Genomic DNA, 57671 nt, shown 5'->3' with positions numbered 1-57671 from the left:
GCTGCAAAATTCATGGAAGCATCTTCGCGAATGGCTGTATGCGGGCAACCGCCTGTTTCGACGCCAATAATGCGATTTTCAGGAAGCACCCCGTTCTTCATTAAAAACTTGGCATCTTCTTTCGTGTAAATATCATTCGTCACAACCGCCATACTGAACTTGTCATTCATCACCCTTGTTAATTTTTCCACAAGCATCGTCTTGCCGGCTCCAACCGGCCCCCCAATTCCAATACGTACAGGTTCTTTCATTCATGACACTCTCACTTTCAATAAGTGAAAGCTTCCTCCCTTCTAACTTGTAATTTTTTCAATGCCTTTATTAACTCATAAACAGGCGAACATGCAATTGTTCGTGACGCATTTGAGCGATTTCAAGCCCTGGAAGCGACCTTCCTAAGTCGTCTTCATGCAGCGACTGAATGAACGGAATACGTTCTTTTAAAATCGCTTGGCTATGTAATAATAGCTTCTGTCCATCTGTTTGCCCGAGCGGAATGCCGCGGACCGCGTTTTGAATGAGTGACGATACAGTCGCATAAAGACATGCTCCGATCGCTTCTTGTACCTCTATATTCAAATGATGAGACACAAGGGCAAAAACAATGGCCGGATGACCGAAGCTTCGTTTTTGACGAATTCTCGCATGATACAGCGCTAACGTATCATCCTCATACAAAGTGGCGCAAAGTTTCGTCATTTGTTCCCCAATTCGTTTCGTTCCTTCTCTCGTTTCACGGGCGAGGCTTAAAGCAAACAGCTCTTCATCCAGCTCCCATAGCCGCTCGAACTGACCTTTCTCCACATATTCGTAAGCAAGCCGGCAACCGAGCCCTTCCGTATAAACAAGTTGCTCCTTCATATAAATATCCAGCACGGTTTGAAAAGATGCCGTATTTGTGATGACGCCTTCTTGAATGTATGTCTCGATGCCAAATGAATGAGAAAAAGCACCAGACGGAAAATTGGAATCACATAGCTGCAGGAGCGGCAGCAATGTTTCAATCATGACTATGCCCGATATGACGAAACGCCTGCTTCACCTTCCGCTTTTCTCGGCGGAACGGAATATTCAGCTGCTGAAGCAATTCCTCGACTAAATAGTCGTATTGAACAAGCATTTCATCGCCTTCAAATTGAGCTGGCAAGTGGCGGTTCCCAAGCTGATGAGCGATTTCTCCCATTTGCTGAATCGAAGTTGGGCAAATCGTTAAAATGTCATCTGCCAGCACTTGAACGACAATCATGTTTCGGTCATCCATAAATAAAACATCGCCGTCTGCCAGTTCCACATTTCCTTTCAAACGAATGCCAATTTCATTGCCGTGGTCTGTCACAACCCGCTGTATCCGCTTCAGCAACGCATCGCTTTCCATATAAACACGCTCAATATGCGGAGCCTTCTTTTCCATTACTGCTACATTTCCAACTACTTTTTCAATAATCATTTGTCCTCACCTCAAAATAAGAAATATCGTTGAGCCATCGGCAGCACATCTGCCGGTTCACATGTGATTAACTCACCATCTACTTTCACTTCATACGTTTGCGGATCCACCTCAATCGCGGGTGTTTCACCATTGAAAATCATATCTTCCTTTTTCAGCTGCCGGATGCCTGCCACTGGCTTCACCATTTTTTCTAAACGGAGCTGTTCATGAACACCTTTTTCAATCGCCGCTTTTGATAAAAACGTCATGCACGTTTTGGCGACGGCTTTTCCGAAGCTCCCGAACATCGGGCGGTACAATACCGGCTGCGGCGTCGGGATGGAAGCATTTGGATCACCCATAATGCTGTGGGCAATCATCCCGCCTTTAACAATTACATCTGGTTTCACGCCGAAAAATGCTGGGTCCCACACGACTAAGTCAGCCAATTTCCCCACTTCCACTGATCCGACATAATTGGAAACACCGTGAGTGATAGCTGGATTAATCGTATATTTCGCCACATAGCGCTTTACGCGGAAATTATCGCCAATCCCTTGATCTTCTTGCAACTTGCCGCGTTGCTTTTTCATCTTATCCGCCGTTTGCCACGTTCGCGCAATCACCTCTCCAACACGTCCCATCGCCTGAGAATCGGAGCTAATCATACTGAAGACACCAAGGTCATGCAAAATGTCTTCCGCCGCAATCGTTTCTTTTCGAATACGGGAATCGGCAAAAGCGATATCTTCTGGTACGGATGGGTCTAAATGATGGCAAACCATCAACATATCCAAATGTTCTTCTAACGTATTGACGGTATACGGTCTTGTCGGATTTGTGGAAGACGGCAAAATATTAGAGAAACTGGCCGCTTTCATAATATCCGGCGCATGGCCGCCCCCTGCTCCTTCCGTATGATACGTATGAATTACCCGACCGCCAATCGCGTTCAATGTATCTTCAACAAACCCGCCTTCATTCAACGTATCGGTATGAATCGCAATTTGGATGTCATATTTGTCCGCGACACGTAAGCTTGTATCAATCGCCGCCGCTGTCGTTCCCCAATCTTCATGAAGCTTCAAGCCGATAGCGCCTGCTTCCACTTGTTCGGCAAGCGGCTCCTCTGCCGATGCATTTCCTTTTCCTAAAAACCCGAGGTTCATCGGAAAAGATTCTGCCGCTTCAAGCATCCGGTGAATGTTCCATGCTCCCGGCGTACATGTCGTCGCATTTGTTCCTGTTGCTGGACCTGTTCCTCCGCCAATCATCGTCGTCACACCAGAGGCAAGGGCTGTTTCGATTTGCTGCGGACAAATGAAGTGAATGTGGGCATCAATTCCGCCTGCTGTTACAATCATTCCTTCCGCCGCAATAATTTCTGTCGCCGCTCCAATGACGATATTCACTCCGTCCATAAGAAGTGGATTTCCCGCTTTGCCGATAGCGGCGATGAACCCGTCCTTCACGCCAATGTCCGCCTTGTAAATACCGGTATAATCAAGGATCACCGCATTCGTGAGTACAAGATCCATCGCTTCATCTCTTGCCGCAAGCGGATGCTGCCCCATCCCGTCGCGAATAACTTTTCCACCGCCAAATTTCACTTCATCTCCATATGTCGTCAAGTCTTCTTCAATTTCAATGAACAGCTCTGTATCCGCTAAACGAATCGCATCGCCTGTCGTCGGACCGAACATATCTGCATACTGTTTGCGTGACATTTGAAAACCCATTTGCTTCCTCCTTCACGTGCTTCACGACCGCTCGAGCGGTCCGTTCGTCGCGTTATTTAATCCGTACACACGGCGCTCGCCTGAAAACGAAACGAGCTCTACTTCTTTCGCATCTCCAGGTTCAAATCGAACCGCAGTTCCTGCCGGAATATTTAAGTGCAACCCGAATGCTTGCTGCCGCTCAAATTCAAGCTCAGCATTCACTTCGAAAAAATGAAAGTGCGAACCAACTTGAACAGGACGGTCCCCGCGATTAATGACGGTTAGCTTTATCGCTTCTTTTCCTGCATTACATTCAATTGGCTCTTGTTTTAACACATACTCTCCAGGCTTCATCTCTCATCCTCCTTTTCTAGCGAATAGGGTCATGAACGGTCACAAGCTTCGTTCCATCTGGAAAGGTCGCTTCTACTTGAATATCATGAATCATCTCCGCAACCCCTTCCATTACATCTTCTGTTGACAAAATCGTCGTGCCGTATTGCATTAATTCTGCCACGCTTTTCCCGTCGCGGGCTCCTTCAAGAATTTCATATGTAATAATGGCGACTGCTTCCGGATAATTAAGTTTTAGCCCTCTTTCTTGGCGGCGGCGAGCCAAATCGGCCGCCACGACCACCATCAGCTTTTCTTGCTCCCTTGCTGTTAAGCGCATCGCACTCTTCCTTTCTCTTTATCTTTTCATCTATACTACTAAATGCTTCTCCAGTTCCTGAACATTGAACGAAGAAGTTTCTCCCTGTGCGACAATCGTTCCTCTGTCCATTACGTATACATAATCAGCACATTCAAGCGCCAAATCGACATTATGCTCCACAAGCAGCATTCCTGTATGCTTTTGCTTCGCAATTTTAACGATGACTTCCTGAATGAGCTGCACAATGGATGGCTGAATTCCTTCCATCGGCTCATCGAGGCAAATGAGCTGCGGATCGCTGACGAGCACTCTAGCAATCGCAAGCTGCTGCTGTTGTCCGCCGCTTAAATCACCTCCTTTCCGGTGCAGCATCTCTTTCAGCACCGGAAACCATTCAAACACTTCCTCTGATACCCTTCTTTTTTTTGTAAAACGAGGAAGAGCCTCTAATCCGAGCAGTAAATTTTCCTCAACTGTCAGCGTTGAAAAAATGTCCCGCCCTTGAGGAACGTAGCCAATCCCCCGCTTCGCTCGCTCATCAGGCCGCCATTCCGTTAAATCTACCCCATCCCATTCAATGCTTCCGCTTTTTTGCTTTAACAGCCCAACAATCGTTTTCACAAGCGTCGTTTTTCCAACACCGTTACGTCCTAATAGTGCGACCACTTGCCCTTGCTTCACTTGGCAGTTCACATTTTGGAGAATGATGCTGTCATCATAGCCTACGGATAATGACGAAACGTTTAACATGCGCGCTCCCTCCTTCCTAAATACACTTCAGCGACCGTTTCGTTTTGCTGAATGTCCTCCATCGATCCTTCACAAAGGACGCTTCCTTCATGCATGACCGTTACTTGTTTCGAAAAAGTACGGACAAAATCCATATCATGCTCGACAACAAGAACGGAGCACGTTTCTGAAATATGATGAATGAGCTCACCAGTTTTTTCTCGCTCCGCTCCCGACATCCCAGCGATTGGTTCATCTAAAAGGAGAACATTCGGTTCTTGCATAAGCTGCATCCCAATCTCTAACCACTGCTTTTGCCCATGTGCAAGCGAGCCTGCTTGTTTTTCCATCAAAGACTCCAAGCCAATCGTCACAAGCACTTCCTCAATTTTTTGTTTTGTTTCTCCCGTCATTTTCGCCGTTAGCATTGACCAGACGTGGCGCTTTTGTTTGAAAGATAATTCCAAATTTTCAAACACTGTGAGCTGTGAAAAAATAGAAGGAGATTGAAATTTTCTCGCAATACCTGCTGTCGCAATTTCATGTTCCTTCAGTTTGACAATATTGGCATGCGATCCGAAGGCAACTTCTCCCTCAGACGGCTTTGTCTTTCCACAAATCACGTCTAACACGGTCGTTTTTCCCGCACCGTTTGGCCCAATTAAAAACCGGACTTCCTGCTCATGAATATCGAGGTTTACCCCTTTTAGCGCTTTAAACCCATCAAAATCGACCATCACATTACGACACGACAGTATCGGTTTCATTCGCTTTCTCCTCGCTTTCCACTTGTTTTGTCCGAACAAATTTTTGCTTTAATGATTGAAACAGGCCGACAAGCCCATTTGGCATGAACAGAACGACAATGATGAACAACGCCCCAAGGAAAAACTGCCAAATATCTGGGTACGTTTCACTAAAATAGCTTTTCGCACTGTTCGTCAACAAAGCGCCAATGACCGCACCGATAATGGAATGTCTCCCTCCAACAGCCGCCCATAACACCATTTCAATCGACGGGACAATGCCCATCATCGCCGGTGAAATGATGCCAACTTGCAGAACGAAAAGACCGCCCGCCACTCCAGCAAATGCCGCGGATATGCAATAAATGAACACTTTGTACGTCGTTGGATTATACCCGAGAAATCGCACGCGGTTTTCACCGTCACGAATCGCAACAAGCACGCGCCCGAACCGACTTTTCGCCATCCAAACGGAAAAGACAATCACCGCCGCAAGCACGGCTACTGTCACAAAATAAAGGACCATTTGCATCATTGGCGACATTAACGGCAGATGAAACACCGTCGAAAAATTCGTTAAACCATTCGTCCCTCCCGTCCATTCCTGCTTGCCGATGAACAACGTGACAAACACGACGACGACCGCTTGTGAAATGAGGGAAAAATAAACGCCTTTAATGCGATTTTTAAACGTAAAATAACCTAGAAACGCCGCAAGCAACACTGGAACGAAAATAGTGGCTGTTAACGCAAACACTGGGTTCGCAAACGGCTTCCATAAGAGAGGAAGTTCTGTTACCCCGCTCCACTCCATAAAATCAGGCAATCCTCCAGGCGAGCCTTCCAGCTTTAAATACATCGCTGTACAGTAGGCGCCAAGTCCAAAAAATACCCCATGCCCAAGACTTAAAATACCGGTATAACCCCAAATTAAACAAATCCCGACCGCCACAATTGCAAAGCAAAGAAATTTAGCAAGCAGCCCTAGCCGAAACTCATGTAAAAACAGCGGAGCGGCAAGCAATAACGCAAACAGCACATAATAGCTAATGACCGATGTTTTTCCCATCCTGTCCCTCCTTAATCAAGCGCTCTCGTCCGAACGGTGACGAGGCCTGATGGTTTCCATTGTAAAAAGGCAATGATCAGTGCAAATACGAGCACTTTTGCCATCGTTGCGCTTGTGCTGTATTCGACGAACGTACTAACAAGACCGATACCGACTGCACCGATAATCGTTCCTTTCAGCTTTCCAACGCCTCCGAGAATAACAACCATAAACGCATCGACAATGTAATTTGTGCCGATAGCCGGCCCAATTGGTCCAAGCAGTGTTAAAGCAGAACCAGCAATCCCCGCAAGACCAGAGCCGAGTGCAAACGCAGACGAATCGACTTTTCGTGTAGAAATGCCAAGGCATGAAGCCATTTGACGGTTCAGTGTGACCGCATTCATCCGGCGCCCCGCCGCTGTATGGTATAAATAGAGATGCAGGCAGACAACAGAAAGAATGACCAGTAAAATAATGAACATTCGTTTATAAGGAAAAATCATTCCGGCTATTTCCATTCCTCCGTCCAACCATGAAGGAGCTTTCACCGCCACATTCGGTGCACCGAAAATAGAGCGTGCCGCTTGCTGAAGCATGAGGCTCACTCCCCATGTCGCTAACAAGCTATCAAGCGGGCGACTATACAAAAAGCGAATCATCGTTTTTTCCAATATCCAGCCAAGCAAACCCGCTGTTAAAAAAGCAAGCGGAATGGCAAATAAGAAGTAATAATCAAACAAGCTAGCCGGTAAATACCAAGCAGCCATCTGCTGGACGACATATGTGACATACGCCCCGACCATCATAATTTCCCCGTGAGCCATATTAATAACATTCATAAGTCCAAACGTGATTGCGAGCCCAAGCGCAATCAGCAAAAGAATGGAACCGAGACTAATTCCGTTAAACAATTGACCGAGTATGACCGACATTTTCCCGCCCCTTTCAACGTCCTGTTCTATTGTCTCACAATGAAAATAGGGGGAATGGTGCTACCCCCTATTTGTTTGTTCGTCCTTATTGATTGCTTAATCCTTTCGCCCAGTCATATCCTTCTAAATACGGATCAGGCTTAATTGGTTCACCAGAATTCCACAGCTCGCTAATTTGTCCGTCGCTTTGAATTGCTCCAATGCGAACGGTTTTCCACGTATGCTGGTTCTCCCCTTCAATCTTCACCGTACCGCCTGGCGCGTTAAACTCGATGCCACCGGCTGCCTTTTTCACATCATCGACATTGAATGACCCTGCTTTTTCCACCGCTTCTGCCCATAAGTGAACAGCGAAATAAGCCGCTTCAATTGGATCATCCGTCACACGGTCTTCTCCGTATGCCGCTTTATATTTTTCAACAAATGTTTTATTTTCTGGTGTATCCGTTGTTTGGAAATAGTTCCAAACAGCAAGGTGACCTTCTAAAATGTCGCCGCCAATGCCGCGAATTTCTTCTTCGGCAATGCTGACAGACATAACTGGAATATCGTCTGGCGTAATACCCGCATCTTTTAACTGTTTAAAGAAGGCAACATTGCTGTCTCCGTTCAGCGTGTTAAAGATAACATCCGGTTTTGCGCTTTTAATTTTACTGATAAGCGTACTATAATCTGTATGACCAAGCGGCGTGTACTCTTCTGCCACCAATTCTCCGCCTTCTGCTTCTAGCTGTGCCTTAATAATTTTATTGGCAGTGCGCGGAAACACATAATCAGAACCGATTAAGAAGAAACTTTTCCCTTTATTTTCAAGAAGCCAACTAACAGCAGGAACAATTTGCTGATTCGTTGTCGCCCCTGTGTAGAAAATGTTCGGGGATGCTTCCATTCCTTCATATTGAACAGGGTACCAAAGCAGGCCGTTGTTTTGTTCCACGACTGGAAGCATAGCTTTTCGGCTTGCAGAAGTCCAGCCTCCGAAAATCGTTGCCACTTCATCATTTTGCAGCAGCTTTTCGCCTTTTCTGCAAATGTCGGCCAATCCGACGCCCCGTCTTCAATAATTGGTTCAATCTGTTTGCCAAGCACACCGCCTGCTTCATTAATTTCTTCGATCGCCAGTAACTCTGCATCACGAAGCGACACTTCACTAATGGACATCGTTCCGCTTAAAGAATGAAGAACCCCAACTTTTACCGTATCGCCTGAAGCTGTTTCTTTCTCACCCGCATCTGCTGGTTCTGTCGTCTGACTGGCGGCACATCCGCCTAATAATAAAGATAAGCTCGCTGCCACAAGCATCCATTGTTTTTTCCATCTCATCTTTTTCCCATTCAAAAACGCAGTCTTCATCTTAACACCCCTTATCAGATTCTAATTACCTATGCTATAATTAGAATCAGGCATATGTATACGGACAAATTTATGCCTGTTCTACGAACGTTTCTCACTGCCATGAGAAACGTTTTTTTCTTTCCTCATTCCCTCCTTCCAAAAAGATGACATCAAATGTCAAATCTTCTAACATTTCACGATAGTTAAATTATATAAAATTTTCTGACAAAATCAAGGGTTTCAGGGATATTTATCCATGATTTTTTATGTAAACGTTAACATTAAGAGGTTTTTATTCAATGAACATTCGGACCCGCATACTTTTTTCAATGTCACCTATTAAAAAAAGAAACGTTGGCCGGCGTGAGAAATGTTAACACGATAACCTTGAACGTTTCACACTCACATGCGTATCTCATTTTTTACATAGGTACATCGTCCCTTTCATCGCTCTCCCTCATTGACGATGCATCGTTTGTCCCCTACAATTTTCTTAGGAGAGGTGAAAATATGACAAAGAAACCGCTTATTTACAGTATTGGCTGTTCCATCCTCATGAGCCCGTTATTTTCTAGTCCTTCTGGTACTTTTGCTGCTTTTCAGGAGCACGCCGTTGTAACGGCCGATGCGCTCAATGTACGTTCCTATCCAAGTACCGGAAGCAGCATCATCGGCAAACTGACGAAAAATACGAAAGTGACCATTTTGGAAGAACAAAATGGCTGGACAAAAATTACATACGGAAACAAACAAGGCTGGGTCGCCTCCAGCTATATTCAAAAAGGACAAAATACGACAACTGCCCCCGCTCCTTCTCAAGGGACAGAAGCGTTCGTAAAAGCAACGTCATTAAACGTCCGTTCCGATCCGAATACGAACGGAAGCATTCTCAGTTCTTTGCCAAACGGCACGAAAGTAACCGTATTAGCGGCAAAAGGAGATTGGTCACAAATAAAAACGAGTGATAACAAAACAGGCTGGGTCGCGAGCCAATATTTAACGAAAACAAGCTCGTCCACTCCAAATCCGAACTATACAACAAAACCAACACCATCTGTTCCCGCTGCCAGTAGCAAAACTGGAACAGTAAATGCAAGTAGGCTAAATGTACGCACGGCGGCTGATTTAAATAGCGCAATCGTCACATCGTTACCGAAAAACACGAAAGTGGCAGTACTAGCCGCTCAAGGAAACTGGGTGCAAGTGAAGCTTGATAACGGAAAAACAGGCTGGGTCGCAAGCTCATATTTAACAATGTCTGAAACCGTTAACGCACCCGCAAAGCCAGTCGAAATACCGGCGGCGCCAACGCTCGGATCAACCAAAAGCGGGACGGTCAACGTCAGCAGCTTGAATTTGCGCTCGATGCCAAGTACATCCGGGCAAGTGCTCGCTTCCTTACCGCGAAATACGGTTGTGACTGTGCTCCAAATCCAAACAGGCTGGGCGCAAGTAAAAACGTCTGCCAATCAAACAGGCTGGGTGGCCTCTCCTTATTTGACAATGAAGGATGAAAACAAAACACCAAATCAACCAGCAACACCCACTCAATCCGTTACACTCCAATCGAACGCTAATTTGCGCAAGGGACCTGGAACAAACTTTGCGATCGTCGGAAGCGGACAAGCTGGGAATACATATACACTACTAAAAGAACAAAACGACTGGGTACATGTGAAACTCGCGAACGGACAAGAAGCATGGATTGCCGGATGGCTCGTGACAAAGGGGAATACCGTCCCTTCTGCTCCAACCACGCCGCCTGCTTCTCCTTCCTCGATTTTAAAAGGGAAACGAATCGTCATTGATGCTGGCCACGGCGGAAAAGACAGCGGAACGGTCGGACAAAAAGGGGCATTAGAAAAAACATTGGCATTGAATACATCTCAGCTTGTTGCCTCATTATTAAAAAGCGCAGGTGCAAATGTTGTCATGACAAGGGACGATGATACATTTATTAGCCTTTCTGGACGCGTGACCGTAAGCCATGAGCATAATGCCGATGCTTTCATCAGTATTCATTATAATGCCGCTTCTCCAAGCGCCAACGGGATTATGTCGTTTTATTACAGCGCCGAAAAAGAGCGCCAATTAGCGAAAGCCATTCAAGAAAGCCTCATCCAGCATACAAGTAGGAAAGATATGGGCGTACGCTTTGGCAACTTCCATGTAATCCGGGAAAACAAAAAACCAGCCGTCTTACTGGAGCTTGGCTTCCTCTCCAATCCAGCCGAAGAACAACACGTAAAATCGGACGCTTTCCAGCAAAGTGCTGCGAAGGCGATTTATGAAGGGATTGCGCGTTATTTCGAGCAATTGTGAGCATCGTATTATAACGATTAAAAGAAGAAGGACCCGTCATTTAATTCCCACAAATTAAATGACGGGTCCTTTCATTAAAACAGACTTCTTGATTTGTTATGAAGACTTTCCTTAGCATCCCTATAATAACATAGGTTTTAGCTGATTCTCCCATATCCATTGAGGGCTATAACGTTGCCGTGTCGCTGTTTTGGCATGAATCACTTGATTTTCGCGCATTAAATTGACAATAATTTCCCCATGCTCCTTTAAATACGCTTCCTCGGACGGATGGTATTTTTCATGAGTGTTATATCCGAAGTTCCTTGCATCCCATCTCATAAAATAAGCATTCAACTGTTTTCCAAGTTCCTCCAAAGCAGGAACTCTTTCGTTCAATACAATAAAATTCCCTTTACTGGCAGCTTCTAATACTGTTAATCCAAATGATTCAGAAAACGATGGACATATAAACAGATTGGAAAGCGAAAAGAGCTCTAAAACCCCTTTTCGAGGAAATCCATTTTCGAACGCTTTCATATTTGAAGTAAAGACCATATCGCTAGCTTCTAAACCGAATGACATTCCCTGTGACCTAATTAACGTTTTATATTGCTTCGGAGCAATATCAGCACTTGGAAAGTCACAAAATATAACCTTTACTGTTTTTTCCGTATTTTTTTTAATAGCCCCGCATAATGCTGCAACTTTTTCAAACTTCTTTCCAGGTGTCAATCTTCCAGGATATACGACGAGTATGTCAGGTGAGAATAAGTCCACTTCCTGCGCAAGCAATTTGACTTCATCACTCATATAATTCAGCAAATCAAGACTGTTATTCACAGCTCTGCAGTAACCTTCTGCTACATTGTACTGTTTGGAAAGCGCAGAAATCCCTGATTGAGTAGGATACACATATAAAGTTTTTGGCATAGATGTATATCGTGCAGAAAATGGCCATTTCGGATTGGGCGGTCGATTCACAGGAGCAGAATGGGTAAACGCAATAAACTTTACATTCGGCAGTTTTTCCTGCGCTTTTCTCACCGCCACATTATGAACTAAATGCCACCCTTGATAATGAATATCATGCATTATACATACATCTACATCAGATAATTTTGCGACCAAATCATCTGCTATCACATCCGCTTCCTGAAAAAACGTTTCATGCACTTTCCCGCTACCTTGTGTATAATCTCTCCAATGTATTTGCTTATCGTTCAAGGAGTTTATAATGGTTCTCCATTCTATCCGTTCATCCAGAAAAATTCCGTACCGTTCATCCATCGGACAATTTTCACTTACGAGCATAATTGGCTGTTCCCTATCATCCAGCAACATTCGTATTTGTTCCGCGGCAACATTTACGAGTGAATACGTGCTATCTAAACCATTAAACATCGTGAGAAGCGCAACTTTCATGAGTCAAGCCCCCTTTTACAACCCCGTTGTTAAAAATGTCTACCTTAAAATTTATATGAATGTTTGGGAGGATTATACCGGGGGACTAATAATCCTTATTGCAATGAGGATATACAATTGATTAGACATAAGTGATGAATAAATAAATCATCACTGGAAAAATTTTGTTATTCCCTACTTCAATATTATTTAATTTCATATTCATATAAACGACAAAAATTTTCCAACTCCACTACGATATCCTTATGACAATTTTCTTTTATAAAAGAGAAAGTTAGGTCAGGATGATTTCTAGCGTTTACTTTATTTCCTATTTTTTCAAATGATAGCAACGACTCTTTATTTTCAAACCTTTTTAGAAAATAAAATAATTTTTCTTCGGGGTTTTTATCTATACAAACTATTAGATTAGGTCTTTGTAATTCTATTTTTTTATACCAATCGAGAACACTCTTCACAGCTACCTCAACCCTATTTAGCCCTTCCAAATTCAAATGTTTTTTTCGATAGTCCAGACTTACCTTTGATGGATTTTCTGTAAAATAACTGCTGCTGATAATATCAAGCGGATTCCTCAAATTCATAATGATGTAATCAAAGGTGAAATCTTTTCGGTTCAGAGTTGTATCCGTATATACTTGATAATCATCTACGACGAACATCCAACTGCTGATTCCGTCCTTCCCCATAATTTCATGTCCCACTTGATATCCTAATTGTCGAAACAACTTCACCATAAACCCAGTGCCACTTCTCGGATGTCCTAAAACTAAAAATTTCTTACTCTCCATTTTAGTTCCACCTTTCATAAGTAATTTATGAACAAATGAAATGAAAATCTTCTTTTCTAATATCCCTTAAGTTATTCTAAGTAACATAAACTACAGTCCTATTGAATAGGAAAAAGTTGTTTGGATTTTAAAGCGATAAACAAACAATATTCTCTAATCATTTTTACATCTAAATGATTGGTACTTAAATCATCATATTTTCCGTCCGTAAATTGAAACTTTGAAAATATATTATTTGTATGCCAACAATGTATGTGAGGATGATTGTCGATTGATTCTGTTGAGGAGCTACCATAATCAAGTTTTTTTGAATCTATTGTAATTTTATCTACAAAGTGGTTAGCTGCAATTTCACATCCATACATTGATGCAACTCCCCGATACCAACTAGGCCATTTTCCCTCATCGCCCTTGAATTCCTCTGTTAAAATGTAAGCTGTAATAGTTGTTGCTAGTTTACAAACATCCCTTACCAACCTAGCATTACCGTAATGAGTCGATCCTAAATTATGGAACCCTTGATGACGTAAGTGAAATTCCGATGAAATTCTTTTTAAATTGGAACGTGTTTTTTCATCGTTTACGTAACCACCCTGCCCTACAGTATAGAAAGCAGGATAAAAGGAATTCCATGCAGGGGTTAAGAATGTATCTGCATCAGTTCTTAAAATATAATCGTAATGGTCTAAAAAGTCAGCGTTCTCTCCTGCTAAACAACTAATGGAATTAATAAATCGATAACGGAGAAACTCAGGAGGATTATTCGCTAACCCACATTCAACTTTTATACAGTCATCAGGAATTTTTTCTAATGCCTCTTTTGTTCCAAATACAACAAGGTCAGTATCATTTGATTTTATATATTTTAAAGAGGTATATAAGCAACCCAATTGAAGTAATAGATGCGACTTATCCTCTACAAACACTACAACAGCTCTTCGCATTTTACACACCCTTTTTACATTAATGTATAGACGAGATATGACTAAAGATTTGCTGGAAGTTACGTTAAAATGTTTCTAACTCCATTTATATGAAGTTAGAAATAGAAGGGTGTAAAAATCAAATATGAATCCTGCTCCTCTAAATTACCTTGATTACGCAATAGAACACTACTGTATGAGGAGATAATTCCATTGTTAAACATTACATCTATTAGTAGTTAAAATCGAGTATTCTATAGAGTTTCTTCTCCTCATATTGATCCAAATATCTTTCAGTTATCATTCTCTTAACAACTGGAAAGACCATTTGAAAAAAGTATTTGACAATCATATGAGGATTCGTCATCACCACCAGAGATGCCCTCGAACTATATACGCGCTTTCTTTGTTGTGTTCATTTTCATTAGTGGAATGAAGCTAGTTTTTAATAAAACAAACCATGAAAATTAAATAAATCATCCACACATAATGAATTCATCTAAACCATTATTCAACTAAAGGCATAGTATATTTTGGAAAAGAGGAGAAATTTGCGAAATATCGAGTTTTTCCTTTTTCACATTTAAATTTATTGAAAAGGAGTGAAAATCTTATATGCCAGTAGTTGCAACTATTGATGGAACAGGTCCAAACGGTGAGATATTAAGGGCTACCGTTACTGTGACACAAGATGGTAATTGTGTCACAATGGAAATATTTAATCATTTTGCCAGTGAAGGATTTATTGGTGCGTTCTGTTTGGAGACAGATAACGCTGGTCCACTCGTAAAAGTTTCTGGACCAGGCACGGACAATATAGTATTACCTGCTACAGGTTGCCCAGGTGCAGGTGGTTGTATTGATATGGTAGACGCTGTTGACAGAACTTTTTCAGAACAAGGGGAGCGGATCTTACCAGGTAATACTGGTATCTTTACAATATGTTCTAATACTCCACCACTATTAGAATCTGAATTCAATACGATAGCCTTGCATTTCCAAGGTATTGGTCCTAATGACGAGAGTCAATGTCTGGCATCTGACTTCGTTCCTGTAACTACAACCACTACTACTACTACTACTACTACTACTACTACCACAACTACAACTACTACCACAACTACTACCACTACAACTACTACTACTACTACTACCACTACCACTACCACTACCACTACTACTACTACTACTACTACTACTACTACTACTACTACTACTACTACTACCACTACTACTACTACTACTACTACTACTACCACTACTACTACTACTACTACTACTACTACTACTACTACAACTACAACTACTACTACTACTACTACTACAACTACTACTACTACTACTACTACTACTACTACTACTTCCACAACATCTACTACCACTACGACAACTCAATGTCCAATTCCAAATCCGCAAACATGCTGCCAGGTAGCGGTTGAGTTTAAGACACAGCTTGTTCCGCCTGCGCTTGCTTCAGCAGATGTTATAACAGACGTTTTCTTTACCCAAGCGCCTGTTGTAGAAGATGTATGTCCAGAAAAAGTTATTATTTGCGGTACAGTCGCGAAACAAATTACGTATACAGCCGTCGATGAACAAGGGAACCTATGCGAGAAAGTCATTTGTGATGAAAGACCGTTCCAATGCATCATCGATCGTGAGGATGCAAATGAAGGCGACACATTTGAAATTTGCGGGTTTGCCATTTTATGTGAAGGAACACCACGACTGCAAAATCGTGGCACACGCCCTTCACTTAACGGAACAGGTACAGTTGATGTGTTTTGGAGAATGACAGAAAAGGATATTGTGAAAGTTTGTATTAGAAAAGATAATTGCGATAACTGTGAACCTCTTCCTCCGTCTTGCTAATAATTTTGCGATAGAAAAACGCCCTTAAGAAGTTTCATTCTTAGGGCGTTTTCTATGATCCAAGCGATATAAATTTGCCAACATATTCTCTATAATAGGAGAATTCTCTCTGATGGTTATACAAGTTCAAGCACATTTTTCTCTCCATTCATAAACATCCGCCTATACCGAAACGCCCGATTGTTCATATTGTATGTCAATAGGAATTTTAGGATAGAAAGAGCTTTACTGCCTACTCTCCCTTAATTCCTTCTTCTCATATTTATGATACAAGGAGGATTAGAAAATTGCTGAATGTCCCGTTCCAAACCCGCAAACATGCTGTCAGGTAGCGGTTGAGTTTAAGACACAGCTCGTTCCGCCTGCATTGGCTTCAGCAGATGTTATAACAGACGTATTTTTCACCCAAGCACCTGTCATTGAAGATGTATGTCCGGAAAAAGTCATCATTTGCGGTACGGTCGCAAAACAAATCACCTACACTTCCGTGGATGAGCAAGGCAATCAATGTCCAAAAGTCATTTGTGACGAAAGGCCGTTCCAATGCATTATTGATCGTGAAGATGCGAACGAAGGCGACCCTTTCGACATTTGTGGATTTGCTGTTTTGTGCGAAGGTACCCCACGTCTGCAAAATCGCGGCACACGTCCAGCACTTGGTGAAACAGGCACTGTCAATGTGTTTTGGCGTATGACTGAAAAAGATATCGTTAAAGTATGCATTAGAAAATCCTCTTGTGACGAATGCGAACCGCTCTCGCCACCTTGTTAATGTCAAGGTAAGTTGAAATAACATTTTTTCTGCTTCATACAAAATGGATCACTAATGAAAACCTTTCGCATTTCTGAGTTTTTATAACTGTCCATTTTTTAGGGCTGACTGAAAAGAGAAAAATTACCTCTTTTCAGTCAGCCTCCTCTTTTTTATCGTTTTATTCCCGTTTACTTCTCATTTCTGCAGCTTTCTTTTTCAGCCGCGCCCAGACCTCCTCTTTTCTTTGTCTTCGGAATTGAAGATGATGAAGACCCCGATACGACGGGCTTTTGTCCTTTTATTATTTTCATGCTCCACACCTCCTTCTTTATCTTTTACTAGTTTATGAAACAAGAGTAAAAACGTCTCATCACGACTCAAAAACAGGCTTCCGTCAACACTCGAAAACATGACGTATAAAGGGCCCAAAATGGGTTGTATTATGCACATTTTATAGGTCAATATAATTTACTATATAGTAGTACATTCAAATCGAAAGCTGGTGAAAGGATGGGAACGAATCGCCCTAATATTGTGAATCCTGTTCCTTTAACATTTACTTGTCTCACACCTTGTCCGCCTCCTCAACCGAAAATATCTTGCTGCACTTTTATATTAGAACATAAAACTCAACTCGTTCCTCCGGCGAAAAAAGGTACGACGAAAGTCAAAAAGGAACTATTTGCGGAAATTGAGAAAGTATGTGAGGATGTTATCGTCATTTGCGGATTTCTCCGTAAAACGATTACGTATACCGCTGTTGAACATCATTGCGACATCGAAAACTATACAATCGTTGATGAAGTTCCGTTTCAATGTTTAATAGAAAATGTCAAGGTAAAAAAAGACGAAAAGGTCAAAATCGTAGAGAAAGAGATTGTTTGTGAAGTGTACGGAGAAGAAATGAATTTCGGAAAAGATCAAAACGGGGATTTAAATTTAGCCTTCCGTTATAAAGAAAAAGACATCATTAAAATTTGTGTAAAACAAAAAAAGAAGAAAAAGAAAAAACATTGTTAATTATCATCCATCACTGAAATATAGAAAAAACGAAAAAGGAGGAAAGAAAACGCGATGGAGAAAATATGCATCAAAGTACCGGAAATTTTCGACTGGGTCAGAAAACGAATCGAATTGCCCGTCATCTGCTTTGATGAGCTTGGTCACGATCAACACTCACATTCTGACCATCATGGTTGTTGCGTGACAGACGATCCATGTCGATTGCTGCAAAACGGCAAAGCAATGGTGGAATGTTTATTGACCGATGCAAAAGGTCGGCCGCTAAATCCAACGAAAACAGATTCCTTTCTTTGTTCAGCAGACATAGTGGAAGGTAAAGACGTCATCGGTATACTACCTTCTGGCGAAAAGACAAAACTACGTAAAGTAAAAATAACCATTCAAGGGTTTATCGTCATCGAAATTTTAAATCTATTCGGCTTTCCCCTTTGCACGTCAGATCCGATTCCTTTTTCCGTCACAGAAAGCTTTTTTGTCTGTGCCCCTCAAGGAACAGAAGGTGTATGTGAAGTGACCTTTTTTAAGTGTGAAGCACATTTAGTTTGTTCAGAAGATCAATGCTTTGAGCGCTTGGACATTGCCATTGTTCTTTGCACAGACGTCTACACAACCGCCATGACTAAAGTAGAGCTAGAAGCAGAGCTTTGTGAAATTCGTGAAGATATCCCGCCTGAACTGCTTGAATGTCCTCCTATTGAACCACCCTCTCCATGTTCAGCGCTATTTCCCCTTAAGAAAACACCTCCGTTGCTGGATGAATAACTCCTTTCTACGTTAATAAAAAACCCTGCCGCTCAATCCGTACTGTTACCGGATAGTCATGACAGGGTCTTTTTTGTTAATCAGAATTTACTTTCATTAAGCGCAGACTGTTTAAAATCACGATGAGTGCTGCTCCTGTATCGCTTAGTACAGCCATCCATAATGTGAGCCAGCCTGGGAAAATCAGCAGTAAAGCAATTGCCTTAATGATAAGAGAAAACCAAACGTTTTGCTTAATGATTGTTAATGCTCGTTTACTTAAATGAATCGTATAAGGAAGCTTTTCGAGATTGTCAGCCATTAAGACGATGTCAGCTGTCTCCATTGCTGTATCAGTTCCCGCTCCGCCCATGGCAATGCCGAGGTCCGCTGTCGCCAATGCTGGGGCATCATTAATGCCGTCCCCGACCATCGCCGTTTTGTAGCCTTCTTGCTGCAGCTGCTTTACCGCCCTTACTTTGTCTTCTGGCAACAGTTCAGCGAAGTAACGGTTCACTCCGGCTTCAGCAGCAATTCGTTTCGCTGTGCCTTCATTATCTCCTGTCAGCATCACCATTTGTTCCACCCCGGCCTTTTGCAGACGGCTAAGCGCAGAAACGGCAGCTGGTCTAATCGCATCTGCTACGCCGATGACACCGAATATTTCTTTGGCGGTTCCGATGATAATAATTGTTTTCCCTTCCGCTTGGAGACGCTCAATTTCGGAAAGTGACTCGCCAAATGGCGTGCCGATTTCTTTAAATAACTTCATGTTTCCTGCATAGTGAACGTTGTCGGCAATGACCGCCTGCACTCCTTTACCGGTTATGCTTTTAAAGTCATCTCCCGCTAAAGAAGGAATACGCTTTTCTTGTGCGTATTGCACGATTGATTTTGCAATGGGATGGGTTGAATATTCTTCTAATGTAGCCGCTATCGAAATAAGGCGCTCTTCTGAAATAGTCAATGGCAATACGTCTGAAACAGCTGGTTTTCCTTCTGTCAGTGTCCCCGTTTTATCAAAGGCAACCGCTTTAATTCGTCCTGCCGCTTCTAAAAACGTTCCGCCTTTAATGAGAACGCCGTTTTTCGCTGCATTTCCGATCGCGGATACGATCGCAACAGGTGTGGAAATGACAAGGGCACAAGGACACGCAATGACAAGCAGCTCTAGTCCTTTATAAAACCATTCGCCCCATTCACCAAGGCCAAGCAACGGCGGTACTATCATCATAAGAAGCGCAACGACGAACACAATCGGTGTGTAAATCGCGGCAAATTTATCGACGAACGCCTCTGTCGGCGCTTTCTTTTCTTGCGCTTCTTCCACTAAATGAATAATTTTTGAAATCGTCGTATCTTCTACTAGCTTCGTTACTTTTACTTCCAGTGACCCCTGTTCATTAATCGTTCCGGCGTAAACAGCATCACCGACTTCTTTATCAACGGGAATAGACTCCCCGGTAATCGGCGCTTGATTTACACTCGATTGCCCAGCTATAATCTCACCGTCCAACGGAATTTTCTCCCCAGGCTTAATGACCATCATTTGTCCGACTGTCACGTCTTCGACCGCTTTTTTGACGAGTTTTCCGTCTACTTTAATCCACGCTTCTGGCGGTGCCAGATCCATTAAATTTCGGATGGATTTTCGAGTTTGTTCGATGGACCTTGTTTGAAGGGCCGCTCCTAATGAGAACAGCCAAACAACGGTCGCCCCTTCGAGCCATTCTCCAATCAGAGCCGCCCCAATCGCTGCCATCGTCATCAGTACATTCATGTCAAGTGACCGGCTTTTCACCGCATAATACGCACTTTTCGCCGGCTTATAACCGCTAATGATGATAGCAAAAGCATAAAGAAGGGTTGTTACGGCTTCTGAAATTCCTGCATACGTCCCCAAAAATCCAAGGGCAATCGCTACTCCTGATGCGATAAGCGAATTATACGCTCCCGACTGTTTCTCCGTCTTCACTGCTTGTCTTGGACTTGAAATGAATGTCGCTTTATAGCCAGCTTTTTCAACTTCTTTTTGAATGTCTTCCACACTATTATCATGCTCAATGTGCATTTTTCCTGTTGAAAAGCTAACATTAACTGCTTCGACGCTCGATACATTCCGCAAATGGTTCTCAAGTGACTTCGCACAAGCCCCGCAATCCATTCCTTCGATAATATACGTTTTCGCCTTTTTGCTTGTTTGTACCATCGGCTCTTCCGTTTTTTCGTGATTCGTACTGCAGCAGCTTGTTTTCTCATTGTGACTAGTATCTTTTATTTCAGTGGAAGAGCAGCAACTTTTCTCTTCACTTTGGCTATTGTCTTTTACTTCAATTGAGGAACAACAGCTTTTTTCTTCGCTTTGGCTGTTTTCCTTCACTTCCGTTGAGGAACAGTATATCCCTTTCCTCGGTTCCGTTTTAACATCTGCTCTTTGACTCACAACATTCAACTCCTCATGCAATCCCAACGTAGCTTTGCTTCGTTCAGCTTCTCGTTTCGACTTCTTTTTGATGAATAAAAGCAAGCTCAATTAACTGTTCTACATGCTCGTCATCGAGTGAATAAAAGGCAAGCTTTCCTTCTTTCCGATATTTGGCGATGCCCATGTTTCTTAGAAGGCGCAAATGATGGGAAGTCGTTGCAGTTGTAGCACCGACAATATTAGCAACATCACATACGCATAGCTCTTCTCCTTTATAAAGAGCAAAGACGATTTTCATCCGCGTTTCGTCCGCCAACGCTTTTAACATTTTGGTCACACGCTGTATTTCTTCCATATCAATTAATGGCTTAATGCGGTCAACCTTTTCTTCATTAAAACAGTATACATCACAACGATCTTTTGCCATGTCATCCTCCTTCAACCGTACATTCAAATAATTGTTTGATTATAATAATATGATAAATCGACAAAACGGTCAAATAATTGTTTGAATATTATTGTATTCACTCACCGGTTTTTACGTTACAAAAAAAGCCTAGACAGATAAACCATTTCACAGTTTATCCATCCAGACTTCATGACAGTCATCAAAAAAAGAAGAAATATAGTTTGATGATAAATAACCCAAGCAGAGCCGTTCCAGTAAATCGCAGGAAGTTCAGTTCACGAAGCGATTTCCATAACATATCATTAATGGTGACATAGCCAAATGTTCCAATCGCGGTTCCTGCCAGCAAGGCATTCAGCTTAACGGACTCAACTTGTAGTTCATGTCCTGCCAGCATGCTGATTCCGAGTGTTGCGGCTAATAATAGTGCAATAAGAAGAAACAACCATTCATTCCATTTCCCCGCCGACAGAGATACCATCAGCGCAACCCCTTCCGGTACTTGATGAATGATGAGCGCCATTAAAAATGAGGACGTTAAAAACGAACTGTATCCCATCGTCACGCCAATATTTAATCCAGACGGAATGGTATGCAGCGCAAGAGCGATAAAAAGAAGAAATGGCCATAGCCGTTCATGAGCAGCCGTGTGTTTATGTAAATAAGACTCTAGCAACACCATGAATAAATACCCGTTCACCATGCCAACAGCTACTCCTGTTAAATGGTAATAATGGAGAGAATGCGGGATAATCTCAAAGCAAAGCAAGCCAAACAGCATCCCCCCACAGCAGCTATAGACGTAATGAATGCCTCCTTTGCATACGGTACAAACTAATTTGCCAATCATTCCCCCAGCGCCTAATCCTAACAATGAAGCCGTCATTAACCAGACGGTAAATCCCATTGCTCCCGACACACCATATCCCCCCGCTCTTTTTTCCTATCTTTATATGTATTCAAGAGCGGACAGAGAGATACATAGCTTGTCACATGTTCATACCACTTTAGTCTATTAAGAGCTTCTCCATTTTTTCAAAAACGGAATGAGCAAAACAACGGCGAACGCAAGCAGGACGATTTTTCCTTGCCACGTCCAGTTCAACACTTGATAAACCGAGTACGCCTCCAACAACACTGCTGGCAGCTTCCCGACGGCATTAGCAAGCAGAAAAGTAAGGCCCCCCACATTGCCGACAGCGGCCCCAAACGTCACAAACCCAGACGGCACAAACGGCATGAGGCGAAAAGCGACAATAAGAGAAAAGGCTTCTTTTCCTGTCGCTGCCAACAATCGATGCAGCTTCGGGTAGTTGTTGAGTTTCTCCTGTGATCTGCCTCTTAGTCCTTTTCGATATAAATAAAAGGCGACACCCGCTCCGATGACTTCACCTGTAAAAGAGATGAAGGTCCCTTTTACAAATCCAAAAAACGCCAAGTTGGCCGCTGTTAAAAAGGCACTTGGAATAACACCAAAAATGCTAATAATGATATTTATTCCAAGGCTGATGATGACTGCCAACTGACTATACTCGTTAAACCATTCTATGACAACTTCTTGCATGATTCATCCACCTGTCTATTCCATGCCCGCTGTACACAGCGCACACTCTCTAATTATTGTTGAGCTTTTTCACCACCATTTTCCGGTACATTCCGTTCAACATTACAGCTTTATCCCGCATTAACAAGCAGTAAGAGACCCTCACTTCCTACAGGATGCATAAGCAAAGACGTTGCGTTTAGTCTTTGTTCCTTGTTTAAGTCAGTGATAAAAGCCCGATAAGTCAACTAACCATCGGTCGCCCTCCACCAATGGAAGTTTCCTTTATCATCCGTAATCCTTCATTTGTTGTCAACTGGTTCATACATTTTATGAAAGGATCGGCCCATATCTGTTCCAAGAGCCTTCACACTTCATATTAAACTAACGCCGACCACATCGAATGATTCGTTGCATTGTTCTTCATTCTCCTCCTCGTCTAAAAGAGGCTGTCTAATAAGTATCAAAATTTTCGACGAAACGATCGTTTTTCTTTTTATGCAAAATAGACCGTTTATCAAAATTCGTAATACTCCTCGGTTTGGGTAACGGTCTATTTTGCAGAGGGTGTCTGAAAAGAGGTGGTGTTTCTCCTTTCAGCCCCCCCTCATTCATAGCAGTTCACACAGCTTGAATCGCTTTTATCAATTTGAATCGTCGTATGGTCCAGATGAAACCGATCGTGAAGAATTTTTTTCGCAGATAAAAGCACTTCATCATAGTCTGCTTCTTCATTCACAACTAAATGGCAGCTGAAGGCTGGAAAATCAGACGTAATGGACCATGCATGCAAATCATGGACAGCATTTACTTGCTTCATAGACAACAGCGCTTCTTTTATTTCCGTTAAATCGAGACTAGCGGGCACTCCTTCCATAAGTACATGAAACGAGTCTTTCGTCACCCGCCAGCCGCTGATGACAATTAATAGCGCAACAATCACACTGGCAATCGGATCAGCAATATCCAAGCCAAAAAACATAATCAGCAATGCGGCAATGATAGCGCCGAACGACCCGAGCATATCCCCAAGCACATGTAAAAAGGCACTGCGGACATTTAAGTTGCCGCTCGTATCACCTTTCATCAGAATAAAAGCGGCTGCAATATTGACTATTAAGCCGATGATTGAAATAACGAGCATTCCAGAGCTAATAACACCAGGCGGCTCCATTAAACGGTGATACGCTTCGAAAAAAATATAAATCGAGATCACGATCAGTGTTATCCCATTAATGAAGGCAGCTAAAATTTCAAAACGCTTATAGCCGAACGTTTTCGTCAGCGTCGCTTTTTTCTCGCCAAACGTGAGCGCAAGATAGCTTAATCCGAGCGCAGCCGCATCACTAAGCATATGGCCTGCATCGCTCAAAAGGGCGAGACTGTTTGTAAGAAGTCCGCCGATGACCTCCACTATCATATACGTAGCAATTAATATAAACGATAGCCGTAATGCTTTCTTATTTCCTGTACCATGATGATGGTGGCCATGGGAATGGTCGTGATGGTGAGAATGCCCCATACAGTAGACCTCCTTCAAATTATTTTACAACTAATATATGAACATATATTCATATATACATTATGGAACAAAGTTGAGAAACGTGCAACAGCTTCTTTTATGTTTATTCCCGTTTTCACCACTTTAACACATCCCATAAAAAAACAGCCAAAAAGGCTGCTTTATGGAATGGCAAGCTCTCCTCCCTCATAAAACTCGTACACATACGGTGTAGCAGGCGGGTCGATTCGTTCCACTTCGGTAATATGAATATATGGCAGACGGATCGAGTTATACTCAGTCACAGCCATCGTTCCTTTAATGTTCACCCATTGGTCAACACCGAGCGTTGCTGCTTCTTCCGCCTCTCCAAGCATGCCGTAAACGGACGCATCCGCTACACAGCAGGAAAGACCGAAGCGGGCTATTACAAACTGATTCTCTTCAAAATCCGGTTCCCGGTAGACAAAACCTGTCAACTCAATCTCTTTCCCGATAAAGGCTGCTGGGTTTCGGTCAAATATGTTCATAAGCGGAATAAACGTTTCATCAGGTACCGTAATCTTCTCTTTTTTCATAAACTGTGCTTCAAGCTGCTCATAAAAGCCGTCTGGCGGGTCTTGAATTTGAAATCCTTCTTCATGCGTTAAAGGAAGGTCGCCTTCTTGTCCTGCTTCTTCCTGCACACGCCGTTCGAGTTCTTCCATATATTTTTCGGGATCTTCCAAATACAATTCGGCTTCGGCATTCCCTTGTTCGATAAGCTCCTGACGTTCTTCTGGCTCAGGACGGGCCGTTGCATTCACGCCGAATTTCATCCCCCGCTTCTCCGCAACCGAGCTATCCAAAATGTTGTTGGAAAATAAAAAGCCTGTCATGACAGGAAGTACGAATAAGCTGTAAATGAACAGACTTGTCAATGAACGCTTCGGCGGATGATGACTGCATCCGCAATCAACATGTACGTCTTCCTTTGAACCGCTTCGCCAAATTTGCAGTACACCGAGCATAAAAAAGGTCAGTGCTGCGAAATAAATGAACGGCATCATTCTTGGGGCGATAAACAGTTGAATATCTCCAGAGAGTATTAATTTAAACATCAATAGAGAGAAGCCTGTTAAGATGACTCCACGAATAAATGCGTGATTGGATGGTTGCTCCATGTTTTTTCCTCTCCTTTATGAATCCTTTATAGCACGAACCACGTCTGGAACAGCAAAATCGCAATATAAACCGAAATCGTCACAATAACGATAAAGGCAATGGTAAATCTCACTTTGAACACCGACAGCATCATGAGCGTGTTTTTCACATCAATCATCGGGCCATATACTAAAAACGCCAATAATGAGCCTGTCGAAAAGGTATTAGTGAACGAAGCCGCGACAAATGCATCTGCTTCCGAGCAAAGTGAAAGCACATACGCAAACGTCATCATGACGAGCGGAGATACGTATTCACTCGACCCAAGACCCACTAAAGCATTTCGGTCTAAAAACGTCTGAAACAAACTGGCGACAAACGCACCCATAATTAAATATTTTCCCATGTCAAAAAACTCGTCGCTCGCATGAAAAAGCATTTGCTTCAAGCGATTTCCACTGTGATGGTGATGGTGGACATGATGGTTCTCTTCTTCCCGCAGCTGATTGCGATTTCGGAATAAAAGATATACGAACAATCCAATGGCGATACAAAGCACGAAAGCTAGTCCCATTCGGCCAAACACAATCGTTTTATTTGACGTGAACGCATAGTATGTAGAAGCGAATACAATTGGATTTAAAATTGGCGCTCCCACAAGCAAAACAATCCCGACATGAAGCGGCATTCCTTTTTTCAGTAGCCTTCTAACAACTGGAATGATGGCACACTCACAAACTGGCAGCAAAGCGCTCATAATCGCCGCTGGAAGCAAAGCTGCAATTGGATGCTTCGGAATAAAGCGCTGAATCAGTCGTTCCGATACAAAAATTTGAATAAAGGAAGAAACAAAGACCCCAAGTAAAATAAATGGGATAGCTTCCAGCACGATGCTTAAAAAAATCGAATTCACATTCATCCAATCGCTTGGAAGAGAAAACGCCACATTCTTTGGATCAATCACAAAAAAACAATAAAGAAATAAAACTAATAAACTATAACCAATCAATTCTTGCCTCATTTTTTGAAAGCTTGTCCTCATGAAAACCCTCCATACTCTATTTCTTCTCCATTATCTCTAAACGTTATCATTACGATTTATATGACAAAAAAAGAAACTTATTCCTGCCGCCATTCATTTTAACATGAAATAGACTTAGTGGTTTAAAAAAACGAGCTTTTTTTAATAAAACTTATAATAACAGCCGCCATTTTTTCCTGTTTAGTGGATTAAATGGCAGCTTTGCTTCAAACTTTTAAACATGCTTCTTCAATGACAATTCCATATTGTCAACAGGTGTCACGACCGCATATACGTAGTCGTTTGAGTGGTTAATATTATCGTTTACAATTTTGTAGTGCGGCATATGTCGAATTTCAGCCATAAATTGGTCAAACGTCCCTTCTTCTTGCATCTGTTGTGTTTTTTCATTTTTGATCACGATGTCCATCCTCCAGCAATCTTATTTCCTACAAAGCTCAATATATTCACAAAAACGAAAATGGATACAAAAAATTGGTCCAAATCATTCGACATCGTTTTTTACCATGATGTCCGCTGACAAACCAAAAAAGACCCTCTACTGAAGGTCTTTTTGCCTGAAAAGCATGTGTACGAAAAAGGAGGGAAAGCCGTTAAATGTACAGCTTCGGAATGGAAGCTCTTGATTCGTTTACCCTTCTTTTCGGCTCGATGTGTCTGGTTGGTAGACGATGCTCTTCCTCTTCCTCTTCAACTTCTACTGCAATTTCCGATTCTGCTGCGGGTGGTGCTTCCGCTACCAGTTGCGCGCTGTTTTCTTCTTCATCGCTATCGAGATTGTTCAATTCCTTCATTAGTCTCATCATCGCCGGAAGGTTTTTTACCATCGGCCCATATTGCTGAACCATTGGAGCGGCACTTTCTGCCAATCTCAGCATACCTTGAACATTTTGGAGCGCTCCCATGATACTAGAACCACCTTGGGCACCTGATCCACCCGCACCTGACAACAGCTTTTGCAAAAATCCTCCGGATGATGCCATCGGCTGTGTCGGAATTCCTGGCGAGAATAACCCTCCGAGACCTCTTGGCCCAAATCCTGTCGGGCCCGCTCCGCCAATGCCTCTAAATCCGAAACCTCCCGGACCTGGCGGCATGGGTGGCCCAAAATTAAAAGGCTGCTGAAACCCTCCTGGTCCCCTTTGTTTGTTAAAAAGAGTCTGCAATAGTTGGCGCATTTCCTTCCCTCCTTTCTCTCCCCTTTTTAAAACAAAAGAGAAATCAATCTGTGCTTTTATATCGTATTCTTTTCATAGCGTAAGCGTATAGGCGATTGCACGGGAAAAAGGAAAATCAAAAAAAGATCACCGCAGCGATCTTTTTGAACAAACTTAATAAAAAAAAGGGAAAAAGAAACCGCGAATCCCGAAAAACGGAAACCTGAAGCGGCGAAACCTCCGGAATCTGCGCGGGAATCGATATCCACCATACCCGCTATAGCCCCCGTATCCACCATATCCACCATAACGTGACTGAGTACCTTCCGTGCCCACTCCTTCATCTTCCATCGGAAGCAACATATATACTTGACCGTTTTCGACTTTATCAATGATGCCGTCATATACATTTCCGTCATGTGTCTCCATCATGACATAGTGATATTTGTATTTCTTGCAAAAGTCATGCATCTTCTTTTCATGATTGTAGTCTTCCATCATCTTCTCGTTCATAGGCTGATTGTTTCCATACATATTCATGTCATATCCGTGTTGCATACATTTTATCCCCCTTAACATTTTCACTGTTATTATATTCAGCCTATGGACGTTTGCCACAAAGAGGCAGCGTCACTAAAACATCCTCGTGACAGCATTGTAGGAAACTTGGTCCATACGGGCATATGCCCAAACACATCTTTCGTTTGTGCATATGTTATTAACAGGTAATTGCAATTGAACAATTACCGATATCAAAAGGAGGTCGAAGTTACATGCCATTTGGATTCGGTGGTTATGGGTACGGATATGGCTGCGGATGCGGCGGTTATGGTTATGGTGGCGGATACGGAGGCGGTTACGGCTGTGGGAGCGGCTTTGCGTTAATCGTTGTCTTGTTTATTCTATTAATTATTGTTGGTGCGGTAGGCTTTAAATATTAATTTGCGTTCACACTTGCTCACCTTCATCTTACATGTTCAAAAGAACTTCCATTCGTGAATAAAGACTATCATCTCTAGAAGGAGGTGTATGTAAATGTCTGAAAAATATGGATACGGCGCAGGATTTGCGTTAATCGTTGTATTATTCATCCTGTTAATCATCGTCGGCACAGCTTATGTTGGCGGCAGCGGTGGTTATGGTTACGGATACTAATATTGGGTGGCTTGCTGATATTTTCTGCAGCAAGCCTTTTTCGTTCTATTCAAAAAAAGAGGTGGGGCATACGAACGTCATATGCCCCACCTCTTTTTGCTTTATGAAAATTCTGTTTGAGAGCCTTTTGCAATCACTTCAAGCTGATATGATATTCCATTCGATTGACTTCCTCTTCAAAAGGCTTTATTTCTTATAGCTCCGCCATCATTTTTCTGCGTTTCCACTTTTTCATCACAATGCCGTGTGTTGGCGAGAAGAATAATGCGAGTAAAAACAACATCCCTGCTACTGTAATCATACAGCCGGCAATGGACGCATCATATAAATAAGCCATGTAATAACCAAGTACTGAGCTGATGATACCGATGATCATGCTGATGCCGATCATGACGCTCAATTTTTCCGTCAGCAAGTAAGCTGTTGCCGCTGGTACAATTAACATACCCACAACTAAAATCGCTCCTACACTTTCAAACGATGCTACCGTTGTGAACGAAACAAGCGCCATTAAAAGATAGTGAAACAGCATAACCGGTATGCCGACAGCGGCTGCCATGGCTGGGTCAAAGGCAGTGATTTTAAACTGTTTGTAAAACAAGCCAATAACCATTAAGTTTAATAGAAAAGTAGCCCCGACTCCCCATACTGCTTTCGGTCCGATGTCCACTCCGCCAACTGTCAGTGTATTCCACGGTGCATAAGCAATTTCACCGTACAAGACGCAATCAAGGTCTAAATCCACTTGGCGTGTGTACAAGCTGACGAGCACCACACCGATGGCAAACAGTGCCGTAAACACAACACCGATGGACGCATCCGATTGTACCCCGCTTTGATGAAACAGTTGAATTAAAAAGACCGTAATTAACCCAAGTGCCGCCGCTCCCATCATCATAAAGATAGAATCGCGTGACCCGCTCACTAAAAAGGCAATGACGATTCCCGGCAGTACCGAGTGGCTAATCGCATCCCCAATCATCGACATTTTGCGAAGAACGAGAAAACAACCGACGACACTGCAAGAGCAGGCAACAAGCGCCCCGATTAAAATAATCCAAAAATCGTTCATGATGTTTCTCCTTCCCTTACTTTCTTCACATACGACTGTTTCGTTAACTCATTTTTCACCGATATTCTCAACCATGCTTTTGCGACCAATCCGCGTTTCGGTGCAAAGAATACGGAGAAAACGAATAAACATGTGGCCGCTAAAACGGTCAGCGGCCCTGTCGGTAAGTTGCTGACCATCGTGCTCACAAGCGTTCCAGCCATACCGCTTAACACTCCGAATAATCCAGACACAGCAACCATCACATGCAGCTTTTCCGTCCAATATCTAGCGGCAACGGCTGGTGTAATTAACAATGCTGCCATAAGTACGACACCTACCGCTTGAATACCAACGACAACGGCAACGACGACAAGAAGCATAATGAACTGATCCAAAAAGACGACTGGAAGTCCAATTCCTTTCGCAAAACCCGGATCAAACGAAAGCAGTTTAAACTCCTTGAAAAACAATACGCAAACACCGACGAGGATAGCTGAAATAATCGCCATCGTGTATACATCGCTTTGAATCATGGAAGCCGCTTGCCCGAACAAAAATTTATCAAGGCCGCTTTGATTGCCGGCGTCGCTATGTTGAATTTGCGTCAATAACACAATGCCAATACCGAAAAAGACGGTCAAAATAATGCCTAATGCTGAATCTTGTTTAATGCGGGTATTCCTCGTAATATAACTGATGAGAAACGTCGCCAACAATCCGGCAATAAGCGCCCCGATTAAAAAGTAAAAAATCGACTTTGAACCTGTAATCATGAAAGCTAAGCAAACGCCAGGTAGTGCCGCATGAGCAAGCGCATCCCCCATAAGAGACTGCTTACGCAAATATGCAAAGCTGCCGATGACCCCACTGCTCAATCCTAAAAGCATCGAGCCAAATAAAATCCACTGTGTGTTCGGATCTTGGAAAATCTCTAGCCAATTCATAGTTTCACCTCAATTAATGATGAAAGAAGATTCTCTTTCAGAATCAAACATCGTTAATTTCCCGCCGTACGTTTTTTGTAAATAGTCTTTCGTAAAGATATCCTCTGTCTTGCCAATTCCAATCAGCTCTACATTTAAGAAAATGAGTGAATCAAAATATTCTTTCACGGTATTTAAGTCATGATGAACGACCAAGACCGTTTTTCCTTGTTGCTTTAAGTTGTTTAATAACGTAATAATCGCTTTTTCCGTCGCCGCATCCACTCCGACAAACGGTTCATCCATAAAATACAGCTGAGCATCTTGCGCGAGCGCTCTCGCTAGAAATACGCGTTGTTGCTGGCCGCCTGACAGCTGGCTAATTTGACGGTCAGCAAAGTCTTCCATCCCGACTTGACGAAGACATTCCATGGCAAATTCTTTTTCTTTGCTGCTAGGTCGTTTGAACCAGCCAAGATGGCCGTAGCGCCCCATCGTTACTACATCAAGCGCATTCGTCGGAAAATCCCAATCAACCGATTCTCGCTGCGGCACATAGCCAATCAGTTTGCGCTGTTCTTTGTATGGTTTACCGTAAATTTCAACTTCTCCTGCTACTCGTGGAATAAGCCCGAGAATGGATTTAATGAGTGTTGATTTCCCCGCTCCGTTCGGTCCAACAATGCCAATTAATTCTCCTTCCGGCACTTCAAACGAAATATTTTGCAACACGGGCTTCTTCTGGTAGGCAACCGTTAAGTTTTTTACTGTTAATGGTGCAATCATCGTCTTCTCTCCTTCAGTTCTCTTATCGTCTAGACGACAGTACCCCGCTTTAAAAGCAGGGTCTGCTTGAAAAATTTTATTTTAATGCGTTCACAATTGTATCAACGTTGTGACGAACCATACCAATATATGTTCCTTCTTCTGTTCCGGTTTCACCCATCGCATCAGAGAATAGCTCGCCGCCAATCGTCACTTCATGACCTTTTTCCTTCGCACCTTCAACAACTGCTTCAATCGCCTTTTTCGGTACGCTCGATTCAACGAAAACGGCTTTAATTTTGTTTTCAACTAAATAATCACGAAGGTTGCTGACATCCTTTGAACCGTATTCAGCTGCTGTGCTTAATCCTTGAAGCCCCATTACTTTAATGCCGTATGCATCTCCGAAATATCCGAACGCATCATGTGCCGTGACAAGCACGCGACCTTCTTCTGGAATCGAGGCAATTTGCTCTTTCGCATAAGCATCAAGCTCTTGCAGCTTCGCAATATACGCATCGGCATTCGCCTTATAGGCATCCGCATTGTCCGGGTCTTGTTCCACCAATACATCCCGAATAGTTTCCGTTACCGTGATCCAGTGCTGAACATTAAACCATACGTGCGGGTCATGACCAGCCGTGCCGTCGTCAGCTGACTTCAATTCGCTTTCTTCAATATCGCGAGTCACTGCCACAACCGGCTTATCTTTTTCCATCTTTTCGAAAATTTCACCCATTTTTCCTTCCAAATGCAAGCCGTTATATAAAATAAGTTCCGCATCACTTAATTTTTTAATATCCCCTTGAGAAGCTTTGTACAAATGCGGGTCAACTCCTGTTTTCATTAACCCTGTCACTTCCACATGCTCACCACCGACATTTTGTGTTACATCTGTAATCATGCCAATGGTCGCTGTAATCTTTAATTTCCCGTCTCCAGTAGCTGTTGTTGTCTCTTGGCTGGCACACCCTGCCATTACAAACAAAGCAAGCACAAACAGAAGCATTCCAGTTGAAAATCTTTTCATACGCGAATAAATCATGTACATCTCCACTCCTTTTTCCTTTTCTTAAAAATATTTACCAAAGGAAACTTTTTGCCCAAAAAAAACCATATCCATCCGAAAACATAACTCGATACAGAGTATGGATTTACTAAAAAAACGTGACAAAAGACTATTTTGCAACAAGTAACGTTTTTTAACTGAACAAAAATGTTTTTCCTTGAGTCAACTTTTTGATTATTATAAACTACATTTTTTTTTTGTTCAATACCGTTTTTATTAAAATTATGTAAATAACGAGTAAAGTAGAATCATAATAACTGAAACTGTCCTTCAAAAATTCACCTAAGCGGACATGACTGCTCTTTCATCATGTCCGCTGTGCTAGATCAATCTAACTTAATTTCAATTCGGCAATTAAATCTTCTAATCTTTCTTTTTGCGCTACTAATTCTTCTAATGAAGGCTGCTGGGCGCCTGCTTGTGGACGAAAGCCTTGTGCTGGCTGAAGAAGCTTTTGCAACTGCCCTGAATTTTGCTCATATAAGCGATAACCTACCGCTCCCACTACCGTTCCTGATACAAACCCTAATAAAAAATCTTGATTAAATGCCATCTTTATTCTCTCCTTTTATAGTAAAATCGGACTTTTGTTCGTCCGTTTAATATCATGTAAAATTTCCAATACGTTAACCGCCCATGTAACCATGCACACATGAAGCAAATTACCTGCCCCCAGCGAAAATAAACTAATAATACCTGTTAAGATGTCTGGATGGCGATAACGATTTGTGCCGCCATGTGTCAAGACCGTATGTGCGGTGGAAATAACAACAAGATAGTCGAATACGTCAATCCTGCTTGTATATCGTTTTTTCACAAACGCCACCATTAATAAAAAACCCGTCACAAGTGAACGGAAAATCGCTTTTCGGATACCTGGCGTGACATTCACCATAATGGGATCAAGTGGATCTAATGATTCATGATGGAAAAACAGAGAAATATACTGAAAAATTTTCTGTTTCGTCATTTCTCCTTCTTCATACATAATGACCATTGTCTGAATGATTGGTTCGATTCTGACCGCACGGATACCTTTAATTGCCATAAAAAACATCTCAATTTCTTTAAACGAGGAGTGGTTCCGCAGCATTGGCACTTGCAGCCGGATTCTCCCTGGGATATCGTGAAGAACCGTATACAAAGGAGTCACCTTCCTTCTCTCCCTTCGCTAAAATTTTCATGCTATTGAGGACCACCCCAATTGTGGCCAAATTATGGACGGCTGCGCCCGCTATCGGAGAGATGATACCAAATGCGCCGAGCACAATTGCTCCTCCGTTGACAAATAAAGTAGCCACCACGTTTTGTTTCACGGTGCGCAATGTCTTTTTGGACAATCCGACCAAATCTGCGAGAACGTACGGATCATCTTTGGAAATGACAATATCGCTCGCTTCGACGGCCAAATCGGTTCGTTTTCCTCCAAGCGTAATGCCGATATCGGCTTTCGTTAGGGCAGGAGCATCATTCATCCCATCACCAACCATTGCAATGACGGTTCGTTTTTTCTCCTGTTCCACATAGCGGACTTTTTCCTCTGGCAGCATATGTGCCCAATACTCATCAAGTTTCAGTTTTTCGGCTACTTTTTTGGCATTTTGCTGCTCATCTCCTGTCAGCATGACGACCTTTTGCACGCCAGTTGCCCGCAGCTGTTGAATTGTATGCTCCATCCCCGGCCTTATGCGGTCTTGAATGAAAAAGGCTCCCGCTAGACAACCATCGATTCCGACGTAAACGGAGTATGTTAAAGACACGTCCACATGATGTTCCGTCATAATTCCTTCTTCCTCCAAATATCGCAAACTGCCAATATGAACTATTTTTCCTTCAACCTTCCCGAAAAGCCCTTTTCCTGTGACGACAGAAACTTTTTCATCAGCAAGCCTTGCCGAAAGGGGCAGACGTCGTTTTTTCGCTTCTTCGATAATCGCATGGGCGAGCGGATGGGAAGACGTTTGCTCTAAGGTGGCGGCTGTTTGCAGCACCTCTTCCTCTGTGAAATCATAGAAACATTCGATTTGCTCGATGTACGGCTTTCCTTCCGTCACCGTGCCGGTTTTGTCAAACACAACCGTTTCAACATTGGCTAGCCGTTCGACATAGCTGCCGTTTTTAATAAGAATGCCTTTTTGAGCGGCTTTGCCGATGGCTGCAGAAAAGGCCGCGGCTGTTGAAAGCTTGATGCCGCATACAAAATCAATGACAAGCATACCAAGTGCTCTGTGTAAATCTTTTGTGAACACATATGTCAGAAACGTAAGGCCGAAAGAGACGCCCACCATTTTTTCTGCTATTTGATTCGCATACTCTTGTGTCGGCGCCTTTGAAGAATATGCCTCTTCAATGAGTTGAATCATTCTTCCAAGTGCCGTTTCTCTGCCTGTTCTTGTTACACATATGATTAGTTCCCCGTTTTGACAAATGCTCCCCGCATACACGTCGTCCTGCATCATTTTCTCTTTCGGCATATATTCACCTGTAATGGCCGATTCATCAATGAAAGCGTGACCATTTACGATAACTCCGTCGACTGGGATCCGCTCCCCGTCATATATTTTAATCATGTCCGCCACAGCCACTTGCTCAACACTCACTTTGCTCACTGTATCATCTTGAAGTACTTTCCATGCATAGGGTGCTTCAAGATGAAGCAGTGATTGCAAGTGCGCCTTCGTTCTGACGGTCGTCATGTCTGTCAGAACTTCACTTGCCGTTGACATCATATAAATGATAAGAGCTGACGCTGGCTGCTTTAAGTAAAGACAGGCAAAGAGCGAGCACATCGTCAAAAAGTCCGGATTAAATTTCCGCTCTTTCACTACTCCCTTTATGCCATTTTGAATAGTAGAAGCAGATAGAAGCAAAACGACTGCACCAATGACCTTGTTCAATAACGCCATATAAAAGAACGAAGCTGCTTTTTTCGTCATGAGCCAATGAATGCCATACATAACGGCACAAAGGCCGATTAAATATACCCTTTTTCGAACGGAAGACCTGTACTCCTCATTCTTTGTTTGCTTCCGTGTTTGCAGCACCGCCCAAAGCTGTTTCCAATCCAAATGTTCCTTATAATAAAGGAGTAAGCTTTTCGTAGCAGGTGTATAAACAGCCGAGTAAACGCCTGGAACTTCCCGGAATTGCGCTTCAATGTTAGCCTGTGGCAAATTTGTTTTCAAACGAAGGCGCAATCGTCCGGGCAAAGAGTGGAGAACCTCGATATTAGCGATTACTGTCTCCCCCTTTCTCCGCACTATTTTTCAGCACCGTATACGCCCAATAAAATAAACTGCTTGCAAAGGCTGGGTTGGCTGGGAAACTTCGAATCCCCTGAAAGACGAAATAAACGAGCAGTAAACTGTCCACGCTCGCATAGCCATTGGTCGTCTTTTTCACGTTGCCGTTCACCCGTTCAAATGTTCCTCTCACACTATTCATCAGCTTATCATTGGTGACAGCAAAGCTTTCAACGGTCACATCTGTCACAAGCTGAAAAATAGCATCAAGCTCCTCCTGCTGTAAATATAGAGTAGAAAATTCAAGTACAAGACTGCCTGTAATTGGTGACACACGGCATGCCTGAATAAGAGGGTGAGCGACTAGCGCCTTTTCTATGTATAACGCCGCTTGTTCGTTCTTCCAGCGCTCGTTTTGTAGCCGCAAACGCCCCGGTGTTGCATGAATAACTTGTATCTTTTGTTCCCGCAGTTTCCCGAGTAGCTTAGGAGCAATTATGTACGCACCGAGCCCCAGTAATGTTGACCACACTGACATCGCTCCTTTTTACTTATTCGTAATCGCTTGAGTACTTACTAATCGATCCACCCACTGCTCAATTTGTTCCGCAGGTGGATTTTCCTTTAACACAAATTCAATGACCATACTACCTGTAATGGTGACGTACTCCACCGTTTGAACGTACGGTTCGTTTTTAATAACATTCATCAACTCTTGAAGTAGCCCTTCATTTTGTTTCCATAAGTCGCTCTTCAAACGAATTCTCCCTGGAATAAAGTGGGCAATGTAAATATGATGCTTATTTAAACGACGTTCATATTTTTTTAACTGATGCAAATACGCAACTTGTTTTAACATGAGCACCTCTATAAATATAGTATTTTTTTACATTTTTGTTAGTTTATTATAAATTTATTGTTAAGTTTTGTAAATATTCACTTTACATTTACTCTCCCTTTAAACATACAAAAAAAGACATGATTGCCTTTCGCTTCTCATGTCTTTACTATCCTAGCTATATACATTTCACTTAATGCATCAAAGCGGATGGCGCCAACCATGCAAGGGCGGTCATGCCAAATTTTCTAGCTCGATTTATAAATTATAATTTTAAAATATCCAATTCCTTCCACACACCATCACGAGTTACTAATACAGGTGTAATCACTTCTCCCGCTTTTTCCTTAATTTCTTTTGCAACGTAAGGCTCCTGCAAAAGATTGATTTCCTGAAAGTTTATCTCTCGCTTTTGCAAATGCTTGCGAGCTAAAAAACATTTATGGCACCCATCTATTGTATATAAAATTGACTCCACGATTTTATTCCCCCTTACCATGCTTATCATACTCAATATTTGCAACATTTTTCTGTAAGATACATTACGGTGCCCCAACATGGTAAAATGACGATAACAACCTAGACAAATAACGAAACCATACTCGGGGGAATAGACAGTGGATAAAATATTTTTACTTTCTCAAATTAGCTTATTTGATGAATTGCCGATGGATGATTTAAAACAAATCGATATGATGAGCGAAATGAAGCCGGTGAAAAAAGGAACACTGATTGTGACACCAGACCATCCGATTGAAGCCCTTTTCCTTCTCAAACAAGGACAAGTACGCTTATTCCGCATGAATCAAAACGGCAAACAATTTACAGTTGATATTTTAGTCGACGGGAATATTTTCGGTGAAACTTCAACACTCTCTTTAACCGATGACCAAATTTATGCAGAAGCCATGGTCGATACATACTTATGTACCATCAGCCGCGAGCAGTTCGAACAGTTTATCGAGAAAAATCCGAAAATCGCCCTTAAGTTTATTACCATTTTATCAACACGCTTAAAAGAACTGTACAGCTTGAGCGAAAAAATTGCCTTAAGCGATGTTCGTTACCGCGTTTTATATTTGTTGTTAAAGCTTAGTGAAAAAACAGGCAAACGAAAAAATGAATGGCAAACGATTGAAATGAAAGTTACTCATCAAGATTTAGCGAATATGATTGGCTCAACACGGGAAACAACAAGTGCTGTCATTAGCAAGCTGAAAAAAGAAGGTTACATTAAACGAGGCTTGAAGCTGTGGATTAACGTGGAAAAAGCGAAAGAAATTTTAGAAGAAATTTAATCATTGTTCAGCTTTCAATGGCATAAGAAAAACCGGCATGTGCTTCCATTGCATGCCGGTTTTTCTCTCATCTCCCTTACTGTTCAGGGATGAATGCTAATTGTTCTATATCATACTGTAAGTGAACCTCTTCACCAATTACAACAGATGATGCCATTTCTCCGCGATCAACGACATCAAAAAGGCGGGAGGCTACTTGCACCTTCATGTAATAAAAGCCTTGCCTAAACGAAAGATCCTTCACTATTCCCGTTAAATAATATGACCGTTCTTCTTTTGGAGCAGACGCGGCTTTCACAACTTGTAAAATTTCCGGACGAACGACGAGCCAGCCATCCTGGTCTTTCATTGAGCCTACTTCCAGTTCGACAGCATCAGAAAGAAAACGACCATGACGGATTGTGCCGTGCAGTACATTTTTTGCACCTAAAAAGGTCGCTACTTCTGGAGCGTTTGGCTGTTCGTATAGTTGTCGAGGTGTACCTGTTTGCAGTAATACGCCTTCTTTCATCACACCGATGCGGTCAGACAGCTGAAAGGCCTCGTCCCGGTCGTGCGTGACAAACAAAATTGTCAAACGAAGCTCTTGATGAATGTGATGGACAAGCTCGCGCATTTCTTCACGAAGCTCTGGGTCGAGTGCACTAAACGGTTCATCCATCAGCAAAAGGCGCGGCTTTAATACGAGGGCGCGGGCAAGGGAGACACGTTCCTGCTACCGCCGCTTAAAGCGGATGGATAGCGGGAGCCGTACCCTTCTAGTCCGACTTTCTCCAGCATGTTTCGGGCTTGCTTAAGCCGCTCCTTTTTCCCTACTCCTTGCATCTTCAAGCCAAAGGCGACATTTTCCTCCACCGTCATATGCGGAAATAGCAGTGCCTGCTGAAATACCATGCCGAACCCTCTTCGCTCAGGAGGTAAGAAGGTAATCGTGTTCTCTCCAAGGGACACCTCTCCGCTGTCCGGTTGCAGCAAACCCGCCACAAGCTTCAAAAGAGTTGTTTTTCCGCAGCCGGACGGGCCAAGCAACGAAAAAAATTCCCCCGCTCGAATGGTTAAATGAACGGGTTTTAACGCAAACTGTGCATCCCCTCCATAATGCTTTTCCATACCGATAATTTGTAAATCTTCCATTGATGCTTTCCGCTCCCTTTCGCTGTATTACATATGCACACGCATTTTTTGGCTGTAATGTTTCTTCAGCACCCCATCCATCACAGCAAGAAGCACAATCGCCATCATCGCAAATAAAATCGTATAAGCGGAACCAATCGCCTGATCGCCGCCGCTAATGAATGGGAATAAAAGAAGCGGCAATGTCATCACTTGTCCGCTTCCGACGAGAAACGTAATTAAATATTGACTGAGTGAAATCAATATACTTAAGCTGGAACCAGCAATAATGCCAGGTAAAAGATGTGGCAGCACAACATGGACAAAGCGCTGAACCGTCCCTGCTCCCAGCATTCGGGCTTGCTCTTCCCATTGAAATCCTAATGTGCGATAACTGACCGAAAGCGCACGCACCATGTACGGCAATGTTGGAACGATATGCGCGAGTACGACACCGGTTATGGTTCCCGTTAACCCGAGCCGAATAAACGTGACATGCATCCCCATGACCGCCACAAAAGGCGGGATGATAATCGGGGCGTAAATGATGGCTTCCAACAGCCATTTTCCTTTTAGCTTCATTCGCGCTAACGCATTGGCGGCCGGAACTGCCAGTAAAACATTAATAATTGTCACTATAATAGCGATGACTAAGCTAGTACTAACAGCCGCCCACGTCCCAGCACTTTCAGATGCGACATAAGACCATGCTCTAAAGCTGAAGGAATCCGGGATGACGTTTGGCCAGCTCCAACCAGAAGAAACGCTTGATAAAACGAGCGGCACAAACGGAATAAGTGTGAACAGTACAATTAAAAGCAAAAACAATCGCTGCAGCCAGCCTATTGCTTTGTTCATCATTCCCATCCCCCTTCTTCTCCTGCACTCCAACGTTTGCTTAATCGATAAGCAATGAGGCCCAGCACCGCTGTTATAATCGCAATTAAAACGTTCACCGCTAACGCTTCAGGGCGGTCAACAAGCCCCCCGCTCGTATAAAGCTGAAACGAATAGACCGGCAGCAATCTCGGATAGGTCACTCCAAGTAAATACGGCACTTCAAAAGCAGAAAATGTAAAAGCAAAGACGATGAACGTCGCTGAAATCCATGCTGGCATCACAAGCGGAAGCACGATGTTCCGGATAAATCTCCAATCGTTCGCTCCGAATACGCGAGCGGCTTCTCTCCATGAACCATGAATCCTTACAAGTACAGGATAAACCATGAGCGACACGAACGGCGCCTCTTTCCAGACGTATGCCAGGATGATGCCAATGCCTCCACATTCATTGATTAGAACGGGGAAATCCGTTATTTCTTCAATCAACCCGAGCGAGGCTGAAATACTGGACAGCCAGCCGCTTTGCATAAATAAAAGCACCATTAAATACGCACCGACTAAATGCGGAATGGTTAACGGCCATTGATACATACGATGAAGCAGCCGACTTTTGACCGATTGCCCTAACAGGAGGAAACCAATTGCGATAACAAGGCCAAGCACTCCCGCTAGACAAGACGAAATCGCCGCGACCCGCAGCGTCAGCCATAAGGAATCCCAAAAATCCTCTGAATGCAGCAGACGCTCATAAGCCCCAGCATGAAATTCGTATTGGCCCGCTGCTGGAAAATAGCCAAAGCTGTGCAGCAAACCTTCAAAAAGCCCCCCGCAAAATAGGAGCACAATGACTCCTATTGTCGGAAGGACGAGTACGTACGGTTTAACGTTTGGCCACATGTTCCAACCAGCCTTTTTCAATAAAGTCAACATAAGAAGACGGAATTTCCGGCAGACGATGCGCTGCTAATACATCAACCGGCAGCGTTGCAGCCCCCATGTCGATGTCTGCTATCTTCTGTTGATCTTCTTCTAATAATTTTTCCGGATCAATTGCCATCAAATCACCCCATTGAGCCGGATCGAGCTTTGCCATTTGCGCATCAGGTGAAAGCAATTCATTAATCGCCACCATCGCCCCCGCTTTATGAGAAGCGTTAAACGGAATCGATAAATAATGGGTATTCGATAACGTTCCACCATCTAACACGAACGTGCGCGTTGTGTCTGGAAACATGCCTTTTTTCACTTCAGCAGCTGGGCGAACTGGATCATAGCCCATGGTCATCCATACTTCCCCATTGGCATAAAGCTGATCGAGCTTTGCCAAACTTTCTGGATACGTCTCACCTTTACGCCATAAGTACGGCTCGATGTCATTTAAAAAGTCCCAAACCGGCGCCATGGTCTGTTCAATGTTCGTTTGTTCTTCAAGCGGATGTAAATATTGCTCGTAACCGCCCGTTGTTTCATATAAAGCGTGACGCACGAAAGCACTTCCTGTAAAGTCAGGCAAAGCTGGGTAGGTGAATTTCCCTGGATGTTCTTTCACCCACTGCTTCAATTCTTCCATTGATTTCGGCGGATTTTCTACCTTGCTTTCATCATAAGTAAAAACAAACTGCGCTTTCCCCCAAGGAGCCTCTAAACCGGCTACCTCTTCGCCGAAGTCATTGGCTGTGTCCGGCGCATTTTGATCGACATATTCATTAGCATTTGGCAACTTTCCAGCAAACGCGCCCCATAAAAGTTCCTGCTCTTTCGCCGTTTTAAAGTTTTCGCCGTTCACCCACATAATGTCTACACTTCCATCTTGTTTCCCTACTTGCTTTTCATCAAGCAGCTGATTAATCACATCTTTCGTATCGTTAATCGGAATGCGCTTTAACGTAATACCGGCCTGCTCTTTCAAGCGCGGCGCTGCCCATTCATCCATGTAGCGGTTAATCGTCTCACTTCCGCCCCACATATACATGTTCACCGTCTGGCCTTCCGCCTCAGCCAACACTTCTTCCCAATTGGCCGTCAGTAAATCCGCAGACCCTGACTTCGATGGATCTGCCCCCGAACAACCAGCAACAACAAAAGAAACGCTTAACAATAAAACGATCATTTTATATACGTTGTGTTTCATATTGGTCTTTTCTCTCCTCTCTTATCAATCTCTTTTTCTCTAACGGTTTGTCAACTCTTCCATCTTATCATGGTCTATTCGGTTTTACACCGTTCTACCATCTTGAATGTGCTCTCAAAGATTTTCACATATGCATAACGAGTTTAGACGGGTGCCTTATCCCCATCCAAACTCGTTACGTTAGTTCACCTAAACCACTGAATGTATTTTTTGGCGAGCGTTGGAATCCAGCCGTCAAACAGCTTTTTGCGCCAATATTGGTCTGCTGCTTGCTGGACAGCCGCTCCGTGTGTCGGATATGGATGAATTACATTTGAAATATCGCCGATTTTATGGCCGTGCGCTTTCGCAAATACGATTTCCTGCATCCAATCTCCTGCATTTTTCCCAACCGCATGAGCACCAAGGATCACGCCCTTTTTATTTGTAATGACTTTCACAAGCCCTTTGTCATCACGGTCTGCCACGAAGCGGTCAACATCTCTAACATTCACTTTAAACACTTGAATGTCGTCTCCTGCTTTTTCGCGCGCTTCTTTTTCTGTCATGCCAAGATGGAACACTTCTGGCTCGGTGTACGTCACCCACGGCACGTGGTCATAGTTCACTTTTCCTTTTATACCAAATACCGCATTTCGGACGGCCACTTTTCCTTCCATCCCTGCCGCATGCGTGAACGGAAATTGGCCATTCGTATCGCCAATCGCATAAATATGAGGCACGGTTGTCTGTAAATAGTCATTGACGACAATATGGCCTTTGTTATGCTGAACGCCAATTTGGTCTAACTGTAATTGATCCGTATTTGGCGTTCTTCCTGCCGACAGCAAAATTTCATCTACGACTATTTCTTCTAGCTGGCCATTTTGTTCAATCGTCACGACTTTTTCATTTTGTCTAACTTCTACTTTTTTCGTTAAGGCATTAAAGCGGAATGTCAGTTCTTTTTCGAGTTCTTCTAATATAATCGGAATTAGTTCTTCATCTTCACGCCCGAAAATCGTCGGATTCGATTCTACGACAGTCACTTTTGAACCGAAACGAGCAAACGACTGCGCCATTTCAAGACCAATCGGACCGCCGCCGACAACGAGGAGACGCTTCGGTGCTTCTTTTACTTGAAAAATCGTTTCATTTGTTAAAAAGCCTGCCTCACGAATGCCTTCAATCGGAGGGATGTTCGGTCTTGAACCTGTCGCAATAACGATTCGCTTCCCTTCGATTGTTTCTTTTTGGTCAATTTGAACATGGTGTTTGTTCTGAAAAGACCCTTTCCCCTCATAAAGATCAACACCAAGCTTTTCAAATCGCTCTTTACTATCATGTTCTTGAATGTGGGCAATCGCCTCCTTCACCCGGTTCATCGCATCAGCAATATTGGCTTTCCCCTCCATGTTTAAACCAAATTGACGCGCCGTTGTAAAAGCGTGATGAACCTCTTTTGCCGCGGTGATGAGCGCCTTAGATGGAACGCATCCGTAATGGAGACAATCTCCGCCGAGTTCTTTATTTTTTTCAATTAAAGCTACCTTCGCTCCAAGACTGGCCGCACCTGCCGCTACCGTTAAACCTCCGGCACCGCCGCCAATCACAATTACATCATATTTTTTCATCATTTCTCCCTCGCTTCAACTAATATCTTACTCTATTACCCGACATCTTTCGTTTTATTCAATCGCTTTCGTATGAAAATCGGAATAATGGTTAAAAGGGCAAAGACCGCGACCGCCGCTCCGATCATCGCTGGATTGCCGCTAATGATGCTGCTGCCTAAAAAATTATAGGCGAATGTCCCAGGGATAATCCCAATCAATGTCCCGAAAAAGAAAGCGGATAAGCGAACTTTCGATACTCCAGCTAAATAGCTGATTAAATCAAAATTCAATACAGGAATGAAGCGGAACAGTAACACATAAAGAAAACCGTTTTCCTCCATCTGTGTCTGAATTTTTTGAGCGTTTCCTTTCCATTCCTTGTTGGCGATATTTTTCCCAAGCTTTCTGGCTGCCATAAAGGAAACGACCGCACCGAGCGTTGCTCCGATAATGGTATAAACCGTCCCCATCATCGCCCCAAACGCCAGCCCTCCTGCAATTGACAAAACCGAGGCTGGGAAGAAAATAAGCGGACGTACAGTATAAAGAACAATATAGACCACGGGTGAAAGCCATCCAAATGATAAAATCCAGTCACGAATGTCATGTGTGTCAAATTGTAAATACGATCGGCTGAACCAAACTGCTAGTACGACAAAGGCGAGAAGAATCGCTGCCTTTATCTTGTTGTTTACTTTGTTCATCTCTTTGCCTCACTTCACTTTCCATTCAAATTTGCTCTTTTTAGACGGTTAAAAGCAACTTAAGTTAATTTGTATTATAAAGCTTTTACCTTTGATGTGATGTAAGGCATCTTACATCCCATCACTTTATGCGAAAAAAGGAGATTGTCCCATTAATAATGTAAGAAGCATTACATACGACGGTTTTAACGTTATTATAGAATGGGAATATACCGTAAACGGAAGGTGAGAAATATGTTAGATACACATGCAAGAAAATATGTACAGCCAAACATTGAACGCGCGGCGGATGTGCTGTTAAAAATGGGCTTACGTGCCAACCACGTCACATTCCTTGCCTTTATCATCGGAAGTTCTTCCGGATTGCTGATTTACTTTGATCATCCTTTTTGGGCGGTGTATATGCTGTGGCTATCAGGATTCCTTGATGCTGTGGACGGAACGATGGCTCGCAAAACAAAGCCGTCTTCCTGGGGTACGTTACTTGATATTAGCTTTGACCGACTTGTCGAAATTAGCGTCATCCTCGGATTGGCCTTTCGCTTTCCAGACTCAATGTGGGCACTTCTTTTACTCAGCGTCTCGATTATTTATGCGATGACCATCTTCCTCACCGTCGGAGCTGTATCTGAAAAACAAGGAGTCAAATCCTTTTACTATCAGGCAGGACTGGCAGAACGAACAGAAGGCTTTATTTTATTTAGCCTCATGATTATTTTTTCCGACTATTTAACGGCGCTAACGCTACTGTTTCTCGCCGCTGAGCTATTTACAACATTCCAGCGATTGCGGGAAGCAAAAAAATTGTTAACGTAAAAAGGAACATGGGGCCTATTCCATGTTCCTTTTTGCTCCCTTGTGATGAAACAAACGAGAATACTTGCCTTGAAATGCCGATTGTCGGCGGGACAGTCGCAATCCAATCTAAGCCGTAAAAGACGGCAAACACAAGAAGTAACACGAACGAGCCTTCCGCTAAAGCAAATGGAAGCAACACAAGCGATCCCCCTCTTAAACCGTAATACCAAAATAAAAGCCATCTGTTGTCAAAACAATCAGATAACCAGCCTGACATCGTTATTTCCGATTCGCAAACGTAAAAAAAGACGACGAAAAAAGAACTTTTTCGTCGTCTTTTTAAATGAGCTTAATAAATATCCCTTTTCGTAAACACAAAAAACGAAATAAACAGCCCGACAGCCGCCCATACAGCAAGGACACTCATTGAAAAACCAAGAGTCATCCCGTCAATCGGTGGCGCCATTCCTCTTATATAATCCGTCAGTCGTAAATTCACCATAAAGAAATATTTAGCCGATTCCCATGAAGAAACCATATTAGCTAAAATCGCACCGGAAATTAAGGCCGCTAGCATCACACCCATAACAGCTGCGGTACTTCTCATTAAAACGGACAACATAAAAGTCAGTGTCCCGACAACGATGGCCACAAACCATACAAGCCCTAGCTCCATTAAAATGTATTGCCATTGATCAACTAAATGAACATTGTCGGTTATAAGTTCTTCTCCTTGAACGATGAAGCCCGTCAGCACTGGCATTGTCCATCCTCCGTATCCGAGTACCAAACCAGAGATTAAGTAAGACAATAGCCCGATGGCCAACGTAATAAAGGAAATCGATAAAATGAGCGCAATATATTTACTCAATAAAATTTTCCACCGTTTAATTGGCCTTGAGAGCAAGAGCTTAATCGTCCCGCCGCTCGCTTCCGAAGAGACAAGGTCCGCCGCGACGACCATCACCATTAACGGCAGCAGCAAGTCAATCGAGTTTTCGATGAACATCCGCATAAATGTCGGCGCACCTGGAGCCGTTGGATTAATGTCATTGTCTAAGTAGTATTGTTGCTGGCTTAAACGAATTTTTAAATATTTTTGCCATTCCTCGGATATCCCACTTGAACTGAGACGGTTTTGCGTATCGATAATTTCTTGTTGAAGCTGAGTACGCCAGTCCGTCGTTCCGAGCTGTTCTTGCAACGATTTCAGTTCCTTCATTTGCGCATATGTAAAGAGCGACACAAGAACGGCAATAATCGCAATAATAATAAATAACCGTTTTTTTCGAACAATTTTCAGCATTTCATTATAAACTAAGTTAATCAATCGTCTCACCTCCGGTCAGCTCAATGAACAAGTCTTCCAGTGTCGGAAGCTTTGTTTGAATTTCGCTCACCTTCACGCCTGCTTGCACGAGTTTTTCATTCCATAAAGAAATGTTGTCTTTCTCATAATGCGTCACTAACATGCCTTCTTTTTCACCGAGCACAGTCGTTTCTTTCTCTAGCAGCTCTCTTCCTTTTTCGAGCGGCTCGACTTTCCAAAGAACCCGTTCTTGTTCGGCTAAAAGGGTCTCAACTGAATCAATGCGGATAATGCTTCCTTTTGAAACGATAGCCACTCGGTCGCACATCAGCTGGATTTCACTAAGCAAATGCGAGGACACAAGAACACTCAGCCCTTCTTTTTCAGCAAGAAAACGAATAAATTCCCGCATCTCTCGAATTCCAACTGGGTCAAGCCCATTTGTCGGCTCGTCCAAAATTAACACTTTCGGCTTGCCGATTAATGCTTGAGCAATTCCGAGGCGCTGGCGCATCCCTAATGAATATGTGCTCACTCGGTCATGAATACGGTTTTGAAGTCCGACAAGCTCAACGACTTCTTGAATTCGTTCTTTCGGAACATCTGGAACCATCCGCCAAAAATATTCGAGATTTTCCCATCCGCTCAAATACGGATACAGCTCTGGATTTTCGACGATGCAGCCGATGTTTCGAATCGCTTTTGAAAATTCTTTCTGCAAATCATGGCCGCCAAGATAAATATGGCCGGCTGTCGGCTTAATGAGTCCAACAAGCATCCGAATCGTCGTCGTTTTCCCTGCACCGTTTGGCCCTAAAAAGCCGAACACTTCCCCTTCTTTCAATTCAAACGATAAACCTTTAATAATTTCTTTTTTTCCAATTTTCTTTCGCAAGTCTTGGACGACCAGCGTTTTATTCGAGTTATTCACCGTTGTCCGCCTCCTCGCTAAATGTAATAAGAGACGACACGCGGTCTGCAATGAGCACATAGCCATCTGCATTTGGATGGAATTTGTCGCTGTACAAATAATCGTTCACATGAAGTTCAAACAAATCGTACGTCGGAACAGATACGATCTTTTCATAAGCGGCCGCTGCTTCAGCTGAGTCAAAATTCCACTCTCGCACAATTTTAGATGTTGTTTTGGCATCCTCAAGGTCATTGAACGGATCGTAAAGCCCGATATGAAACACAACAGCCTCTGAATTCAATGCGCGGACGTCTCGGAAAATTTCATTGAGCGTTTCCAAATAACTTGCTTTCACTTCGTTAATCGTTTCTTCTGACAAACTGTCCAGTATTTCACCGCTTTGAAATAAATCGTTTCCTCCGATTGTCATGACAATCACGTCAGCTTGCTGAATTTGCCGTTGAATTTCCGGCTCTTGAAGCTGTTTGGCAAGTTGAGGCGCGCGCTGTCCTTTGATCGCAAGATTGGATAAAACAATCGGTTCGTCTGTTTTGTTTTCCAGCTCGTCCACTAAGTAGCCGACATAGCCTTTTCCAGACTGGTCCCCTGTTCCTCTCGTCAATGAATCGCCAAGTGCGACGATACGAAATCCTTCTGTTTCTTCCGCCGTTTCCACTGCTGATGACGGAGAGTCTGCTTTTTCAGCGGACGGTTTGCTAAAAAACTGGTCGTTCATCGTCCACCCTAATCCAATGAGCCATAATCCGCCTGCCAAAACAGAAAGAATGGCAATAAAATTAACGGTCTTGCCTTTCACGGTATCATCCTTTCCATACACATAATCAAGCAAAAGGAACCGATTTTTCTATTCCCGTTCCGCTTGCCTGTAAACACCCTGCCCTGTATGAACAGAGTGAGTATACACCGAAAAATGACAGCTTACTGTAATCTTCCTTACAACAGACTATCAATCTATTCATATCTTAATCGTATCCGGTCGAAAAAGAAAGAAACTTGTCTCATTAAATGTGTCACAAATAAAAAAACGACCATATTCCCCTTTTTCAGGTATGACCGTTTCCTTTCCAACATTTAGTTTTTCTCCTTAAACTTCCTTGCTTCATCTCAGCCAGTACGCGGTCTTCCCTAGAAAGAATCTCGTCTATTTTTTGTCGTCCATCATGTTTGTGATGTTCGATAAATCTTTCGGTACTTTATTATTTAAAACGGCTTGAATAATTCTCTCTTCTTTTTCTTTTGAAACGGGCTTATTTGCAAGACGGGACACTTTTTGGATTACTTGCCGCAATGTTTTTTCATCTTGCAGATTGGCACGTTGCAATGATTCAGCAAGCTTAACGACCTCATCCATTTTCACGCCTGTTTTCTTCTCCATATTTTGAAAAAATCGATTTAACAACCTGTCTTCCCCCTTTCCACACATCGTGCATGTAGCATCGTATGCAAGAGAAGTACATGTTGTATAGTCGGATATCTCGAAAAGCGGCTGCCTGCCTTGAGAAAAACGACCTCTTTTCGAGCAGCGACTTTCAAAAAAGCTACTAGAAAAACAGGCAGCTGCACCGGCAGATAATTTGCGTTTGTATCAAGAAAAAATAGTGGTTCCAAATAAAAAAGAAAGCTGGGCCGTCATCTTACTCGCCGCGTTTTTGGTTATCCTTTCCGTCTTTTTTCCAAACTGGACGCTTTCCGAACGAATAACGGCGGCGGTGGCAGGGTGGACCTTTATACTAAACGCTCCTGTTGTATGCATGGGATGCGGACAACCGTGAATCGGCTTGGACCGGCTCCTTACGTCTTATTAATTGTCCCGCCTGTGATTTTATGGCTGGTTAATTACGTGCATCTATGGATACTTCTAATCCTTCCGCGATAATTTCACGGTTTTTTGAGATTGAGAGGCTTAAGCTGTTTGCCTCTCGGCTCATTTTTTCGATCTTGCTTGTCACTTGGCCAAGTTCTTCTTTTTGTGTCGCTACCCCTTCAACTGATTGACGAATAAGCGAGAACAGTTGCTCCGTTTCCTTTGCCCGCTGAATCCCAGAATCCGTTTGTTTATTTTCCAGTTGAGTCGTCGTCTTAATTTCATCAATTTCTCCTAAAATAGAGCTAATAGATGTTTGGGCTTGTTTCGTTGCCTCTGCGCTTTCTTCAGACAGCTTTCGAATTTCTTTTGCTACTACATCAAAACCTCTTCCAGCTGCTCCAGCACGAGCTGCTTCAATAGAAGCATTAAGGGCTAAAAGATTCGTCTGCCTTGAAATGTTTTGCAGTGATTGAATCATTTTCACCAATTCACTCGATAAGTTTGACAACTTTTCTACCTTGTTCATTAAATGAACAGAAGATTCTTGAATGCCGTCCATCTCTTTCATTAATTCATTCATTGAAGCCTTTCCGCTTTCCGAATGAACGGCTGCTTCGCTAATCCCCATGTTAATCACGCCAGACAATGCTGACAATTCTTTTGAAGCATCTACAATTTGTTCGGCATTCTCAAGAAAGGCATTCATTTCATGTTTTTGAACATCCATTGTTTTTTTCGCTTTTAACACTTTGTCCATCGTTGCATTTCTCATGGTCTCATATTCTCCTACTGTTTTTTATAGAGGTTCGCCTTTAACATTCGGCATAGCCCTTTCCTCTTTCACAAGATGTATAATCCTCATTTTACGATAGCAATTCCATCATGAGCTGTAAGCAACCTTACAGTATCCATGTTCAATCACTGTTATAATAGAAGCAACTTTCATCAGCAAGGTTTTTCTTTCTTCTCTTCCTTGCGTTTTCACGTTGGGTCTTAAGAAATGATTGCTTGTTGAAACGCTATACAGAGCACCTACTTAACATATCGGATAGTTTGAGCGAATTGTTTCGTGTAAAACGCCGGCTCTCCTTAAAATTTTTGCCAAAGGGCATATTGGTAGAGCTCGCTTTAATTTTTCTATACAATGAGAAAAACAAGCACATCGATTACCATACTCGAACAACGTCATTGAAGGAGAACAACAGATGAAAACGATTATACTCATTGGCGGCGGTCACGCTCATTTACACTGTATCCGCCAGCTTTCACAGGAAATGACTTCAGCGTACCGCGTGATCCTCATTTCCCCTTCTGCTTTTCAATATTATTCCGGCATGTTCTCTGGATTTACAGAAGGTCTTTATACAGAAGAACAGATTCGAGCTGATTTACGAAAGCTATGTGCCAAGGCAGGAGCAGAATTTGTGGAAGACTTAGTTGTCAACATACAGCCTGCGAGCCGGGAACTTGTAACCTCAGGCGGAATGACGTTCCATTACGACGCTATTTCCTTTGATATTGGCTCGCAAATGAACGTTCCAGACGCTTTTAAACCGTATGTATTAAACATTAAACCGAACTTTCATTTTGCAGACAGCATTCGCTCCTTTCGCGCCTCCTCCCATCCAGTCATCGTTGGCGGCGGGGCATCGGGAGTTGAGCTTGCCCTTTCGATTCTTTCATGGCGCAAGAAACAGCAACTTGACCAAAATGTGACATTAATTAGCAGCTCTCCGCTACTTGCTTCATACGGGAAGGCTGCTTCCGCTAAACTGAAACACATCGCTTCCAAAAACGGGCTTATTTACTACGAAAATGAAACGGTCGAGCGAATGGACGAACAAACCGTTTGGACCAACAGCGGACGCAATTTGCCGCATTCTGGCGTTCTTTCGTTAACAGGACCTGCTGCTTCTCCGCTTTTTCAACAAGCGAACATCGCGCATGATCGCTCCGGCTTTTTAACGGTGAACGATTGCCTGCAAAGCATTGAGTATCCCAACATGTTTGGAGCGGGCGACTGTGTGACGATGCAAGCCTTCCCTTCGCTTCCGAAAAACGGGGTGTATGCGGTGAGACAAGGGCCTGTGCTCTGGGAAAACATGAAAAAGTTTCTTGCCGGAGAACCGCTTCGTCCATTTCAGCCGCAAAAACGGTTTTTATCGATTTTATCAACCGGCGATCATGAAGGGTTGCTGAGCTATGGAACATGGATTATGCACGGACGGCTACCGTGGACCATTAAGCACTTTATTGACAAACGATTCATGGCGAACTATCAACAATAGACCATTGGTTTCAAACAAGTGTTTGTCGGCTATATATGGAAAGAGAACAACAGAAACGATAAAGGAGTATGATATATGAGTACACCGATTAAAGCTTTTGTATTTGATGTATATGGGACACTGTTTGATGTCCATTCTGTGAAAGAAGAATGTGAACGATTATATACTGGAAAAGGAGAAGCGCTGAGTCAATCGTGGCGCAAAAAACAGGTTGAATATTCGTTTTTACGACAGCTAATGGGTACATATGAAACCTTTCATCATGTCACGAAGGACGCTCTTCGCTATGCCGCCGCGGAAAATGGCGTGTCATTAAGCGAACAAAATGAAACACAGCTGTTAGAAGCGTATTTGCACTTAACGCCGTTTCCAGAAGTCCCTGATGTATTAAAACAGCTTTCGGGCAAAACATTGGCGGTTTTTTCGAACGGATCACATGATATGCTTGATCCTCTTATTACGCAGTCTGGGCTTGCTCCATTTTTCCATCATCTCATTAGTGTTGATGACATTAAACAATATAAGCCTGTGCCCGCTTCGTATCAGCACGCTCTTGACACGCTCGGCTTAAAAAAAGAGGAAGTATTGTTTATGTCTTCAAACGGCTGGGATATCTCCGGTGCCACACAGTTTGGGTTTCAAACCGCTTGGATTAATCGCGGCGGCTTGCCTGTCGAACAATTAAATGTAACGCCTAATCACATCTATAGCGATTTGACCGGAATTTTACAATGGGCGAAATAAAAAAAAGAGACTGGGCACTGCCCGTCTCTTCTCTTATGGTCATTATTGAGATTGATAAACCGCTCGCTCTACCGCAGCGGCCACTTTTTCGTGAACCGTTAAATCCAATGGATGTGGAACTAAATCACCAGGTTTTGTTTCTTCTGCAATAGCTTGCGCTGCGGCTACAAGCATTTCGTGCGTAATGTTGCGTGAGCCTGCATTCAGCACCCCGCGGAAAATGCCTGGGAATCCAAGCACATTGTTGACCGAACGGCCGTCTGCCGCATAAGCCGCTCCAGCTTGCAGCGCCTCTTCTGGTTCAATTTCCGGCTTTGGATTTGATAACGCTAAAATGATTTGCCCTTCACGTACCCACTCTTTTTTAATAAGGCCAGGAACGCCTGTTGTTGCAATGACAATATCAGATTTCTCCATTAGCTCTTCAAGGCTTTCAACAGGCGTGCCGCCATAGCCTTTCAAACGCTCCTTCGCATCCGCTGATTTGTCCGCTCCAAACACATTTGGAACACCGTAAGCCATAAACATACGGCAAATGGCTAGACCCGCCGCTCCGAGACCAATTTGGCCAACCGTTGCCGTTTCTAAGTTCACACCTGCACTTTTACAAGCTGACAGCACCGCCGCAAGCGTCACCACCGCTGTTCCGTGCTGGTCGTCATGCATAACCGGAATGGGCAAGTCGCGCTTTAGACGCTCTTCTACTTCAAAGCAATGCGGCGAACCAATATCTTCAAGCAAAATGCCGCCAAATCCAGGTGCAATGTTTTTAACCGTTTGCACAATTTCATCCGGATCTTTTGTATTTAATAAAATTGGAATACCATTAATGCCAGCAAGCTGGTCAAATAACGCAGCCTTCCCTTCCATTACCGGCATACCTGCAACTGGACCGATATCACCTAAACCAAGAATCGCCGTTCCATCCGTCACAATCGCAACGGTATTGCTAATATTCGTATAAATTTTCGCCTTTTCCGGCTCTTTCTCGATCACACGGCAAACGTTTGCTACGCCTGGAGTGTACACGCGTCTTAAATCAGCAAGCGATTGAATCGGCATTTTACTTTTCATCTGAATCTTCCCGCCTTCATGGGCACGAAGAACGTCATCTGATACCGTATGTAAGCGAATGCCGCCACCAAGACTATGAATCGCTTCCAATAAAGCGGCCAACTTTTCTTCATTCTCGACTTGCACGGTAATGCTGCGCTTCGTATAGTTGGCGCCCACTTGCACCGTTTCAATCTCACCGATGTCTCCGCCGGCAAGCCCGATAGCTGTAGCTACTTTCCCTAAATTTCCTGGAGAGGATGGAGTTTGTACAAGCAATGTTCGAATGATATGTTTATTAATCATAACTAAATTCCTCCAAATACTTTTCATCGTTGCTGGTCGTTCAGGCAAAACCATCTTTTACTAAAAAAACATCCTTGTCCATTTTACAATGTCAGCGCTTTTAAATAAAGCGTTTCCACTCAATAATCTTTCCGTAACGGACAATAACTTTTTTTCCATGCTTGCAGAAACGTACTGCGACATGAGCCAACGCCTTGCTTTTTTTTGAAAAAGCCCGTCATGATGACTCAATGACGGGCCCTACACCTTATCCTTATAACCGGTCAAAAAGGGCATTGCCTGCGATGCCGGGGTTTGTCATTTCATATGGATTTAAAATTAAATCTAACTCTTCTTCTGTTAAAACATCATACTGAAGGCAAAGCTCGCGCACCGATTTTCCCGTCAAAATCGCTTCACGTGCAATACGCGCCACCGCTTCATAACCAAGATGCGGATTGACAGCCGTAATAATGCCAACACTTTTTTCCACATATTCTTTCATGCGATCTTCATTCGCTTCAATCCCCGCTAAACAATGGTCTGTAAAGCTGCGGAACGCATTGTTCATAATGCTGAGCGATTGAAGAAGGTTAAAGACGAGCACTGGCTCCATTACGTTCAATTCAAGCTGCCCTGCTTCGGATGCTAAACAAATCGTATGGTCATTTCCGATGACTTGAAAAGCAACCTGATTAATAAGTTCAGGCATAACCGGATTGACTTTCCCCGGCATAATGGAAGAGCCTGGTTGACGGGCAGGAAGGACGATTTCCCCAAGCCCCGCGCGTGGACCTGATGCCATTAGGCGCAAATCGTTCGCAATTTTAGACATGTTAATCATACAGACTTTCAATGCAGCAGATACTTCTGTATACGCATCTGTATTTTGCGTAGCATCTACAAGATGGTCTGCGCCAACAAGCGGCAAACCGCTAATATCAGCAAGATGCTTCACCACATTTTCAATATAGCGCGGGTCTGCATTTAAGCCTGTCCCGACTGCCGTTGCCCCCATGTTCACTTCGTATAAATGAGCTCGTGTTTGCGAAATTCGTTTAATATCACGTTCCACCACTCGGCTGTACGCTTCAAATTCTTGACCTAGACGAATCGGCACCGCATCTTGAAGATGAGTTCGCCCCATTTTAATGACATGGTCAAACTGTTGCGCTTTTTCTTTAAACACTTTTAGCATGCTTGTCATCGTTTCAAGCAGCTTTTCGACTAAGTTCAACGTAGAAATGTGAATCGCAGTTGGAAAAACGTCATTCGTCGATTGCGACATATTCACATGACTGTTCGGGCTCGCATGAGCGTAATCGCCTTTTGAATGTCCCATCAGCTCAAGTGCACGATTTGCAATGACTTCATTCGCATTCATGTTAATGGATGTGCCCGCTCCCCCTTGAATCGGGTCCACGATAAAATGTTCATGCCATTGCCCTGCAATGATCTCGTCTGACGCTTGAACAATCGCTTCACCAATTCCTTCATACAGACGTTTTACATCCATATTGGCAAGAGCTGCCGCCTTTTTCACCATTGCCACTGCTTTAATCATTTCTTCATGCAGCTTATACCCTGTAATCGGGAAGTTTTCTACTGCTCGGAGTGTTTGAATTCCGTAGTATGCATTTGCGTCAATTTCCTTTTCACCAAGGAAATCTTTTTCTAAGCGGTATGCTTTTGTTTGTTCCATGGTGTCACCTGCTTTCTTCATCATATTGAATCGTTATATCATCGGCAATTGGAGTTTCCATCATCTTTTTTGCCTCTTGTGGACTGTTCGTTTGACCAAGCACCCACATTAATTTAGGGACGATTGCTTCGGTGTTCATATTTCGCGAGCGAATAATGATGCTTTGATCTACTTTTCGCCCCACCTCATAGATAGTCATATCTTCCCCTTCTTCTAAACATTGAGTCGTAATCACGACAGAAACGCCGCTTGCCGTCAGCTCATTTAGCTTCGTTAAAATGTCTCTTCCTTGAAACGGAACACCTCCGCTTCCGTAGCTTTCAATGACAATTCCCCGGTATAAACCTTTTAAGTGGTCGAACAGTTCTGGCTTCATTCCCGGATAGAGCTTCATTAAAAACACATCTGTGCAAAGGGCAGTATTTAACTCAATCGGTTGTTCAGGTTCACGATTAACTGGCTTATTATACTCAATACGCTCATCTGTAATCGAGGCAATATAAGGATAATTAATGCTTTCAAATGCATCATAGCTTTTCGTTCTTAGCTTAATCGCTCTCGTTCCTTGAATGACTCTGCCGTCAAACACGACATAGACACCGCCAGGCCCTTCACATGCAAACCGAATCGCATCGGACACGTTTTTCTTCGCATCTGTTTTCTGATAGATGATCGGAATTTGAGAACCTGTCACGACAACCGGCTTCCCCACATTTTGCAGCATGTAAGAAAGAGCCGCTGACGTATACGCCATCGTATCTGTCCCATGGGTAATTACAAACCCATCATAGTGATTATACTCTTTATAAATCATCTCAGCCATCTGAACCCAATGTTCTGGCTGCATATTTGTACTGTCAATGTTCATTAATGAAATTGCATCAACGGTATAGCTCTCATTCAGTCCCTTTACGTGACGTAAAAGCTCATCTACGTCCACTCCGGGAGAGAGACCATTTTCCCCTTGTACAGAAGCAATCGTTCCGCCAGTTGTAAGCAGCAGCAGCTTTTTCATTCATTCCCCTCCTGATAAAAACAGCGTTGTCCTATATTATGAGTCGAAACATTCCTATGTAACATACGCTTTTCGCGTACTTTCCACCGTTATTATAGTCACGAAACGAGCAGAAATCAAGAAAATATTATTCAATACGCGTACATTTTATTTTCAGATGATGTTATAATAACTTCGAGTAAAGGAGCGTTGAACGATGATTTTAAGTAGATTAACTGCCTTGCGCAAACAGAAAAAATGGTCTCTCCAAGATGTCGCTGATCAGCTTGGAATTGCCAAAAGTACATATGCCGGATATGAATCTGGTTACCGCCGCCCTTCATTAGAAGCGATGAAGCTCATGGCCGACTTATTCGACACGTCCATCGACTACCTGATTGGCAGAACAGACGATCCGGCGGTTTTCACTGCATCTCCCGATGTGGTCGAAATTACCGAAAACGAGGCAGAACAGTGGTCCATTGACGGAATCCCACTTTCATCGGAGGAAGTTCGGCAATTTATCGCTTTCATTCGCGCAAAGCGGGCAATAGAGAATGAGTAGTCGAGAGCTGCCCGCTTCCAAAAACGCAACAAGGAGACCGACCCAAATAAAGTTTGGGCCCATCTCCTTGTTCATTGCCGTAACACCGCAAAGATATTAATTTGATTTTAAATTTTTCCCAATGTATTGAACAACTTTTCGCAGCTCCGTCGCACTCGGACGTCCGAACGGGCTTGTCTGCTTTTGCTGGTAAAGCAAACGACCTTTTTCATCGACAAGGAAATAAGCTGGTTCCCCGTGCGCACCATGGTCTTCATAAGGCGCATCTTCTCCGTGATAAAACACATCGAAAGCTTTTAACGCCGTCAATTCTTCATCCGCCAATACTGGGAAAGAAAGCTGATGCTCTTGCGCCATTTCTTTTAAGCTATCGAGCTTGTCTGTTGAAATGGTAATGATATGCACATTTTTCCCTTCAAAGAAGCTCTTGCTCTCTTCTAGTTCCTTCAAGTCCTGAACACAAACCGGGCACCATGATCCTCTAAAAAAGATAATGAGATGCCATTTTTGATGCTCACTTTGATGTGCCTCTAATGAAAATTGCTCACCAGACACAGATGGTAACGTAAAAGTTGGAATGTTGTCGCCTAGTTTAAAATTAGCCATGCTTTTTTCCTCCTTGTATATGTAATGATGAAACACTTTTATATTATCGTGTGCTTAAAAAAATATATGTAACGTATCTTACAAAAAAGAAAGAATACCGAGAATGCTTGCTCGTAAAAGCATCCCCGGCCTGTTCATTTAGTGTCTTTCTTAAAGGAAAAACCATCCCGTACAAGCTCCGCCAAATTCGGAAGTGAAAAGAAAAAAAG

General features: G+C 43.1%; 63 protein-coding genes and 2 pseudogenes (2 of these 65 cut by a window edge). 12 read left to right on the top strand and 53 right to left on the bottom strand.

Going from position 1 to position 57671, the window contains the following annotated elements:
- The 11 genes and pseudogenes from ureG to urtA form a co-directional block, all read right to left on the bottom strand.
- Positions 1 to 251: the 5' portion of an urease accessory protein UreG gene (gene ureG / locus ACXAEO_RS10090; RefSeq protein ID WP_474880457.1), read on the bottom strand. It extends 367 nt beyond the left edge of the window; the window shows 251 of its 618 coding nt (coding positions 1–251); it begins with the start codon at positions 249 to 251; the stop codon falls past the left edge of the window.
- Between the two features lie 70 nt (positions 252 to 321).
- Entirely contained in the window at positions 322 to 1008 is a 687-nt protein-coding gene (locus tag ACXAEO_RS10085; RefSeq protein ID WP_474880455.1) for an urease accessory protein UreF, read from the bottom strand.
- Complete coding sequence (gene ureE, locus ACXAEO_RS10080) at positions 1001 to 1447, bottom strand: urease accessory protein UreE (protein ID WP_474880453.1); 447 nt, start codon at positions 1445 to 1447, stop codon at positions 1001 to 1003. Before ureE ends, ACXAEO_RS10085 begins: the two co-directional genes overlap by 8 nt.
- Before the next feature lie 11 nt (positions 1448 to 1458).
- Positions 1459 to 3168 (bottom strand): urease subunit alpha, encoded by a 1710-nt coding sequence (gene ureC / locus ACXAEO_RS10075; protein WP_474880451.1) that lies wholly within the window; start codon positions 3166 to 3168, stop codon positions 1459 to 1461.
- Positions 3169 to 3189: 21 nt separating this feature from the next.
- Positions 3190 to 3504, bottom strand: coding sequence for an urease subunit beta (locus ACXAEO_RS10070; RefSeq protein WP_474880450.1), 315 nt, complete (start codon positions 3502 to 3504; stop codon positions 3190 to 3192).
- 16 nt (positions 3505 to 3520) lie between these two features.
- Positions 3521 to 3823 carry an urease subunit gamma gene (locus tag ACXAEO_RS10065; RefSeq protein WP_474880448.1) on the bottom strand — a complete coding sequence of 101 codons (303 nt, stop codon included), beginning with the start codon at positions 3821 to 3823 and terminating at the stop codon, positions 3521 to 3523.
- Between the two features lie 30 nt (positions 3824 to 3853).
- Entirely contained in the window at positions 3854 to 4555 is a 702-nt protein-coding gene (urtE, locus tag ACXAEO_RS10060) for an urea ABC transporter ATP-binding subunit UrtE (RefSeq protein ID WP_474880446.1), read from the bottom strand.
- Positions 4549 to 5301 (bottom strand): urea ABC transporter ATP-binding protein UrtD, encoded by a 753-nt coding sequence (gene urtD, locus ACXAEO_RS10055; RefSeq protein ID WP_474880444.1) that lies wholly within the window; start codon positions 5299 to 5301, stop codon positions 4549 to 4551. Before urtD ends, urtE begins: the two co-directional genes overlap by 7 nt.
- Positions 5276 to 6349: an urea ABC transporter permease subunit UrtC gene (gene urtC / locus ACXAEO_RS10050; protein ID WP_474880441.1), complete on the bottom strand. Its 1074-nt coding sequence runs from the start codon at positions 6347 to 6349 to the stop codon at positions 5276 to 5278. Before urtC ends, urtD begins: the two co-directional genes overlap by 26 nt.
- Before the next feature lie 11 nt (positions 6350 to 6360).
- Entirely contained in the window at positions 6361 to 7263 is a 903-nt protein-coding gene (gene urtB, locus ACXAEO_RS10045; RefSeq protein WP_474880439.1) for an urea ABC transporter permease subunit UrtB, read from the bottom strand.
- Between the two features lie 85 nt (positions 7264 to 7348).
- Positions 7349 to 8586, bottom strand: a pseudogene (gene urtA / locus ACXAEO_RS10040) (urea ABC transporter substrate-binding protein).
- Positions 8587 to 9108: 522 nt separating this feature from the next.
- On the opposite strand from urtA, the gene ACXAEO_RS10035 reads away from it, so the two are divergent.
- Positions 9109 to 10920: an SH3 domain-containing protein gene (locus ACXAEO_RS10035; RefSeq protein ID WP_474880437.1), complete on the top strand. Its 1812-nt coding sequence runs from the start codon at positions 9109 to 9111 to the stop codon at positions 10918 to 10920.
- Positions 10921 to 11040: 120 nt separating this feature from the next.
- Here ACXAEO_RS10035 and ACXAEO_RS10030 read toward each other — a convergent pair whose 3' ends face one another.
- From ACXAEO_RS10030 to ACXAEO_RS10020, 3 genes are all read right to left on the bottom strand, one after another.
- Positions 11041 to 12324: a glycosyltransferase gene (locus ACXAEO_RS10030; RefSeq protein ID WP_474880434.1), complete on the bottom strand. Its 1284-nt coding sequence runs from the start codon at positions 12322 to 12324 to the stop codon at positions 11041 to 11043.
- Between the two features lie 185 nt (positions 12325 to 12509).
- Entirely contained in the window at positions 12510 to 13115 is a 606-nt protein-coding gene (locus tag ACXAEO_RS10025) for a hypothetical protein (protein ID WP_474880432.1), read from the bottom strand.
- 98 nt (positions 13116 to 13213) lie between these two features.
- Positions 13214 to 14059, bottom strand: a complete 846-nt coding sequence (locus ACXAEO_RS10020) for a DUF7164 domain-containing protein (protein WP_474880430.1) — start codon at positions 14057 to 14059, stop codon at positions 13214 to 13216.
- Positions 14060 to 14653: 594 nt separating this feature from the next.
- On the opposite strand from ACXAEO_RS10020, the gene ACXAEO_RS10015 reads away from it, so the two are divergent.
- Both ACXAEO_RS10015 and ACXAEO_RS10010 read left to right on the top strand, forming a co-directional pair.
- On the top strand, positions 14654 to 15910 hold the full coding sequence (locus ACXAEO_RS10015; RefSeq protein ID WP_474880428.1) for a hypothetical protein: 1257 nt from the start codon (positions 14654 to 14656) through the stop codon (positions 15908 to 15910).
- Positions 15911 to 16277: 367 nt separating this feature from the next.
- Positions 16278 to 16682, top strand: a complete 405-nt coding sequence (locus ACXAEO_RS10010) for a hypothetical protein (protein ID WP_474880426.1) — start codon at positions 16278 to 16280, stop codon at positions 16680 to 16682.
- A gap of 170 nt (positions 16683 to 16852) precedes the next feature.
- Here the strand turns inward: ACXAEO_RS10010 and ACXAEO_RS10005 are convergent, their stop codons facing one another.
- Positions 16853 to 16975 carry a hypothetical protein gene (locus tag ACXAEO_RS10005; protein ID WP_474880424.1) on the bottom strand — a complete coding sequence of 41 codons (123 nt, stop codon included), beginning with the start codon at positions 16973 to 16975 and terminating at the stop codon, positions 16853 to 16855.
- 199 nt (positions 16976 to 17174) lie between these two features.
- On the opposite strand from ACXAEO_RS10005, the gene ACXAEO_RS10000 reads away from it, so the two are divergent.
- Positions 17175 to 17684 (top strand): hypothetical protein, encoded by a 510-nt coding sequence (locus tag ACXAEO_RS10000; RefSeq protein ID WP_474880423.1) that lies wholly within the window; start codon positions 17175 to 17177, stop codon positions 17682 to 17684.
- Between the two features lie 54 nt (positions 17685 to 17738).
- The gene (locus ACXAEO_RS09995; RefSeq protein WP_474880420.1) at positions 17739 to 18449 is read left to right on the top strand and encodes a BMQ_0737 family morphogenetic spore coat protein; all 711 of its coding nucleotides are present in this window, start codon (positions 17739 to 17741) and stop codon (positions 18447 to 18449) included.
- 76 nt (positions 18450 to 18525) lie between these two features.
- On the opposite strand, the gene ACXAEO_RS09990 is transcribed toward ACXAEO_RS09995, so the two are convergent.
- From ACXAEO_RS09990 to ACXAEO_RS09945, 10 genes are all read right to left on the bottom strand, one after another.
- Positions 18526 to 20871 carry a heavy metal translocating P-type ATPase gene (locus ACXAEO_RS09990; protein ID WP_474880417.1) on the bottom strand — a complete coding sequence of 782 codons (2346 nt, stop codon included), beginning with the start codon at positions 20869 to 20871 and terminating at the stop codon, positions 18526 to 18528.
- Positions 20872 to 20914: 43 nt separating this feature from the next.
- On the bottom strand, positions 20915 to 21280 hold the full coding sequence (locus tag ACXAEO_RS09985) for an ArsR/SmtB family transcription factor (RefSeq protein ID WP_474880415.1): 366 nt from the start codon (positions 21278 to 21280) through the stop codon (positions 20915 to 20917).
- A 181-nt stretch (positions 21281 to 21461) separates the two neighbouring features.
- Positions 21462 to 22181, bottom strand: a complete 720-nt coding sequence (locus ACXAEO_RS09980) for a ZIP family metal transporter (RefSeq protein WP_474880413.1) — start codon at positions 22179 to 22181, stop codon at positions 21462 to 21464.
- Positions 22182 to 22277: 96 nt separating this feature from the next.
- On the bottom strand, positions 22278 to 22826 hold the full coding sequence (locus ACXAEO_RS09975; RefSeq protein WP_474880410.1) for a TVP38/TMEM64 family protein: 549 nt from the start codon (positions 22824 to 22826) through the stop codon (positions 22278 to 22280).
- Positions 22827 to 23412: 586 nt separating this feature from the next.
- On the bottom strand, positions 23413 to 24327 hold the full coding sequence (locus ACXAEO_RS09970) for a cation diffusion facilitator family transporter (RefSeq protein WP_474880406.1): 915 nt from the start codon (positions 24325 to 24327) through the stop codon (positions 23413 to 23415).
- A gap of 161 nt (positions 24328 to 24488) precedes the next feature.
- Positions 24489 to 25469 (bottom strand): TIGR03943 family putative permease subunit, encoded by a 981-nt coding sequence (locus tag ACXAEO_RS09965; protein WP_474880404.1) that lies wholly within the window; start codon positions 25467 to 25469, stop codon positions 24489 to 24491.
- Positions 25470 to 25495: 26 nt separating this feature from the next.
- Positions 25496 to 26491: a permease gene (locus ACXAEO_RS09960; protein ID WP_474880402.1), complete on the bottom strand. Its 996-nt coding sequence runs from the start codon at positions 26489 to 26491 to the stop codon at positions 25496 to 25498.
- A 214-nt stretch (positions 26492 to 26705) separates the two neighbouring features.
- Entirely contained in the window at positions 26706 to 26891 is a 186-nt protein-coding gene (locus ACXAEO_RS09955; protein ID WP_474880399.1) for a hypothetical protein, read from the bottom strand.
- 193 nt (positions 26892 to 27084) lie between these two features.
- Entirely contained in the window at positions 27085 to 27669 is a 585-nt protein-coding gene (gene vrrA / locus ACXAEO_RS09950; protein WP_474880397.1) for a VrrA/YqfQ family protein, read from the bottom strand.
- A gap of 153 nt (positions 27670 to 27822) precedes the next feature.
- Entirely contained in the window at positions 27823 to 28206 is a 384-nt protein-coding gene (locus tag ACXAEO_RS09945) for a hypothetical protein (protein WP_474880394.1), read from the bottom strand.
- Positions 28207 to 28421: 215 nt separating this feature from the next.
- Between ACXAEO_RS09945 and ACXAEO_RS09940 the strand changes: the two genes are divergently transcribed.
- Together ACXAEO_RS09940 and ACXAEO_RS09935 are read left to right on the top strand one after the other, a co-directional pair.
- Complete coding sequence (locus ACXAEO_RS09940; protein ID WP_474880391.1) at positions 28422 to 28589, top strand: YjcZ family sporulation protein; 168 nt, start codon at positions 28422 to 28424, stop codon at positions 28587 to 28589.
- A 94-nt stretch (positions 28590 to 28683) separates the two neighbouring features.
- Positions 28684 to 28803 (top strand): YjcZ family sporulation protein, encoded by a 120-nt coding sequence (locus ACXAEO_RS09935; protein ID WP_474880388.1) that lies wholly within the window; start codon positions 28684 to 28686, stop codon positions 28801 to 28803.
- Between the two features lie 193 nt (positions 28804 to 28996).
- Here the strand turns inward: ACXAEO_RS09935 and ACXAEO_RS09930 are convergent, their stop codons facing one another.
- The 10 genes from ACXAEO_RS09930 to ACXAEO_RS09885 form a co-directional block, all read right to left on the bottom strand.
- Positions 28997 to 29875, bottom strand: coding sequence for a metal ABC transporter permease (locus ACXAEO_RS09930; protein WP_474880386.1), 879 nt, complete (start codon positions 29873 to 29875; stop codon positions 28997 to 28999).
- Positions 29872 to 30801, bottom strand: a complete 930-nt coding sequence (locus tag ACXAEO_RS09925) for a metal ABC transporter permease (protein WP_474880384.1) — start codon at positions 30799 to 30801, stop codon at positions 29872 to 29874. The genes ACXAEO_RS09930 and ACXAEO_RS09925 overlap by 4 nt, the downstream gene beginning before the upstream one ends.
- Positions 30802 to 30810: 9 nt before the next feature.
- Positions 30811 to 31566 carry a metal ABC transporter ATP-binding protein gene (locus ACXAEO_RS09920; protein ID WP_474880382.1) on the bottom strand — a complete coding sequence of 252 codons (756 nt, stop codon included), beginning with the start codon at positions 31564 to 31566 and terminating at the stop codon, positions 30811 to 30813.
- A gap of 76 nt (positions 31567 to 31642) precedes the next feature.
- A complete protein-coding gene (locus ACXAEO_RS09915; RefSeq protein ID WP_474880380.1) occupies positions 31643 to 32590 on the bottom strand; it encodes a metal ABC transporter solute-binding protein, Zn/Mn family in 948 nt (315 codons plus the stop codon).
- Between the two features lie 355 nt (positions 32591 to 32945).
- Positions 32946 to 33167 carry a hypothetical protein gene (locus tag ACXAEO_RS09910; RefSeq protein WP_474880378.1) on the bottom strand — a complete coding sequence of 74 codons (222 nt, stop codon included), beginning with the start codon at positions 33165 to 33167 and terminating at the stop codon, positions 32946 to 32948.
- A 15-nt stretch (positions 33168 to 33182) separates the two neighbouring features.
- The gene (locus ACXAEO_RS09905) at positions 33183 to 33707 is read right to left on the bottom strand and encodes an HMA2 domain-containing protein (RefSeq protein ID WP_474884073.1); all 525 of its coding nucleotides are present in this window, start codon (positions 33705 to 33707) and stop codon (positions 33183 to 33185) included.
- Complete coding sequence (locus ACXAEO_RS09900) at positions 33682 to 35823, bottom strand: heavy metal translocating P-type ATPase (protein ID WP_474880375.1); 2142 nt, start codon at positions 35821 to 35823, stop codon at positions 33682 to 33684. Before ACXAEO_RS09900 ends, ACXAEO_RS09905 begins: the two co-directional genes overlap by 26 nt.
- Before the next feature lie 19 nt (positions 35824 to 35842).
- The gene (locus tag ACXAEO_RS09895) at positions 35843 to 36388 is read right to left on the bottom strand and encodes an HMA2 domain-containing protein (RefSeq protein WP_474880372.1); all 546 of its coding nucleotides are present in this window, start codon (positions 36386 to 36388) and stop codon (positions 35843 to 35845) included.
- Between the two features lie 15 nt (positions 36389 to 36403).
- Positions 36404 to 36715 (bottom strand): HMA2 domain-containing protein, encoded by a 312-nt coding sequence (locus ACXAEO_RS09890; protein ID WP_474880369.1) that lies wholly within the window; start codon positions 36713 to 36715, stop codon positions 36404 to 36406.
- A gap of 244 nt (positions 36716 to 36959) precedes the next feature.
- Positions 36960 to 37172 carry a glutaredoxin family protein gene (locus tag ACXAEO_RS09885; RefSeq protein ID WP_474880367.1) on the bottom strand — a complete coding sequence of 71 codons (213 nt, stop codon included), beginning with the start codon at positions 37170 to 37172 and terminating at the stop codon, positions 36960 to 36962.
- A 139-nt stretch (positions 37173 to 37311) separates the two neighbouring features.
- On the opposite strand from ACXAEO_RS09885, the gene ACXAEO_RS09880 reads away from it, so the two are divergent.
- Positions 37312 to 37992 (top strand): Crp/Fnr family transcriptional regulator, encoded by a 681-nt coding sequence (locus ACXAEO_RS09880; protein ID WP_474880365.1) that lies wholly within the window; start codon positions 37312 to 37314, stop codon positions 37990 to 37992.
- Between the two features lie 76 nt (positions 37993 to 38068).
- On the opposite strand, the gene ACXAEO_RS09875 is transcribed toward ACXAEO_RS09880, so the two are convergent.
- The 7 genes from ACXAEO_RS09875 to ACXAEO_RS09845 all read right to left on the bottom strand — a co-directional run bounded on the left by ACXAEO_RS09875 (position 38069) and on the right by ACXAEO_RS09845 (position 44377).
- Positions 38069 to 38659: an ATP-binding cassette domain-containing protein gene (locus ACXAEO_RS09875; RefSeq protein WP_474880363.1), complete on the bottom strand. Its 591-nt coding sequence runs from the start codon at positions 38657 to 38659 to the stop codon at positions 38069 to 38071.
- A gap of 11 nt (positions 38660 to 38670) precedes the next feature.
- Entirely contained in the window at positions 38671 to 39126 is a 456-nt protein-coding gene (locus ACXAEO_RS09870; protein WP_474880361.1) for an ABC transporter ATP-binding protein, read from the bottom strand.
- 27 nt (positions 39127 to 39153) lie between these two features.
- The gene (locus ACXAEO_RS09865) at positions 39154 to 39966 is read right to left on the bottom strand and encodes an ABC transporter permease (RefSeq protein ID WP_474880358.1); all 813 of its coding nucleotides are present in this window, start codon (positions 39964 to 39966) and stop codon (positions 39154 to 39156) included.
- A complete protein-coding gene (locus tag ACXAEO_RS09860) occupies positions 39963 to 40844 on the bottom strand; it encodes an ABC transporter permease (protein ID WP_474880356.1) in 882 nt (293 codons plus the stop codon). Before ACXAEO_RS09860 ends, ACXAEO_RS09865 begins: the two co-directional genes overlap by 4 nt.
- Positions 40828 to 42078 carry an ABC transporter substrate-binding protein gene (locus ACXAEO_RS09855; RefSeq protein ID WP_474880354.1) on the bottom strand — a complete coding sequence of 417 codons (1251 nt, stop codon included), beginning with the start codon at positions 42076 to 42078 and terminating at the stop codon, positions 40828 to 40830. Before ACXAEO_RS09855 ends, ACXAEO_RS09860 begins: the two co-directional genes overlap by 17 nt.
- 185 nt (positions 42079 to 42263) lie before the next feature.
- A complete protein-coding gene (locus tag ACXAEO_RS09850) occupies positions 42264 to 43694 on the bottom strand; it encodes a dihydrolipoyl dehydrogenase family protein (protein ID WP_474880352.1) in 1431 nt (476 codons plus the stop codon).
- A gap of 32 nt (positions 43695 to 43726) precedes the next feature.
- On the bottom strand, positions 43727 to 44377 hold the full coding sequence (locus ACXAEO_RS09845; protein ID WP_474880349.1) for a TVP38/TMEM64 family protein: 651 nt from the start codon (positions 44375 to 44377) through the stop codon (positions 43727 to 43729).
- Positions 44378 to 44611: 234 nt separating this feature from the next.
- Between ACXAEO_RS09845 and ACXAEO_RS09840 the strand changes: the two genes are divergently transcribed.
- On the top strand, positions 44612 to 45193 hold the full coding sequence (locus ACXAEO_RS09840; RefSeq protein WP_474880347.1) for a CDP-alcohol phosphatidyltransferase family protein: 582 nt from the start codon (positions 44612 to 44614) through the stop codon (positions 45191 to 45193).
- 58 nt (positions 45194 to 45251) lie between these two features.
- On the opposite strand, the pseudogene ACXAEO_RS09835 reads toward ACXAEO_RS09840, so the two are convergent.
- From ACXAEO_RS09835 to ACXAEO_RS09810, 6 genes and pseudogenes are all read right to left on the bottom strand, one after another.
- Positions 45252 to 45455: pseudogene (locus ACXAEO_RS09835) on the bottom strand (MFS transporter); the annotation flags it as partial.
- A gap of 69 nt (positions 45456 to 45524) precedes the next feature.
- The gene (locus ACXAEO_RS09830) at positions 45525 to 46505 is read right to left on the bottom strand and encodes an ABC transporter permease (RefSeq protein WP_474880344.1); all 981 of its coding nucleotides are present in this window, start codon (positions 46503 to 46505) and stop codon (positions 45525 to 45527) included.
- Complete coding sequence (locus tag ACXAEO_RS09825) at positions 46498 to 47415, bottom strand: ABC transporter ATP-binding protein (protein WP_474880342.1); 918 nt, start codon at positions 47413 to 47415, stop codon at positions 46498 to 46500. Before ACXAEO_RS09825 ends, ACXAEO_RS09830 begins: the two co-directional genes overlap by 8 nt.
- The gene (locus tag ACXAEO_RS09820) at positions 47408 to 48214 is read right to left on the bottom strand and encodes an SGNH/GDSL hydrolase family protein (RefSeq protein WP_474880340.1); all 807 of its coding nucleotides are present in this window, start codon (positions 48212 to 48214) and stop codon (positions 47408 to 47410) included. Before ACXAEO_RS09820 ends, ACXAEO_RS09825 begins: the two co-directional genes overlap by 8 nt.
- 345 nt (positions 48215 to 48559) lie before the next feature.
- Entirely contained in the window at positions 48560 to 48817 is a 258-nt protein-coding gene (locus ACXAEO_RS09815) for a stage VI sporulation protein F (protein WP_474880339.1), read from the bottom strand.
- A gap of 433 nt (positions 48818 to 49250) precedes the next feature.
- Positions 49251 to 49784 (bottom strand): methyl-accepting chemotaxis protein, encoded by a 534-nt coding sequence (locus ACXAEO_RS09810; RefSeq protein ID WP_474884072.1) that lies wholly within the window; start codon positions 49782 to 49784, stop codon positions 49251 to 49253.
- Positions 49785 to 50430: 646 nt separating this feature from the next.
- Between ACXAEO_RS09810 and ACXAEO_RS09805 the strand changes: the two genes are divergently transcribed.
- Both ACXAEO_RS09805 and ACXAEO_RS09800 read left to right on the top strand, forming a co-directional pair.
- A complete protein-coding gene (locus ACXAEO_RS09805; protein WP_474880336.1) occupies positions 50431 to 51513 on the top strand; it encodes an FAD-dependent oxidoreductase in 1083 nt (360 codons plus the stop codon).
- Between the two features lie 75 nt (positions 51514 to 51588).
- Entirely contained in the window at positions 51589 to 52257 is a 669-nt protein-coding gene (locus tag ACXAEO_RS09800; RefSeq protein ID WP_474880334.1) for a haloacid dehalogenase type II, read from the top strand.
- 42 nt (positions 52258 to 52299) lie between these two features.
- Here the strand turns inward: ACXAEO_RS09800 and ACXAEO_RS09795 are convergent, their stop codons facing one another.
- The 3 genes from ACXAEO_RS09795 to ACXAEO_RS09785 form a co-directional block, all read right to left on the bottom strand.
- Positions 52300 to 53616 (bottom strand): NAD-dependent malic enzyme, encoded by a 1317-nt coding sequence (locus ACXAEO_RS09795; protein WP_474880331.1) that lies wholly within the window; start codon positions 53614 to 53616, stop codon positions 52300 to 52302.
- Positions 53617 to 53869: 253 nt separating this feature from the next.
- Positions 53870 to 55297, bottom strand: coding sequence for an aspartate ammonia-lyase (gene aspA / locus ACXAEO_RS09790; protein WP_474880328.1), 1428 nt, complete (start codon positions 55295 to 55297; stop codon positions 53870 to 53872).
- Between the two features lie 4 nt (positions 55298 to 55301).
- Positions 55302 to 56312, bottom strand: coding sequence for an asparaginase (locus tag ACXAEO_RS09785; RefSeq protein WP_474880325.1), 1011 nt, complete (start codon positions 56310 to 56312; stop codon positions 55302 to 55304).
- Positions 56313 to 56508: 196 nt separating this feature from the next.
- Here ACXAEO_RS09785 and ACXAEO_RS09780 point away from each other — a divergent pair, with 196 nt between their 5' ends.
- Complete coding sequence (locus tag ACXAEO_RS09780; RefSeq protein ID WP_474880321.1) at positions 56509 to 56856, top strand: helix-turn-helix domain-containing protein; 348 nt, start codon at positions 56509 to 56511, stop codon at positions 56854 to 56856.
- 96 nt (positions 56857 to 56952) lie between these two features.
- On the opposite strand, the gene ACXAEO_RS09775 is transcribed toward ACXAEO_RS09780, so the two are convergent.
- Positions 56953 to 57462 (bottom strand): peroxiredoxin family protein, encoded by a 510-nt coding sequence (locus tag ACXAEO_RS09775; RefSeq protein WP_474880319.1) that lies wholly within the window; start codon positions 57460 to 57462, stop codon positions 56953 to 56955.
- A 134-nt stretch (positions 57463 to 57596) separates the two neighbouring features.
- Positions 57597 to 57671, bottom strand: the end of a protein-coding gene (locus ACXAEO_RS09770; RefSeq protein WP_474880318.1) for a hypothetical protein. 192 nt of this gene lie beyond the right edge of the window; the window shows 75 of its 267 coding nt (coding positions 193–267); the start codon falls outside the window, past its right edge; the stop codon is at positions 57597 to 57599.

It is taken from the genome of Bacillus sp. ABA4_010, assembly GCF_056159105.1.
Note: the sequence above shows the minus strand (reverse complement) of the source record. Positions and strands in the feature narration are given on the sequence as shown.

Bases quoted from the DNA above. Each gene is read 5' to 3' on its own strand.
- ACXAEO_RS10085 (WP_474880455.1), bottom strand. From the start codon at position 1,008: ATGATTGAAACATTGCTGCCGCTCCTGCAGCTATGTGATTCCAATTTT.
- ureE (WP_474880453.1), bottom strand. From the start codon at position 1,447: ATGATTATTGAAAAAGTAGTTGGAAATGTAGCAGTAATGGAAAAGAAG.
- ureC (WP_474880451.1), bottom strand. From the start codon at position 3,168: ATGGGTTTTCAAATGTCACGCAAACAGTATGCAGATATGTTCGGTCCG.
- ACXAEO_RS10070 (WP_474880450.1), bottom strand. From the start codon at position 3,504: ATGAAGCCTGGAGAGTATGTGTTAAAACAAGAGCCAATTGAATGTAAT.
- ACXAEO_RS10065 (WP_474880448.1), bottom strand. From the start codon at position 3,823: ATGCGCTTAACAGCAAGGGAGCAAGAAAAGCTGATGGTGGTCGTGGCG.
- urtE (WP_474880446.1), bottom strand. From the start codon at position 4,555: ATGTTAAACGTTTCGTCATTATCCGTAGGCTATGATGACAGCATCATT.
- urtD (WP_474880444.1), bottom strand. From the start codon at position 5,301: ATGAAACCGATACTGTCGTGTCGTAATGTGATGGTCGATTTTGATGGG.
- urtC (WP_474880441.1), bottom strand. From the start codon at position 6,349: ATGGGAAAAACATCGGTCATTAGCTATTATGTGCTGTTTGCGTTATTG.
- urtB (WP_474880439.1), bottom strand. From the start codon at position 7,263: ATGTCGGTCATACTCGGTCAATTGTTTAACGGAATTAGTCTCGGTTCC.
- ACXAEO_RS10035 (WP_474880437.1), top strand. From the start codon at position 9,109: ATGACAAAGAAACCGCTTATTTACAGTATTGGCTGTTCCATCCTCATG.
- ACXAEO_RS10030 (WP_474880434.1), bottom strand. From the start codon at position 12,324: ATGAAAGTTGCGCTTCTCACGATGTTTAATGGTTTAGATAGCACGTAT.
- ACXAEO_RS10025 (WP_474880432.1), bottom strand. From the start codon at position 13,115: ATGGAGAGTAAGAAATTTTTAGTTTTAGGACATCCGAGAAGTGGCACT.
- ACXAEO_RS10020 (WP_474880430.1), bottom strand. From the start codon at position 14,059: ATGCGAAGAGCTGTTGTAGTGTTTGTAGAGGATAAGTCGCATCTATTA.
- ACXAEO_RS10015 (WP_474880428.1), top strand. From the start codon at position 14,654: ATGCCAGTAGTTGCAACTATTGATGGAACAGGTCCAAACGGTGAGATA.
- ACXAEO_RS10005 (WP_474880424.1), bottom strand. From the start codon at position 16,975: ATGAAAATAATAAAAGGACAAAAGCCCGTCGTATCGGGGTCTTCATCA.
- ACXAEO_RS10000 (WP_474880423.1), top strand. From the start codon at position 17,175: ATGGGAACGAATCGCCCTAATATTGTGAATCCTGTTCCTTTAACATTT.
- ACXAEO_RS09995 (WP_474880420.1), top strand. From the start codon at position 17,739: ATGGAGAAAATATGCATCAAAGTACCGGAAATTTTCGACTGGGTCAGA.
- ACXAEO_RS09985 (WP_474880415.1), bottom strand. From the start codon at position 21,280: ATGGCAAAAGATCGTTGTGATGTATACTGTTTTAATGAAGAAAAGGTT.
- ACXAEO_RS09975 (WP_474880410.1), bottom strand. From the start codon at position 22,826: ATGCAAGAAGTTGTCATAGAATGGTTTAACGAGTATAGTCAGTTGGCA.
- ACXAEO_RS09970 (WP_474880406.1), bottom strand. From the start codon at position 24,327: ATGGGGCATTCTCACCATCACGACCATTCCCATGGCCACCATCATCAT.
- ACXAEO_RS09965 (WP_474880404.1), bottom strand. From the start codon at position 25,469: ATGGAGCAACCATCCAATCACGCATTTATTCGTGGAGTCATCTTAACA.
- ACXAEO_RS09960 (WP_474880402.1), bottom strand. From the start codon at position 26,491: ATGAGGACAAGCTTTCAAAAAATGAGGCAAGAATTGATTGGTTATAGT.
- vrrA (WP_474880397.1), bottom strand. From the start codon at position 27,669: ATGCGCCAACTATTGCAGACTCTTTTTAACAAACAAAGGGGACCAGGA.
- ACXAEO_RS09945 (WP_474880394.1), bottom strand. From the start codon at position 28,206: ATGCAACACGGATATGACATGAATATGTATGGAAACAATCAGCCTATG.
- ACXAEO_RS09940 (WP_474880391.1), top strand. From the start codon at position 28,422: ATGCCATTTGGATTCGGTGGTTATGGGTACGGATATGGCTGCGGATGC.
- ACXAEO_RS09935 (WP_474880388.1), top strand. From the start codon at position 28,684: ATGTCTGAAAAATATGGATACGGCGCAGGATTTGCGTTAATCGTTGTA.
- ACXAEO_RS09930 (WP_474880386.1), bottom strand. From the start codon at position 29,875: ATGAACGATTTTTGGATTATTTTAATCGGGGCGCTTGTTGCCTGCTCT.
- ACXAEO_RS09925 (WP_474880384.1), bottom strand. From the start codon at position 30,801: ATGAATTGGCTAGAGATTTTCCAAGATCCGAACACACAGTGGATTTTA.
- ACXAEO_RS09920 (WP_474880382.1), bottom strand. From the start codon at position 31,566: ATGATTGCACCATTAACAGTAAAAAACTTAACGGTTGCCTACCAGAAG.
- ACXAEO_RS09915 (WP_474880380.1), bottom strand. From the start codon at position 32,590: ATGATTTATTCGCGTATGAAAAGATTTTCAACTGGAATGCTTCTGTTT.
- ACXAEO_RS09910 (WP_474880378.1), bottom strand. From the start codon at position 33,167: ATGGCATTTAATCAAGATTTTTTATTAGGGTTTGTATCAGGAACGGTA.
- ACXAEO_RS09905 (WP_474884073.1), bottom strand. From the start codon at position 33,707: ATGCTGCGGAACCACTCCTCGTTTAAAGAAATTGAGATGTTTTTTATG.
- ACXAEO_RS09890 (WP_474880369.1), bottom strand. From the start codon at position 36,715: ATGTTAAAACAAGTTGCGTATTTGCATCAGTTAAAAAAATATGAACGT.
- ACXAEO_RS09870 (WP_474880361.1), bottom strand. From the start codon at position 39,126: ATGGAAGATTTACAAATTATCGGTATGGAAAAGCATTATGGAGGGGAT.
- ACXAEO_RS09865 (WP_474880358.1), bottom strand. From the start codon at position 39,966: ATGATGAACAAAGCAATAGGCTGGCTGCAGCGATTGTTTTTGCTTTTA.
- ACXAEO_RS09860 (WP_474880356.1), bottom strand. From the start codon at position 40,844: ATGTGGCCAAACGTTAAACCGTACGTACTCGTCCTTCCGACAATAGGA.
- ACXAEO_RS09855 (WP_474880354.1), bottom strand. From the start codon at position 42,078: ATGAAACACAACGTATATAAAATGATCGTTTTATTGTTAAGCGTTTCT.
- ACXAEO_RS09850 (WP_474880352.1), bottom strand. From the start codon at position 43,694: ATGATGAAAAAATATGATGTAATTGTGATTGGCGGCGGTGCCGGAGGT.
- ACXAEO_RS09845 (WP_474880349.1), bottom strand. From the start codon at position 44,377: ATGAACAAAGTAAACAACAAGATAAAGGCAGCGATTCTTCTCGCCTTT.
- ACXAEO_RS09840 (WP_474880347.1), top strand. From the start codon at position 44,612: ATGTTAGATACACATGCAAGAAAATATGTACAGCCAAACATTGAACGC.
- ACXAEO_RS09810 (WP_474884072.1), bottom strand. From the start codon at position 49,784: ATGGACGGCATTCAAGAATCTTCTGTTCATTTAATGAACAAGGTAGAA.
- ACXAEO_RS09805 (WP_474880336.1), top strand. From the start codon at position 50,431: ATGAAAACGATTATACTCATTGGCGGCGGTCACGCTCATTTACACTGT.
- ACXAEO_RS09800 (WP_474880334.1), top strand. From the start codon at position 51,589: ATGAGTACACCGATTAAAGCTTTTGTATTTGATGTATATGGGACACTG.
- ACXAEO_RS09795 (WP_474880331.1), bottom strand. From the start codon at position 53,616: ATGATTAATAAACATATCATTCGAACATTGCTTGTACAAACTCCATCC.
- aspA (WP_474880328.1), bottom strand. From the start codon at position 55,297: ATGGAACAAACAAAAGCATACCGCTTAGAAAAAGATTTCCTTGGTGAA.
- ACXAEO_RS09785 (WP_474880325.1), bottom strand. From the start codon at position 56,312: ATGAAAAAGCTGCTGCTGCTTACAACTGGCGGAACGATTGCTTCTGTA.
- ACXAEO_RS09780 (WP_474880321.1), top strand. From the start codon at position 56,509: ATGATTTTAAGTAGATTAACTGCCTTGCGCAAACAGAAAAAATGGTCT.
- ACXAEO_RS09775 (WP_474880319.1), bottom strand. From the start codon at position 57,462: ATGGCTAATTTTAAACTAGGCGACAACATTCCAACTTTTACGTTACCA.